Here is a 54,610-nt window from a genome sequence, read left to right on the forward strand (position 1 = left end):
TGCGGGGAGACCGGCGCCGTAGTCGTTGCCGGGTTCGCGATAGATCGAGTGGATGTGGGTGATCCCGCCGGCGTTGGCGCCCTGTCCCTGCTGGTGCGCGAACTCGATGGTGAAGGCCGGCCCCTGCACCCGGTAGTAGATGGGCTGGCCGATGGTGGTGGCTCCGTACCACGCGAAGGTGACCGAACCCAGGTCCTTCTCGACGGCGGCGAGCTTGGCGGCGGCCTGCCCCGGGTTCAGCGGGGTGATCCACTCGTCGACCAGGGCCAGCAGCAGCTGCTTTTGCGCGTCGGTGAACGTCGAGGCCTTGACACCCTCGGCGGCGAGGGTCTTGCCGTCCTGTCCGGCGCCGAGCACGATCTCCTTGACCGGTGCGGTGAGGATCGCCGCCTTCTGCTGGGTCGCGTCGAGCGCGCCGACGAGCGCGAACGCCTTCCGTGTCTCGCCGCACAGGGGTTCGGCGCTGGTGCCGCCGGCCGGGTACGAGGCCGGCTGGGCACCCCACAGCGTCGGCGCGAGGGTCATCGCCTTGCCCGCGACGGTGATGTTGACGGCCAGGTGGTGCCCGCCGTACTGGATGGTCCACCTCCCGGTGGCGGCGGGCGCGCCGACGAGCCGGATCCAGTAGTGATCGGCGCCGAAGTCGAGGTTCATGCCGCCGGACGCGGCGAGGACCCCGTCGGCGGTCGAGATCTGGGTGACCTGCCGGTAGCCCTCGTCGCTCAGGGCCGCCTTCAGCACGTCCTGGGCCGCGGTCCGCTGCGCCGCGGTCAGCTTGTCCATGCGCAGGCCGGCCCGCTTGAACAGCTGGTCGGGCAGGTTCGACCACAGCGACAGGTTCTCCTGGGTGCGCTCGGCCTGCACGGCGGTCTGCTGGGTCGCGTCGAGGGTGCCGAGGAACGCCTGGGTCGCGGTGAGGGTCGCGGCGGCCGCGCCCGGGTCTGTGGAGGCGGCCGGGTTTGTGGAAGCGGCCGGGTTTGTGGCTGCGGCCGGCGCCGCGGTGGCGCAGCCGGTTGCCGCCGCGGACGACGACCCGCCGGCCTGGGTGGCGGCGGTGCTCGGGGCGGCGGTGCCGGTCGTGCCGCCGTCGCCGGATGAGCAGCCGGCGACGGCGAGCAGCAGCCCGGCGGCGATGCCCGATGCGGCGCGGCGGGCACTGAGGTGACGCGGCAAGGCATTGCTCCCGATAAGTCCGTATTTATCCGGACACTGTAGCAAGGAGCGGGTCAGGCGGGCGGGAACCGGACGGTGACGACCGTCCCGTGGGGGTGGTTCGGGCCGGCGGTCACCGTGCCGCCGTGCTGAGCGGCGGTCTGCGCGACGATCGCCAGCCCGAGTCCGGAGCCCGGCATGCCACGGGCGGCGGCCGCCCGGTAGAAGCGGTCGAAGACGTGCGGGAGGTCGGCGGCGTCGATCCCCGGCCCACCGTCGGTCACCACCAGGCGGGCCCAGCCGTCGCCGTCGATGGACAGCTCGGTGTGCACGACACCGCCCGGCGGGCTCCACTTCGCCGCGTTGTCGAGGACGTTGACGAGCATCCGCTCCAGCTCGTTCGGCCGGCCGTGCACGGTCACCGGCCGCAGGTCGGTGCTGAACGTGACCGCCGGGACCCGGATGCGGACCCGGTCGATCGCGGCGTCGGCGACGTCGGTCAGCTCGACGTCCTCGGCCGGCTCCCGGGTGGTCTCCTCCCGGGCCAGCTCGACCAGCTCGGTGGTGAGCGCGGCCAGCTCACCGACCTGCGCGTCGAGGTCCCGCAGCAGCTTCGCCCGCTCCTCCGGCGGCAGCCGGTGCGCCAGCTCCGGCTGCCGCTCGACCGCGAGCAGCAGCTCGATGTTGGTCCGGATACTGGTCAGCGGGGTCCGCAGCTCGTGGCTGGCGTCCTCGACCAGGGTCCGCTGCGACTGGCGGGCGGCGTCGATCGCGGCGAGCATCGTGTTCACGGACTGGCCGAGGCGGGCGATCTCGTCGACGCCGTGGATCGGGACGGGCCGGTTCAGGTCCATGGTGACCGCGACGTCCTCGACGGCCTTCGTCAGCTGCTGCACCGGCACCAGGCCGGCCCGGGCGACGGTGCGGCCGAGCGCGGCGGCGCCGCCGATGCCGAGGATGCAGCCGGCGGCCATGAGCAGGCCGAAGACGGTCAGCGTCCGGTTCGCCGGGCCCTGGTCGGCGGCCACCTGCACGGCGCCGCCGCCACGGTCCGCCGGGACGGTCAGCATCAGGTAGCTGCGCCCGTCCACATCGACCCGTTCCTGCTGCCGCGGCGCCTGGCCGGCCGCGACCCGCCGGGCGCCGTCGGTGACCGGCAGCCCGTTCGTGGAGCCGGCCACGACGGTGGCGTCCCGGCCGAGGAACTGCCAGCGCGGGCCGATGTCGCGCCGGTGCCGCAGGTCCCGCCGGCCGGCCGGCCCCAGCGGCGGCCCGCCGTCGCGCCACTGCTCCGGCTGCGCGGCGATCTCCCGTGCGTCGGTGTCCAGCTGCGACTGCAGCTGCTCGCGCTGGATCTGGCTGACCGCCGCGAACGCGATCCCGGCGACGGTCAGCACGGCCGCCGCGACGGCCGCGGTGACCAGCAGCGACAGCCGGTCGTGCAGGGTGCGCCGGCGCCACCACTGCCGGAACGGCCCTTTCACAGCGGCTCCTCGCGCAGCACGAAACCGACCCCGCGCACCGTGTGCAGCAGCCGGGGACTGCCGTCGGCCTCCAGCTTGCGGCGCAGGTAGCCGAGGTACACGTGGATGCTGTTGGACGTCTCGCCGAAGTCGTAGCCCCAGACGAGCTCGAACAGGACGCTGCGGGTCAGGACCTGCCGCGGGTGGCGCAGGAACACCTCGAGGATGGTGAACTCGGTGCGGGTCAGCCGCAGCGGCTGCTCACCCCGCCACACCTCCCGGGTCGCCGGGTCGAGGCGCAGATCCGCGAAGGCCAGCGGGCCGGGCGGGCCGGGTGCGTCCGCCGGCGGCGTGGTGAGCAGGGAGCGGCGCAGCAGCGCCCGGATCCTGGCCAGCAGCTCCTGCAGCGCGAACGGTTTGACGAGGTAGTCGTCGGCGCCCGCGTCGAGCCCGGCGACCCGGTCGCCGACGCTGTCGCGGGCGGTCAGCATCAGCACCGGCACCAGCAGGCCCTCGCCCCGCAGCCGCCGGCACGCCTGCAGCCCGTCCATCCGCGGCATGCTCACGTCCAGGATCACGGCGTCGGGCTCGTCGGTGCGGGCGGCCTCCAGTGCCTCCTGCCCGTCGCGAGCGGTGTCGACCTGGTACCCCTCGAACCGCAGCGTCCGCGCGAGGGAGTCCCGCACGGCGGCGTCGTCGTCCACGACCAGGATCCGCATCTGCCAGCTATACCCCATGTCGGGCCCGATCGGGTGCGGTCACGTCAAGTGTGCGGCGTCGAGGGCGGCCTGTAGCGACTCCTTGTAGCCCTCGCTGGTGACGGTGGCGCCGGACACGGCGTCGATGTCGGCGCTCTGCGCGGCGAGGGTTTCCCGGGTGAGGATCGGCAGGGCCCGGGCGTTGATCTGGCGGTCCCTGCCGTTGGCCTGTGGGTAGACGGGCACGGTCACGGCGGTGATCTTCCCGCCGGAGACGGTGATGGTGACCTGGACGTCACCCCAGCGGGTCGACGCCACCGAACCGTCGTAGGCGGTCCCGCCGGCGGTGGTCCCGCTGCCGCCGCTCGTGCCGCCGCTTGTGCCGCCGCTCGTGGTGCCGCCGCCGGACGAGGTGGGGCCGGTGGCGGTCGCGGTCGTCGCGGTGTCGCCGCCCATCGTGCTGGTGCGGTAGCTGAACAGCAGCACCACCGCGGTCAGCGTCGACAGCAGCCACAAGGTGATCCGTCGCAACGGGAGGGTCCTTTCCGGTTACCAGGCGAACTGTTCGGTGTGCACGCGCCCGGCCGGGACGCCGGCACCGCGGGCGGCGGCCCGCACGGCGGCGGTCCACTCGTCCGGCCCGCAGACGTAGACCTGGGAGTCGGCGATCCGCGGCGCGATCCGGCGCAGCGCCGCGACGTCGCCGGGCCCGGACAGGTCCCGCGGCAGCCACGAGCCGCCCCCGGCGCGCGGGCCGTGCAGGTGGACGACCCGGACGCCGCGCTCCCGGGCCAGCCAGTCCAGCTCGTCGCGGAACGCCACGTCGGCCACGCTGCGCGACCGGTAGACCAGCGTCGCCTCGCGGAAGCCGTAAGGCAGCTCGCCGAGCAGGGCCAGCAGCGGCGTCACGCCGATGCCGCAGGCCAGCATCAGGACGGGGCCGCCGGTGTACGACTCGCCGGTGAGCCGCCCGTAGGGACCCTCGACGAACGCGCGGGTGCCGGGAGCGAGCGTGGCGACCCGGGCGCTGCCGTCGCCGAGATCCTTGACGGTGATGCGCAGGACGCCGGTGTGCGGGGTCGCCGACAGCGAGAACGGGTGCGAGCGGGTCCAGCCGGGACCGTCCAGGAACCGCCACTGCAGGAACTGCCCGGCCCGCACCGGCAGCTCGTCGAGGTGCCGGCCGGTCAGGTACACCGACGTCAGCCCCGGCCCCTCCGGCACGACGCGGCTCACGGTCAGCCGGTGCCGGGCGTTGCGCCACACCGGCAGGCCGAGCCGGTACACCAGCACCGCGCCGGCGGACATCGCGTAGAGCGTCCACCAGTACACCCTGGACAGCGGCGAAACCAGGAAGTCCGCGCCGGTCCACAGCTGGTGCGGCAGCGCGAGCCCGACGCCGAGGTAGGCGTAGAGGTGCAGCAGGTGCCACGACTCGTAACGCAGGCGGCGGCGCGCGGCGCGTACCGAGGTCACCGCGACCATGACCACGAGGACCGTGCCGGCGGTCGCGAGGAGCATCCCGGGGTAGTCCACGACCATGTCCCACAGCTCGGCGAAGGCGTTCGCGTCGGCCGCGGCAGCGTACCCGAGCACGATGAGCACGATGTGCGCCAGCATCAGGTGCAGCGAGCCGAACCCGGTCCACCGGTGCCAGCGGGCCAGCCGGTCCTGGCCGAACGCCCGCTCGACGAGCGGGATGCGGGCCATCAGCAGCACCTGGAGCAGCAGCAGGTCCGAGGCGAGCAGACCGGTGAGCCGGCCCGTCGCGGACAGCGCCCCGGCGCCGCCGCCGAGGGTGTCCTGGACGCCGCGGTTCGCGACCCACAGCGCGGTGACGACGAGCAGGCTCACCACCGCCGCGGCGCCGGCCGCGTCCGCCCACCAGCGGGGCGTGCCGCTGGTGGCCGCTCGTGTCGTCATGGTCCCAACGATCGGTCCGGCACGTGAGAGGACCGTCGGGCGCCGATAAAGGTTTCATAAGAAATGCGCCGGGCTCAGGTGGTCAGGTTCTGCCAGGCGTCGGCGGGCAGCAGGTAGCCGGCGCGGACGTTGGCCACGTCGGCGAGGATCACCTTGGCGAGGTAGCCGGCGCGGTGCGGGTACAGCCGGTCGAGGGTCGCCGCGTCGAACGGCTCGTGCGTGCCGAACAGCCGGCAGAACGTCTCGCCGGTGTTGTCGCCGGTGTTCAGCGCGGTCGGCACCGACACCTGCGACAACCGGATCCCGCCGGCGGCGAGGCCGAGCGCGTCGCGGGTCCTCGTCCCGTCGGCGTTGAACAGCAGCGGCGGCGCGACCGGCGGTGGCGTGCCCCGCCGGACCCACCGCACCAGGTGCTCGTAGGCGGCGGCGACCACGTGGTCGAGGGGGACCCGGCTGAAGGGTGGCGAGCCGCACGTGTACTGCGGGGCGGCGCCGAGGTCGCGCACGGAGATCGGCGCCCGGTACTGCTGGCCCCGCCACCCGGAGTGGGCCGCGCCGGCGACCTCCCACCGGCGGAACCGGTCGGTGTCGGCGGGGCGTTGCGGGGTCCGCACGTCGGTCTCGGACAGCACCTGGAAGACCGGCTCGGCCCCGGCGCGGGTCGGTGCGGAGCCGACGATGAACGCGTAGCCATCGAAGACCGGGGCGACCTTCGGCAGGATGCTCTGGTAGTACACGGTCATCCGGGCCGCCGACTGGGACGCGCCGACGGCCAGGGTGGTGCGGACCCGCAGGCCGCCCATCGCCGTGCCGGTGACCGCCGCGGCGGCCCGGGCGTAGATGTCGTAGGACAGTTCGTCGGCGGTGAACCGCCCGCCGCCGGTGACGTCGAGGTCGCCGTAGCGGGCCGGGCTCCAGCCGCGGAGCTGGTCGACACCGACCCGTTGCGCGGACACGCCGATCCACGCGTGCCCGGCCCGGGTGATCGCGTCGGCGTCCCAGAGCGCGTCGAGGTCGTAGCCGGCGGTCACGTTCTGCCACTCGACCAGCGCGGTGCCGCTGAACCGGAGCTGGTGCACCGGCCGGCGGACCACGACCCGGGTCCGGAACGGCACACCGGTGGCGACCTGGTTGCCGACGGTGTCCCAGCCGGCGGCCGCGCCCGAGACGATGAACTCCTGCTCGACGTAGCCGGCGGCGGCGAGGTCGTCGGTGGTGGAGAAGAACGGATACGTGTCCCGGACGTCGGGCGAGCGGGGGTCGCCCGGGACGCTGCCGGGCAGCGGGCCGCTCACCGTCGCGCCGGCGACCGGCGTCCTGGCCGGCTCGGCGGCACCGCTCACCGTCACGCCGGCGACCGGCGTCGTGGCCGGCTCGGCGGCGCCGGTCACCGTCGCGCGAGCGGCCGGTGTCCTGGCAGGCTCGGCGGCGCCGGCCGGCCCGGCCGCGGCGAGCAGGCCCAGGACCGTTGTGACGGCGACCGCGAGGCGCGCCGATGCATAGGTTGCCATGGATGCCACCCTGGCCCCGGCGCCGGCTGTGGGGCATCGGTGGAATCGCCGGTCCCGCCGAAGGTGTTGCGACCGGCCGCGCCGTTGCTCATCATGATCATATGAGCGCTTCCGTGAAGGGCGACGCCCGCCCGATGCGATGACCGGCGACGCCCGGCAGACCTACTTCGGCCATGCGACGGCCCTCGCCGCGACGCACGGACCGGGACCATGGCCGCACGGCGGTCACCCACAGCCGGACCGCCCGCGGCCCCTGCTCTCCGACACCGTCCTCGACGGGGTCCTCACCCACCACGCCCGCAACACCCCCGACCCGGCCACCGCGACGCAGCTCGCCCACCTGATCCAGGCGCTGCTGACCGGTCCACCCACGCCGGCCGCGCTGCAGCACCTGCACGACGCCGCCGCCACGCACCGGGCCCTCAGCGTCGCCGACCCTCTCACCACCGAGCTGGCCGGCCTCGACCTGCCCACTGCGGGGCTGCGGCGGCTCGGGCGGTGGCTCGCCGAGCACGGCACGCACCCCAGCCCGGTCGCCCTCGGCCTGGTCCTGCTCGGGCTCGCCGGCGACCACCGCGACCGCGACCTGCTGCTGCTCCTGGGCACCCTGGAGAGCCTGAGCCTCTATGCGATCGTCGCCCTGGCCCGGTCGCAGCCCGACCCGGAAGCGGCGATCTTCACCCTCGCCCAGCGGGTCGACGGGTGGGGCCGCATCCACGCCGTGGAACGGCTGCGCGGCACCCCCGACCCGCGGATCAAGGCGTGGCTGCTGCGCGACGGCTTCCGCAACCGCATCATGGACGAGTACCTCGCCCACCTCGCGGCCACCACCGGCGACCTGCTCCAGGCGCTGCGCACCGCACCGGTCGACGACGCGCTCCTCGACGGCGCCGCCGGCATCCTGTCCGCGCTCTGCATCGGCGGGCCGGCCGAGGAGATCACCGACTACGCCGACGCCGCCGAGACGATCGAGCAGTACCTCACCCTGGCCGGGCAACGACCGCCGAACCTCGAACGGATCGCCACCGTCCTGCGGCTGGCGCGGTTCCTCGCCTCGGACCGGGCCACGTATCCGGACCGCACCCGGCTGCGGCAGCGCTGCGACGGTCTCACCGGCCGGCCCGACTGGATCCTTGCCGCCGACCGCGCCCTGGACGACCCGGACCTGGCCCGGTTCCGGCTGGCGATCGCGCCGGCCCAGCACCTCGGGATCCCGACCCGCCCGCGCGTCCGGGCCCGCCTGCACGAGCATCCCGACGACCCGTACCTGTGGCAGGTGCTCACCGACGACATCGACGACGTCATCGCACTCGCGCGGCACCTGCTGCCACTGGACGCCCTCGGCACCGGACCCACCCGCGGCGGCCGGCGCGGCGCACTCCCGGCGCACCACGTCCTCGACCTCATCGTCGGCAGGCTCGACGCCCACCCCGGCAAGGGCTGGCCGCTGATCAGGGTCGCCCTCGCAAGCCCCACCACCCACAACCGCACCATGGCTGTCCGCGCCCTCGGTGCCTGGCCGGCCGGCACCGTCCCGGCCGAGGCGTTCGCCGCGGTCGAGCACGCGAGCCGGATCGAACCCGACGCCACCGTCCGCAACAAGCTGCGACACCTGCTGGGCACCTGGACCGGCGCGGATCCGGGTCCGTCACGATGATCCCTGCTCCTCGACGGTGTCGAGGAGCAGCGCGATGGCCCGGTTCGTGGCCTCGGGCGCGTGGACGTGCGGCCAGTGCCCCACTCCGGCGATCTCGGTCCCGCGGACCGTGGCCGGCAGCCGGTCCAGGCGCACCGGGATGTTGGCCCGCACGCACACCGCCGGGACGGTGAGGGCCCGCAGCCGCGTGGTGCTGTCGTAGGTGAACGTCCCGGCGACGACGGCCCGCACGACGTGCGCCGGCACCCGGTCCAGCCGGGCGAGCACCTCGGCCCGCCAGGCCGGCCCGTCGGCCGGGCGGAACGTCGCCGTGAAGAACCGCCGTATGGCCGGCCGGCCCAGCGGGGTCCGCAGCAGTGCCAGGGGTAGCCGGGCCAGGACGCGCAGGGGCGGTGGTAGCAGCAGCGGCACGTCGAGCAGCATGAGGCCCGCGACGAGGTCCGGGCGCTGCACCGCGAGCGACAGCGCGACCAGCCCGCCGTGACTGTGCCCGACGAGGACGCAGGGCCCCTCACCGGAGATGCGCCCGGCGAGCCGGCGGGCCTGCCCGTCGACGCCGAGATCCCCGGTCTCCGGCGGCTCGACGGCCACCACCCGCCGCTGGCGCGGTCCGGCTCCGGCGAACCGGGCGACCTGCGCGTCGAATTCCGTCCGGCTGCCGGCCAGTCCGGGCACGAGCACCAGCGGCTTCTTCGGGTATAGCTTCATGCAACTGAGTATAGTGAGGCTCTACCGAGTAGAGTGTGTCGTCATGACGTCACCGTTGCGGCAGGAGCAGGCGCAGTTGACCCGGCGGCGGGTCATGGACGCCGCGTATGCGCTGCTGCTCGAGAGCGGATACGCCGGCACGACCATCACCGCCGTCGCGGGGCGGGCCGGTGTCGCGGTGCCCACGGTGTACAAGGCGTTCGGCTCCAAGCCCGCGCTCGTGAAGCAGGTCTACGACCGGCTCCTCGTCGGCGACGACGAGGCCGTGTCCCTCGGCGACCGCGAGGCGGCCCGGCGCCTGCTCGCCGAGCGTGACCCGGGTCGCGCCGTCGCGCTGTACTCACAGCTCGTCACCGACGTGGCGATCCGGATCGGCCCGCTGCTCGCCGTGGTGTTCGGAGCCCGGTCCACCGACCCGCAGCTGGACGAGTTCGTCGCCACGATCGAGGGTGAGCGCCGCCAGGGCACCGAGCGGTTCGCCGCCCACCTGGCGCTGATCGGCGGCCTCGCCGTCCCCGCCGACCACGCCGCCGACCTGCTGTGGCTCTACACCGCACCCGACGTCCACCACCGGCTCGTCACCCAGCGCGGCTGGCCGCCCGAAGCGTTCGCGGCCTGGCTCACCGCGACGCTGCACCACCAGCTGCTCGGCGCCTCAGCCTGACCCGTCCAGCGGGTCCCAGTGCCCGGCGTAGCACAGCAGCGACCGCGCCAGGGCCGGATGCGCCGCGGCCCAGGCGGCGTCGAACAGGAACCACTGCACGTGCCCGAAACCGTCGCCGCGGTGCATCGCGAACTGGGCCAGGTGGTCCGTGACCCGCAGCAGCGACGCCCCGGGCCGGCGGTGCCCGACCGTCCCGCCCTCCTCGAGGACCCGTAGTGCGTGGCGGTGCGCCTCGCCGTGCTCGTCCGGCAGCTCCGGCGGATCCCAGTGGTCGAACCCCGGCCACCGGTTGCAGCGGGCCAGTGCCGCGTCGATGCCGGGTTCGTCCGGCCCGACCAGCGCCCGCAGCACGAGCAACGCGGCCGGCCAGCCGGCGTGCCGGCGCGGGTCGGCGAACCGCAGGTGCGCCGCGAGGTCCGGCAGCCGGACGCCGGGCAGCTCCACCGGCGGCGTGCCGGCGATCGGCCCGTCGTGGGAGAGGAACACCGCGTAGGTGACCGGCGGGCCGGCGACGACGGCGTCCGTCGGCAGCGGCCACGCCTCGTGGACGAGGTACGCGAGCCGGTCCGGCGCGGCGCCGAGGGCGGTGTCGTCGAGGAAGTAGTACGCCAGGTCGACCTCGTCGTCGTCGGTCCGGACCCGCAGGCTGTGCTCGTCGAGCCGGATGTGGTCCTCGTCGCCCTCGACGTACAGGTGTGCGTGCAGCAGGTCGCGCAGCTCCCCGGTGCTCCGCGGCCGGGGCAGCCCGTGCTCGCGGGCGGCCACGAAGATCGAGTCGAGGCCGTAGACGTCCCCGCCCAGCTCGGCCCTGACCCAGGCCCGCGGGTCGGGCCGCGGCCAGCCGCGCCGGAACCAGTCGAGCACCGAGGCGTCGGTCAGCCGCCGGACGCGTTTGCTGAGCGGGCCGTCGTACGGCGAGCGGTGCACGAACCACGTCGTCACGCGCTGAGAGCGTCCTCGACGGTGTCGTAGCGGGGCAGGATGCGGTCGAGGTTGGTGATGTGCAGGACGTTGTCGACCAGCGGGCGGGTGCCGGCCAGGCGCAGCCAGCCACCCGACGAGGTGAGCTCGGACCTGGTCCGGACGAACAGGTTCAGGCCGCTGGAGTCGCACATCGACACGCCGGACAGGTCCAGCACGACGCGCGTGGCCGGGCGGTCGGCCAGCCGTGACACGGCCTCCGACAGCGGGGTGAGGGTGTCGTAGAGGACCTTGCCCCGCACCGTGACGATCACGGCGCCGTCACGTTCCGTGACCTCGACGGTGGCCCGTTCGTCGGTGAGGTGGTGCGACTCGTCGCGGTCCAGAGAGAACTCCACGCCCCGAGCCTAACGGGCGTGACGCGGGGCTCGTTTCCGGCGCGGCGCGGATGGGAATCCGTTAGACCGGTCGCGGGTCACGCGCGCGGCCGGAGTGACAGGTGGGTCGCGGGACGCGACCGTGTTTGGTTTGCCGAGGGGTGAGCGGGACATGGCGGCGACGGTGGAAGCGCGCTGGCTGGAGGCGTTGAGTGCGATCCTGCACGGATCGCACCTGTTCCAGCCCGACGGGTTGGCCACGGCGGTGGACGAGGCACTGGCCCCGTTGGGGATCGGGGCCACCATCTATCTCGTCGACGAGGAGCAGCGCACGTTGCGGCCGGTGCCGCGGCCGGGGCATCCCGTGCCGGCGCCGCAGCCGCTGGAGTCGACCCCGGCGGGGCGGGCGTTCGCGCTGGTCACGTCCGCGCCGACGGACGGCGGCGGGTGGTGCGTGCCGATGGTCAACGGCACCGACCGGCTCGGCGTGGTCGAGTTCGCGGTCGCGGCGGACGAGTCGCAGCTGCGGGACGGGTCGCTGCGGGCCCGCTGCGAGACCGTCGCCGGCCTGATCGGTCACCTGGTCACCGTCACCTCGCACAAGGGTGACTTCCTCGCCCAGGTGCGCCGCTCCCGGCCGATGACGCCGGGCGCGGAGCTGCTGCGGCAGCTGATGCCGCCGCTGACGTCGGCCTGCGAGCGGATGGTGATCAGCGCGATCCTGGAGCCCTGCTACGACATCGGCGGCGACGGGTTCGACTACGCGATCGACGGCGCCCGGGCCAGGATCGTCATCCTCGACGCGGTCGGGCACGGGCTGGCGGCGAGCCTCGCGTGCGGGGTGGCGATGTCGGCGATGCGGGCGGTCCGCCGCGCCGGCGGGGACCTGCGGGACCAGGCCCGGGCCGCGGACACCGCGCTGACGGAACAGTTCCCCGACAGCCGGTTCGTGACCGCCGTCCTGGCGGAGCTCGACCTGGACGCGGGGCGGCTGCGGTACATCAACGCCGGGCACCCGCGGCCGCTGCTGCTGCGGACCGGCCGGGTCGTGCGGGACCTCGCCGCCGGCCGGCGCATGCCGCTCGGGGTCCCCGACGACGTGGAGGTCGCCGAGGAGGACCTGGAGGGCGGTGACCGGCTGCTGCTCTACACCGACGGCGTGACCGAGGCCCGTGACGCCGGCGGCGACGAGTTCGGGGTGGACCGGCTCATCGACCTCGTCGACCAGCACGCCGGGTCCGGGCTGCCCGCCCCGGAGACGCTGCGCCGGCTGGCCCGCGCCGTCACGGAGCATCAGGGCGGTGCCCCGGCCGACGACGCGACGCTGGTGCTGGCGGAGTGGTCCCCGGTGGCGGCCCGGCGCAGCGCGCCCTACGCCGACCGCTCCACCGTGGCCGCCACGCCATAGGCGGACCGCGATTCAGCTCTGCGTCGTGATCGGGTTCTTTGGCCTGCCGCCCGCTGTACGAGACAGCTATCCGGTCCGCGTTCGGCCTGCTCACGTTCAGCGTGAGCCGCTCTATCGACAGGTCCCATGACATCCGTTTCCGCGGCTTGTCGCGGGACCGCAGGCTCACCGTTCGTTGCGGCCGGGTCGGCCGAACGTGCGGGCACCGTCGGCAAACGGCCCGCAGTCGGCGGTCCGTCAGCCTCCACCGCCACCACCGTCTCCGCCGCCGCCTCCCCCGCCGTCCCAGCCGCCGCCATGACCGGAGCCGCTGTCCCCCCAGGTGCCGCCCCACCAGGTGTCGCGGGCGCCGCCGGTCTCGCTCCAGAAGATGGGGCCGGTCGGGCCGCCGCTGTACATCGACTCGTCGGCGTCGCTGCCGGAACGGGTTGGGTGGGTGGTGCCGTACTCGACCGGTTTGCCGTGCCAGCGGGTGCACAGGGCGTGCAGCTCCGGGTCGATGCGGCGCAGGTGGTCGAGGCCGAACATGGCCACGGCCAGCCCGGCGGCCTCCGGGCCGTGCGCGGTCCAGTCGGGTGCAGCGGCCGGTGACAGGAAGGCGGCCTCCTCGCGGGCCCGGGTCAGGAACGCGCGGGTGCGGGCCGGCAGCCGGTCGACGCGCAGGAACAGCGCGCCCGCGACGGCCGTGACCGCGGCGCACCCCAGCACGGTGCCGCCGTCGTGGGGTGCGAAGGCGCCGACGAGGAGGCCGAGGAACGCGAGGGCGAACACCGGGATCGTGGCCTCGCGGACCGAGCGGCGTTCCCGCGCGCCGAGGAGCAGCCCGCTGTCGACGAGGGCCCGGCCCGCGTCGCCGACCACCCGCCGGACCTGCGGGTCGGCGGACAGGCTCTGCGGTGAGTGGCCGCGGCCGACGGCGTCGTGCACGGCGAGGTCCAGGGGCGAGGCGAGCTCGTGCGGGATCGCGTCCGGGCGCAGCGAACCGTCGACGACCCGCACGGCGCCGGCGACCCGCAGGGCGGCGAGGGAGGCCGCGACGGCCTGGTCGGAGCCGCCGTTGAGCAGGGCCACCTGCAGCGGGTTCAGGTCGTGGAAGACCGGCCCCCGGGTGGAGTTGTGCCGGCGCCACCACAGCAGGCCGCCGATCGTGCAGCAGGCCAGGCCCGCGGAGATCCACACGTATGCGTCGCCGGCCACCGCGAGGGGGTTCGACGCCCCCGTCAGCGTTCCCATGACCGATGATGCGAACATCAACGGCCGGCGGCACACCGCCGGTCAAGGTCTTGAAGATATCTTGCGAGGGGCGATGCGGACGAGTGCGGGCTGGCCGTTGCGCACCCAGCGGCTCCAGGAGGCACCGGCGCGGGTCCTGACGTATGCGGAAGCCACCAAAAGCGTGTCCGCTGAAAGCACGCACGGGAAGCGCACGGCCCGGTCGGTCCTGCTGCTGCACGGCTACACCCATAGCCCCGCCCAGGTCGCCGGCCTCGCCGAGGTGTTCTTCCAGCACGGTTTCAACGTGTACGCACCGACGGCCCCTCAGCACGGCCCGGGCGGCGGGCACAAGGGGTTCACGGCGGCGCAGCTGGTGCGCCACGCCGGTGCCGCGCTCGACGTGGCGGCCGCCCTGGGCGACGAGGTCGGCGTCGTCGGGGTGTCCGCCGGCGCGGCCCTGGCGACCTGGCTCGGCGCCCACCGTGGCGACGTGGTGTCCCGGCTGCTGCTGATCACGCCGCTGTTCGCGCCGAGGCCGCGACCGGCGCTGCGCCCCCTGACCGTCCTCTACGGGCTGCGCCTGCCGCCGGACCGGGTCAACGACCGCGGCTACTCGTTCACCGCCGTCGCCCAGTACCTGCGGGTCGCGGCGAACCTCCCGGCGGCGCCGGTGACCGGTGCGCTGCGGCACGTGGCGGTCGTGACGTCGCCGGGTGACACGGTCGTCGACGCGGGCCCGGCCGTGGCGGTGCCAGAACGGCTCGCGGCGCAGGCCGGCGCGACCTTCACCCACCACGCGCTGCCGGCGGGTGCGGGCCACGCCCACAACGTGATCGGCGCGCACGCGGCCGCGCTGGATCCGCTCTACTTCGACCTGTACGACGGCTGACCGCTCACCCGGCGTGCCGCCCCGGCACCGCCGACGCCCCCGAGGCGACGTGCCGCCCGCCCTCCTCGGCGACGTGCCGGGCCTCCGGCACGGAAGCCGATGCGGCGGCCGGCCTGGCGGGCCACCAGAACCGCTCGCCGAGCAGCAGCGCGATCGCCGGCACGACCACGGTCCGCACGACGAGGGTGTCCAGGATCACGCCGATCCCGACGATGACGCCGATCTGCGTCAGCACGATGACCGGCAGCACCCCGAGCACCGTGAACACCGCGGCGAGCAGGATCCCCGCGGACGTGATGACCCCGCCGGTGGCGCCGAGCGCGCGGATCACCCCGGCCCGGGTGTCGCCGCGCGCCGCCGCCTCCTCGCGGGCCCGGGTGACGAGGAAGATGTTGTAGTCCACGCCGAGCGCCACCAGGAACAGGAAGCTCAGCAGCGGCACGCCCGCGTCGAGCGCCGGGATGCCGAGCACGTGCTGCAGCACCAGGCTGGCGGCGCCGACGCTGGCGGCGAAGCTGACGATGACGGTGAGCAGGAGCAGCAGCGGCGCGACCACGGAGCGCAGCAGCAGGACCAGCACCAGCAGCACGACGAACAGCACCAGCGGCACGACGACGGTGTTGTCCCGGGCGTACGCGTCGCGCTTGTCGAGGTCCGCGGCCGGCGCTCCACCGACAAGAGCACCGGTCAGCGCCGCACGGATGCGCCGCACCGTCTCGTCGGCGGCCGCGGTGCCGGACGCGTCCTTCAGGTCGACGCGGAGCTTGGCGAGGGTGCCGTCGTCGGAGCGTTCGGGGCGGGGCGCGACGGCGGCGACGCCCTCCAGGCCCTTGACCGCCGCAACGGCCGAGTCGGCGGCATCGGCGGCGACGATGACGGTCACCGGCTGCGACGACCCGGCCGGGAAGTGCCGGGCGAGGGCCTCCTGCGCGGTGACGGACTCGACCTCGGTGCGGAACTGTTCGGTCTGTGCCAGCCCGATCGACGTGCCGAGCAGGCCGGTGGCCAGGACCGCGAGGGCGACCGCGGCGCCGGCGAGGACCCGGGCGGGGTGCCGCCCGACGGCGTGCGCGACGCGGGACCACACGCCCTTCGCCGTCGGGTCGTCGCCGCCGAGCCGCGGCACGAACGGCCAGAAGATCCCGCGCGGCAGGCTGACCAGCGCGGCGGGCAGCACGACGAGGCCGAAGAGCAGCGCCACGCCGACGCCGATCGCGGCGGCCACGCCGAGGGTCCGGTTGGCCGTGAGCACCGCGGCGAGCAGGGTGAGCAGGGCGAGGATCACGGTCCCGGCGCTGGCGACGATGGCCGGGGCGGCGTTGCGGACCGCGGCCGCCATCGCCTCGCGCCGGTGCGGCGTGTGGCGGAGCTCTTCGCGGTACCGCGAGATCAGCAGCAACGCATAGTCGGTGCCGGCGCCGAAGACCAGCACGGACACGATGCCGCTGACGGAGGCGTCGGTGCGCTCACCGACCAGCTTGGCGACCCACGGCAGCAGCTTCGCCACGACCTGGTCGCCGGCACCGATGACGACGAGCGGGACGATCCAGAGCAGTGGGCTGCGATACGTGATGAGCAACAGCACCGCCACCACGCTCGCGGTCGCGACCAGCAACGTGACGTCGGCACCGTCGAAGGCGGCGGAGATGTCGCGGCCGAACGCGGGCCCGCCGGTGACCTGCGCGCTCAGCCCCTCGGGCAGCGCGCCCCCGGCGTGCACGACCTCGCGCAGCCGTTCCACCGCGGTCGACAGGGCATCGCCGTCGCCGGCGAGGGTCACGGCGAGCAGCGCGGCCCGGCCGTCCTCGGAAAGCGCGGCCGGCGGCACCGGCGCCGCGTCGGTGGTGAGCAGAGAGCGGGCCTGCTCGACGGCGGCCCGGTCGGCGCCGGTGAGGGGTGCGTCGCGGCGTTCGTACACCACCACGGCGACGTCGGTGCGGCCGCTGGCGAACCGGTCGGCCAGCTCCGTCACCCGGGTCGACTGCTTCCCGGCCGGCAGGCCGTCGCCGGGCTCCGCGTCGGGCTGGGCGGGCGAGGTCAGGAACACCAGCGCCGTCAGCCCCACCGTGACGAGGAGGATCAGGACCGCGCCGACCCGGCTGGTGACGGCGGCTGCCACTCGTGTGCCCACGCTCTCGGTACCTCTCGATGACAGATAGTTCGACGATCGAACTTCTGCCCACTTGATACCCGCCCCACGCGGACCGACGCAAAATTCGACGCAGCGGCCCTACTTCAGCAGGTGGGCGGGGCGACGGACGCGGCCGCGCCCACCGGGCTCGCCGTGGCCGACGGCGACGCCGGGTCGGACGGCGACGGTGAGAGCGACGCAGACGGCGACGGCGACGCGGGTGCCGGGCTGTACATCAGCGTGCCCGTCTGCTGGAACGCCGACGAGCCCAGCGCCACCCCGGCGAGGGTGACCTGGTGCCCCGCCGTGTCCGTGACGCGCAGCGTGATCGGCCCGGTGAGCCCGGACGGCCCGGTCCAGGTGTTGTCGGTGCCGCGCTTCAGCGGGGTCCAGTCCGCACCGGCCTGCAGCTCCACAGTGGACAGCCGGTTGCCGTGGTTGTCCAGGACGACCGACAGCGACGAATAGCCGCTGCCGCCCTTCGCCCGGACCTTCAGCGGGCCGGGCAGCACGGGGTCGCGCACGGTGCCGTACGTGATCTGGATGATCCCGGCACTCACCGCGCCGATGCGGCCGAACGCGGCCCGCGAAAGGTCGATCTTCCCGGCCGGGCAGGACGGGCACTGGTCGACGACCTGGACCATGGTCGTCTGCCCGTTGGGCCCGGTCACCGCCAGATACGACCCGCACGCCGCGCCGCCCGCCCACTCCGCCGGGCCGATGGCGGCGTAGCCGTCGCTGGACGGGGCGCCGAGGTTGCACATGCCGTTGCGGTTGGTGCTGTAGTACGAGGCACTGCCGCCGCGCACGTTCTCCACCACCGGCTCGCGCGCGGGCGCGACGGTAAAAGCGCAGGCGGCGTTGCCGCTGTCCTGCATGACGAGCACGATCGACACGACGACGGCGAGCGCGCCGCCCACGGCGGGGATCATCCAGCGCAGGTGACGGCGGTCCATGGGTCCGGGAGTCTAGAAGCCCTTTCGGGTTTCAGGGAAATCGAAAAACAAGCACGCCGGGTGCACACTTTTCGTTGACACCGGGGCATCGACGGGCGTTCCATGTGTGGATGCGCAGCGTCGCGTCGTTGGCACTCGTCGTGGGGATCCTCGCCGCCCCCTCGCCCGCTTCGGCGGACCCGCCGGTGTGCGGGCCGCCCGTCGTCAGCACCACCCAGCCCGGCTACACCGTCGCCGACCCCGACTGTGACGTCAACGGCACCCCGTTCGTGCCGGTCGGCGGGTCCAGCGTGTGGACCGGGATCACCGACGGCGCCGCGTACCGCATCGAGCGGCCCGCCGCGTGGAACGGCGAGCTGGTGCTCTACGCACACGGCTTCCGGGGCTCCGGAACCACGGTCTTCGTCGACAACCCGTCGCTGCGCGCGCACTACCTGTCGCGCGGTTTCGCCTGGGCGGCGTCGAGCTACCAGACCAACGGCTATGACGTCGGGCAGGGCGTGCGGGACTCGTACACCCTGATCCAACGCTTCGAGGAGCGCACCGGGCAGCCCGCCGGGGCCGTCTACATGACCGGCGCGTCCATGGGCGGGCACGTCGCCGCGGTCGCGATCGAGGAGCACCCGTCGGCGTTCGTCGGCGCGATGCCCGTCTGCGGCGTCCTCGGCGACGCCGAGCTGTTCGACTACTTCCTGGACGCCAACGTCACCGCCGCGGCCCTGACCGGCACCAGCATCACGTTTCCGAAGGCGCCCGTCGATCCGGCGTTCCAGGAGGTGTACCGCCAGCAGGTCGCGCGGGAGGTGCCGCTGCTGGGCACCGGGGCCGGGCTGACCGCGCTGGGCCGGCAGTGGGGTGACTACGTCGAGCAGCGCAGCGGCGGCACGCGCCCCGGCTTCGACGCCGCGTTCGCCTACTGGAGCGCCGTGCCCGCGATCCCGCCGCTGACGTCCGTGCCGTTCCTGTTCGGCGTCTACCCCGGCCTGTCCGGCGGCACCGCCGGCATCGCCGAGGGCAACGTCACGTCCAACCGCTTCACCCTGTATCAGTCCGACGACAACCCGTGGCTGACCCGCGACGAGCTGCGGCTCAACCGCGACGTCCTGCGCGTCGACCGCACCGACCGCCCGTCCCGGGACCTGTCCGGCGTGCCCCGCGTCGACGGCCGCCCCCGGATCCCGGTCCTGTCGATGCACACGATCGGCGACCTGTTCGTGCCCCTGTCGATGGAGCAGGAGTACGCCCGCCGCGCCGCGCTGCAGGGCCGCGGCAAGCTGTTCGTCTCGCGCGCGATCCGGGCCCTCGGGCACTGCGAGTTCACCGGACCGGAGCTCGCGCAGGGCTTCGACGACCTGGTCACGTGGGTCCGGACCGGTCACCGCCCGGCCGGCGACGCGATCCTGGACCGCCGCACCGTCGCCGCCGCGGACTTCGGCTGCCGGTTCACCCTGACCAGCCGGGCCTCGTTCGGCGCCCCCTGCCCGTCGTGAAACCCCGGCGACGGGCCGGCGCCGCACTGATACCGTCACCGGAGCAGCTCCCGGTGCGCCGGTGACGGTTCCTTCTTTCTGCAAAAGAGACGGCCTCCGGGCCGACTACCGTCCCCACCTCGATCTCGGGAGCCGCGCCTTTCATGATCCGGTAGACCTTGCGCACCCCTTGGTACGCAAGGTCTACCGGACCATGGGGCGGCGGCGGACCAGCGCCACCAGGAGCCAGCCCGCGACGCATACCACCCACCCCGCGACGAACAGGACCGTGGCGAACCACCGGGCAAGAGGAAACACCCCGGGCGCCGGCGACGGCCCGCCGAACGCGCCCGCCGCGACCAGGTCCGCCGCCACGTCCAGGTCCCAGACGATGTTCGACGGCTTCCTGAGCAGCACCTTCGTGCCGCCGCGCGGATCGAGGGCGAGCAGGTCGGCGTCGGCGACCGCACGGTAGGCGTCCGCCGCCTCATACGACGGGTCGTCGTCATACGGTGACGACACCTCGTCGACGTACCGGACCACGACCGCCGTGCCGTCCCGCTGCCACCCGGCCAGCTTGGCGGTCGCGCCACCGAACGTCGCGAAGGTGGCACCGGCCGCACCCGTGGCGCTGGACAGCATCGTCAGCCGCCAGGACCGGGCATTGCGCGCCCGGTCGCCGCAGTCGACCGTGCACCCGGTGACGACGGTGAACACGCCGATCCCGGTGCCGTCGGCCGTGTACGCCGCGGCGCCGCCGAGCAGCCCGCCGGCCGGCAGCGTGGCGAGGACCCGCCGGCCGCCGGTGGCCACGTCGACGAGCGTGATGTCCCGGCCGAGCTGCACGGCGACGGTCCGCCCGTCCGGGGCGAACGCCGCCGCCCCCGGGATCGTGTGCCCGTAGTCGAGGAGCCGGGTGGTGGCCCCGCTGCCGAGGTCGAGCAGCCACAGCGCACCGTGGTCGCTCTCCTCGGTGTCGTGCCCGTCCCACGGCCTGCCGTCGGTCGCCCACTGGTTCGGGTCGTACCGCCGGATCAGCAGCCGCCGCCCGTCGGGGCTCCACGCGACCGGGTCGACGGCACCGGCGCCCGGGTAGCGGCGTTCCCTGCCGGTGCTCAGGTCGACGACGGACATGGTGCTGTCGGCGGAGGTGATCAGGTGCTCGTAGGTGCCGTGCCCGGCGACGAACCGCCCGTCCGGCGACAGCAGCACGTCCTGCCCCGCCTGCAGGTAGGTGTAGCCGTAGCGCAGCATGCGGTAGGAGCCGTCCCGCCCGACCACACCGATGAGGCTGCCGAACGTGCCCGGCGCGTCCAGGGTCTGGTAGGTGCCGCCGCCGCTGACCAGCACCGCGGCCGGCCCGCGCGGGTCGCCGGCGACGCTCGCCTGCCACGGCCACGGCAGGTGCAGCCGCGCCGGCACCGCCGGGTCCGGCCCGGCGGGGATCGCCTCCCGGTCGAGCGGGCCGGCGCCGAGCAACGCGGTCAGCGCGACGAGCACCACGACCGCCGCCGCGGCCACGGCCCGCCGGGTCCGGTGCCGCCGCCGGCCGCGCCGCCACAGGTCGTCGGGGACGCGGGCGGCCGGCATCTCCTCCGCCGCCGCCGTGAGCCTCCGGGCCAGTCCGTGCGTCATCCGCGCGCCCCCAGTTCAGCGGTCTCGCTCAGCAGTCCCGGCGCCACGGCCCGCAACCGGGTGAGCGCGTCCCGGGTCTGGCTCTTCACCGTGCCGACCCGGCAGCCGAGCACGTCGGCGGTCTGTGCCTCGGTGAGGTCCTCGAAGTACCGCAGCACGATGACCGCCCGCTGCTTCGGGGCGAGGGTGGCCAGGGCCGCCCGCACCGCGACGCTGTCGGTGACGGCCCCGGCCTCGTCGGGTCCGGCGCGTTCCGGTGGCTGATCCAGCGGTACGGTCCGGCCCCGGTGCCGTCGCCACACGCTCACGTGCTGGTGGTAGAGGGCCCGCCGGACGTACGCGTCGGGGTCCCCGCCCGCGGCGATGCGCGCCCACCGCCCGACCACCCGCAGCAGCGTCTCCTGGACCAGGTCCTCGGCCAGGTGCCGGTCCCCGGTCAGCAGGAACGCGATCCGCGACAGCGCGGCGACCCGCTCCCGCACGTACGCCAGGAACGACTCCTCTGCGTCCACGTCCACCTCCACACCCTCTGACACGTCGCCGCCCCCGGGTTTGGAGGGGTGCGGGGTCAGCGGGGCGTCTGCGGGGTCGGCGTGAACGCGGGGCCGTGGCCCGGCACCACGACGTCGGCGACCGCGAGGACCCTGGCCCGGCCCACGTGCAGCGCCGCCAGGTCGGTGGCGTAGTCGTCGCCGACCGAGGTGGCGGTGTTCCACAGGTGGGTGAACGCGACCACGCCGTCCGCGGTGCCGACGAGGGTGGTGATGTCCTCGGGGGTGTGCCCCGGGGTCCGGATCAGCCGGATCGAATCGGTCAGCTCGTAGCCCTCGGCGTCCCGGTCGTCCCACTGGTCGCCCTGGTACACCGCCCAGTGGTCGTGGAAGCGCGCGTTGGGGAACAACGCGGCGTTGAGGGTGTGGTCCGGATGGTGGTGGCTGAAGACGACGTCGGTGATCGACGCCGGGTCGACGCCGAGCGCCGCCAGGGGGTCCAGGATCAGCGAGCGGTCCCGGACCATGCCGGGGTCGGTGACGAGCAGGACGTCGCCGTCCCGGACGAACCCGACGGTCGAGGCGACGCCGTCGCCCGCGTAACCGGTGTGCAGCAGCTCGAAGGTGGCGGTGGCGGCCCTGGGGTGATCACTCATGCCATCAGCATCGCCGGTCGCGGGCCGCCGGGCGAGACGCAAAGCGGTGTCTCATCGCAAGATTCACGCCACCCCGCGGCGGCCCGAGGGCTTGCGCTCAAGTGCGCTTGAGCTCCTAGTCTCCGCGGCATGACATTCGTGATCGCGTTGCCGTGCGTGGACCTGATGGACAAGGCCTGCGTCGACGAGTGCCCGGTGGACTGCATCTACGAGGGCGACCGGATGCTCTACATCCAGCCCGACGAGTGCACCGACTGCGGCGCCTGCGAGCCGGTCTGCCCGGTCGAGGCCATCTACTACGAGGACGACCTGCCCACCGAGTTCAGCGGGTTCACCGCCGTCAACGCCGAGTTCTTCACCACGGTCGGCTCCCCCGGCAGCGCCTCGAGGATCGGCCCCATCCCTGGCGATCACCCGTACGTGGCGGCCCTGCCGCACAAAGCCACGGCGTGACCTCAGTCCGGCTCGTCGAGCCGGACCGGCCCCTGGCCGCGGGTGCCGAGCTCGTCGGCCGGGTTGAGCAGGTCACACGACCGCATCGACAGGCAGCCGCAGCCGATGCAGGCGATGAGCTGCCGTTCGAGGTTCATGATGTACCGGCGGCGGTCCTCGAGCTCGCTCTTCCACACCCGGGACACCCGCACCCAGTCCCGGTGGCTCGGCGCCCGGTCGGCGGGCAGGGTCCCGAAGACCACCGCGACCTCGGCGAGCGGGATGCCGAGCCGCCGGGCCGCGAGGATCAGCGAGATGCGTCGCAGCATGTGCCGCCGGTACATCCGCTGGTTGCCACCGTTGCGCTCGGCCGTGATGAGTCCTTCCGCCTCGTAGAACCGCAGGGCGGACGGCGCCACCCCGGTACGGGCGGCGACCTCACCGACGGTGAGCAGGTCTTTCGGCTCCGGCGACACCCGTCGACGGTAAAACTTCAACCTGGGTTGAGATCAAGTGCTTCAGGACTGACCGTCGGGTCCGTCGGCCACCCCGAGCTGCCGGCGGAACTCGGTGAACTCCGGGAACGGGAAGCGGCCGTGGCTGTCGTTGCGGATGGAGTACCCCGCGTAGTCGCCGCCGAGCAGCCAGCCGCGCCCACCGTCCCACCGCCACGCGTAGTCGTCCTCCGGCACGGCCTGCATGAGCTGGGCGGCCATCCGGGCCGCCTCGGCGCCGTGGAACAGGCCGAGCCGCTCGAACGTCCCGGCGAGGACCGCGCGGCGCTCGTCGAGCAGCGCCGTCTCGTCCGAGCCGTGCCCGACCCAGCGGGCCAGCAGTAGCATGCCCACCTCGGGCGGGAGCGGGTGCCGGTCCGGCGCGGCCCGCAGCTGCGCCACGACCGCTTCGAGCTCGCTCCACCGCAGGCAGAACGGATGCCAGCGGGCCTGGTCCCAGTGGCCCAGCTCCACCGACACGTCCGGGACGGCGTAGTCCTCGTCGTCGTCCCAGTCCTCGTCCTCGTCGTCCGGCTCGTCGCGCTCCTCGTCGTCGCGCTGCAGGTACAGCACGTGCAGGGCCAGCTCGAAGTTCAGTTCGAGCTTGAGCCACCAGCCACGGCGGGCGGGCAGGATCACCCGGGCCGAGGAGAGGTCGTCCTCGTCCTCCTCGTCCCAGTCCTCATCGGCGACGTCGACCTCGTTGAGCTGCCGCGCCAGCCGCTCGCCGGCCGCCTCGAAGTCGAACCCGTCGTCCCCGTCGAACGCGTAGCACCGCCAGAACTGCGGGTCCCGGGTCGCGGCGACCAACGTCCGCCAAGCCAGCTCCATGCGGTGACGCTCCCTTCGACGACGGCCGCACCGGACTCTATCGATCCGACGCACGCCCGGTCCCCGGCCGCCCGGCGGCGCCGAGCGCGATCACGACCGGCAGCCCGGCCAGCGCGATCAACCAGCAGGACAGCAGCCGGTACGTCAGGACGGCGGCCGCGGCGGCCGCGGGGTCGGCACCCGAGGTGATCAGTGCGGCCAGGAGGCCGGCCTCGACGAGCCCGGCACCGCCGGCGACGAGCGGGATCTGCCGGATGAGCTGACCGGTGAGGTACGCGCCGACGAGGGCGGACGTCGCGGTGTCGAGCCGGAACGCGTGCGCGGCCGCGACGAAGCAGACCAGGTCGAACAGCCGGCGCGCGACCGCGGCGCCACCGGCCGTGAGCCAGTAGCTGCCCGGCAGCGCCCAGCAGGCCCGGGACGTGTCCGCGCCGAGCCGGAGCATGGCACGGGCGCCGCGGTGCAGCGGCCCAGGGGGCTGCGGCCCGGCGGGTTGCACCGGGCCGCCCGGTGGGCACGGCGCGGCGCGCCACCACCCCGGCCGGCGCCCCAGCCACCCGCGCCGGGCCAGGACGGCGACCGGGCACAGCAGGGCCGCGACGGCGGCGACGCGCACCAGCTCGCCGGTGCTCAGGCCGGTGAGACACCAGGCGAGGTACACCAGCACGATGGCCGCGCTGGCCTGCACGCTGGCCAGCGCCGTGGTGGCCAGGGCGTGCGCACTGGTGAGGCCGTGCGCGCGGAACTGCCGGACGGCGAACGCGGTCGACACGGGGCCACCGGCCGGCATCGCGGTGGACAGCGCGGTGCGGGCGAGTGACACGCCGACGGCCTTGAGCCTGGACATCGCGCCGCCGTAGGCGGCCAGGAGGCGGCGCTGCTGCACGGCGTACATGAGGACGGACCCGGCCTGGACGGCCACCGCCACGGCGAGCCACCACCACTGGGCGTCGACCAGCGACCGCAGGACGGTGCCGGCGTCGGGCAGGGACCGGCGCAGCAGGACGAACGCCACCGTCACCGCGGCCAGGGTGAGCGCGAAACCCACCCACCGCGGCCGGACCCGCGTCCGCCTCGCGGCGGTCACCCACATCGGGGCAGTGCTCATGCGCGTACAGTGCGCCAGCGAGATGGAGACCGCCTGAACGTGACGAGTCACGTCGATATCCAGGCCGCTGCCGCGGGACTGCGGCCTCAGCGCCTCCGCCGCCGGCGGTCGTGCAGCCGGAAGACGCCGATACCGCCCTGCCAGCCGGTGACGACGGTGCCGTCGGCGGCGAGGGCGACGGCGTGCACGGGGTGTTCGACCGGGATGCGATGCAGCTCGGCGCCGGCCCGCAGGTCCCAGACGCGGACGGTGCCGTCCCAGCCGCCGGTGACCGCGACCGCCCGGCCGTCGGGGTGCTGTCCACATGCGACGGTCCGGGCCTCGCCGTGGTGACCGGGCACCGGCGGCCTTGTGCCACCGGCGAGCGGGAGGCGGTGCAGCGTGCCCTGGGTGTCGGACGCGACGGCCAGCCCGTCGAGGACGTCGACGGCCGTCAGGTCCGTCGCGCGGTCACTGACCGCACCGCCTGGACCAGGTCGATCCCCCGGCCGCCGCTCGAGGTCAGCACCACGGTGAGGTCGGCGCTGCTCCATGCGACCAGGGTCAGGCCGCCGGGGCGTCGACGGGCTCAGCGTGGGCCAGCTCAGGGCGCGCGAGCTCGCGCCGGTACCAGCCGATCTTCTCCTTGATCCTCAGCTGTTCGTCGCGCAGCTCGGCGATCTTGCGTTCGATGTCGCGGTCGTGCTCCTCGAGCAGCTCGGCGCGCTCCTCGAACGTGCTGTCACCGTCGCGGGCGAGCTCCGCATAGCGGCGCATCCTGGCGATCGGCATGCCGGTGTCGCGCAGGCACCGCAGGACGCCGAGCCAGTCGAGGTCATCGTCGGTGAACAGGCGCTGCCCACCGGCGGTGCGGTCGATGCCGTCAAGGAGGCCGATGCGCTCGTAGTAGCGCAGCGTGTCGAGGCTGAACCCGGTCTTCTGGACGGTCTCCCGTGGCGAGTACGGCATACCGCTATTTTCCCACGGTCACCCGGATCGCATCACCCAGCGCACGCATCGTCGCCAAGACATCACCAACCGTGGCCGAAGCTGGCGGCCAGTTCGCCAGGACCGCGTAGCTGACCGTCATCGAGGGGCCCGTCACCACACCGACGTCGACCCGGACCCCGTCGTCGGTGCCGGTCTTGTTGCGCACAACACCGCCGTTGTGTGACAGCGGGTCCAGGTCGAACGCCGACGCGACCATCGACAGGTCCGCCGACGTCCGCATCCAGTCCAGCACCCGTGGCCCGCCCTCGACGGACGGCAGCCGGTGCAGCAGCAGCGACAGCTCGGCGGCACTGCCGGAGGACAGCCGCGGCGCATGGTCGGCGGTGCGCACGTCGCGGACCACGTCGTGCAGCGCCGTCGCGGTCAGGCCCAGCGACGCGGCGAGCGCCGCGACCCGGTCGAGGCCGACCCGGTGCAGCAGCACGTTCGTGGCGAGGTTGTCGCTGACCGACGCCACCAGGACCGCCAGGTCCTCGACGGGCAGCACATCGGTGCCGAGGAACCGCCACAGACCGGAATCGGCGACGGGTGCCACGTCCCGCCGGTCACACGGCAGGTCCAGCGGCAGGCTTCGGGCCACCTCCAGCAGGAGCAGCAGCTTGCCGACGCTCGCGGTCGACAGCACCAGGTCCGGCCGGTGCGCGTGCACCACCTCGCCGCCGGCGTCGCGGACGCACACGGACCAGGTGACGGCGGCGTCTGTCCCCCGACCGGGCGGCGCATTCCGCCGGACCGTCAGATCAGGCCATTCCACCGCCGGCCGATGGCGAGGCATGCGACGCACCCCCCGCACCGTGTTCGTGGCCCTGGCGGCACTCGCCGCCGTCGTGATCTCCACCGTACCGGCCGCCGCCGCCACCGCCCCGGCCACCTGGTGGAAACCGGCCGCCGGCGCCACCTGGCAGATGCAGTTCACCGGGGTGCTGGACCAGTCCGTCGCCGCCGACGTGTACGACATCGACGGCGCCGACGCGACCAGGGCCCAGGTCACCAAGCTGCACGCGGCCGGACGCAAGGTGCTGTGCTACGTCGACGCCGGCTCGTGGGAGAACTGGCGCGCCGACGCCGCCCGCTTCCCCGCCGCCGTGCGCGGCAAGGCCCTCGACGGCTGGGCCGGCGAGCAGTGGCTCGACATCCGGCAGTGGGACACGCTGCGGCCGATCCTCGCCGACCGCTTCGCCACCTGCAGGGCCAAGGGCTTCGACGCCGTCGACCCGGACAACATGGACGGCTACGCCAACGCCTCCGGCTTCCCGCTGACCGCCACCGACCAGCTGCTGTTCAACCGCCGCGTCGCGGACCTGGCGCACTCGCTGGGCCTGGCCGTCGGCCTGAAGAACGACCTCGAACAGATCACCAGGCTGCAACCGTCCTTCGACTTCGCCGTCAACGAGTCGTGCGTGCAGTGGAAGGAATGCGCCCTGCTGAGCCCGTTCGTCACCGCCGGCAAGCCGGTCTTCCACGTCGAATACAAGGCGTCCCTGTGCCCGACCGCGGCGAACCTGCGGTTCAGCTCGATCCGCAAGAACCTGCGCCTCGACGCCTTCCGCGCCACCTGCTAGCTATGGCTATGGCGTCAGGGGACGGCGATGGTCACCGCGGCCCGCACCGCCTTCGCCTTCAGCTTGCGGACCGGAGTGCGGGCGCCGCCGTCGAGTTCCAGCAGCACCGGGGAGGCGAAGCGCACCTTGACCTTCCGGGCGCTGGCCACCCGGACGAACGGCGAGGACTCGGTGCGGCCGAACGCCATCCGGCCCAGGGTGCGGGCCCACTGCAGGGCGCCCTGGGCGGTGGACACGCCGACCTCGAGGCGGCCGTCGAACGGGCTGGCGTCGTCGAAGGCCTCGATGCCGCCGGCGATGGTGCCGATGTTGCCGAGCAGGACGCAGGTGGCGGGGCCGGAGAACCATTCCTCGCCGTCGAGGGTCACGGTGGCCTCGACCGGGTCGTCGCCGACGTGGCGGACGGCGGTGCCGAAGTAGGCGAGCTTGCCGGCGCGGCTCTTCATGCCGCGGTCGGCGTCGTCGATCATCGCGGCGTCGAAGCCGGCGCCGGCCATGACGGCGAAGTGTTCGCCGGCGACCTTGCCGAGGTCGAAGCGCCGGCGGGTGCCGGTCAGGCCGATCCGGACGGCGGCGGCGATGTCGGCGGGGATGTCCAGGGACGACGCGAACAGGTTCGCGGTGCCGGCGGGAATGACCGCCAGGGTCACGGCGGAGCCGGCGAGCGTGTCGACGCACCGCTGCACCATGCCGTCGCCGCCCCAGACGAAGACCAGGTCGGCGCCGGCCTCGACGGCCCCGCGCAGCTGCTTGGGGGCTTTGCGGCTCTTCGGGACCTCGCGCCAGTCGGGGGCCTCGACGCCGGCGCGGGCCAAAACCCGTCGCAGCTCGTCGAGGCCCCCGCCGAGGGTCTTGCCGGCATGGGCGATGACAGCGACATTCACACCCGCACCGGTACCCATGGGCAACGGTCACTAAGCGTCGCGCAGCTCCAGCAGCACCGCGCCCACGAGCAGCGCGCCGAACGCCCAGGCCGCCGTGACGCCCAGGCCCGCCCACGGCCCGATGGGCAGCTTGTCCAGGCCGGTGGTGGCCTGCACGGCGAGCCCGGCGGTCATCGGGCCGATCTGCAGCAGGTGCCGCTCCCAGTGCGGGTCGGGTGCGGCGGCGGCGAGGATCGGGAACAGGAACAGCAGCGCCAGGACCACCCCGACCGCCGCCGCCGCGTTGCGCACGATCGCGGTCACGCCGATCGCGAGCAGGCCGATCAGCAGCAGGTACAGCACCGTGCCGCCGGTGGCCCGCAGCACCGCCGGCAGCCCCGCCGCACCGGGCAGGAAATGCCGTCCGAGCAGCGCCGACGCGGTGACGGCGACCGCCGCGGCCGGGGCGACCACGCACGTGACGACAAGAGCCTTCGCGGCGAGGACGCCGGCCCGGCGCGGCATCGCCGCCAGGGTGCCGTGGATCATGCCGGTGCCGTACTCCCCGCCGACGGCAAAGACGGCGAGGATCGCGACGAGGGCCTGGCCGAGCTGGACGCCGGTGAGCCCGGTCTTCGTCGGGTCGCCGCCGCAAACGGCGGTGTCGCAGGGCATGTTGGCCGCGACGAGGACGCTGACGGCGACCGTCGCCACGACGATCCCGACGACCAGCCACACCGTCTCCGGTGCGGTGCGCAGCTTCGTCCATTCCGCGTGCAGGTATCGCAGGCCGGTGCGCCGGGTCCGCAGCGAGGGCGCCACGACGGCGAGGGCGGTGCTCATACGTCCCTCCGGCGGAAGCGGTACGCGGCGAAGGCCAGCCCGGCGACGGCCCAGGCGAGCAGGACCCCGAACCCCTCCGACGGCGTCAGGGGGAAGAAGCCGTTGGAGGGCGTGTAGAGACCGTCGACCTGCGCGTACCGGGGCGTGCTCTGCTGGACCGCGAACGCGGCCGCCGGGGTGAGGCGCAGCAGCCACTCGCCGGCGGCGATCGGCAGCACGGTCATCGACAGCAGGTAGGGCAGGACGGTCGCCACGATCGCGACGGTCACCGCCACCGTGCCGCGCCGCAGCAGGACCCCGAACGCGAGCGCGAGGACCGCGGCGACGGCGAGCAGCGCGCCGGTGCCCGCGACGACCCGCACCTCGGTCGCGAGCGAGACGTGATGCACGTAGATGCCGTTGCCGCGCAGGATGTCCGGGCCGAACATGATGACGACGGCCGCGGCGGCGAGCCCGATGCCGAACGCGACGCCGCCGAGCACGGTCGCCTTCGCCGCGAGGGCCGTCATGCGGCGCGGCGCGGCGGTGAGGGACGTGCGGATCAGGCCGCGCCGGTATTCGCCGGTCATCATCATCGCGCCGATCACGACGACGAGGACCAGGCCGGCGAAGGTGCCGACGAGCGTCTGGCTGATCGAGGTGCCGAGGCCCGCCGCCCCCGCCACGGCCGGGGCGATGTCCCCGGAGCCGGTGACGGTGAACCCGCCGCCGGTCTCCTCGGCGCCGTTGGGTCGGCTGCCGCCCGCCGGACCGCGGTTGCCGACGTCCGGGTCGCCGGGCCCGCCAGGCGCGCCCGGCCCGCCGACGGCGTCCGGGTCGCCGCCCGTGGCGACGGTCCAGGTGCCGGCCGGCCAGCCGCCGGTCGTGGTGATCTGGTCGAATCCGGCCGTGGCCTTTGACGGGGCACCACTCGCCGAGGACGCGTTGATCACCTTCGTGAACTGCGGCGAGGTGACGAACAGCCCCACCTCCGCGGTCGCCGGCAGGCCGGTGAGCCGCACGGTGCCGATCCCGGTCCAGCTGACGCCGTCGGCGGACTCCAGCGCCGTGACGCGGTCGCCGGCCCGGGTCAGCCGCAGCCATCGTGGTGTCGCCGCGGATGTGGTACTTCCAGCGAGGTCGTGCACGTAGTTGTGCTGCAGGCGCACCCCATGCGCGCCGGTGAGCATGACCGCCGCGTATGCGGAGCCGGGCCGGGTGCCGTCCTTGACGATCAGGCCGGCCTTCGCCCACGGCACCACCCCCGCGACGTCGCCGGTGCCGCTGTCGGTCAGGTCCGGCCGGGCGCCGGTCATCGACGCGACCCGCGCGGTGATGGTGCCGTCGCCGGTGAGCGGCCGGTGCACGAACGTGAACACGTCGGTGACCTCCTGCCCCTCGGGGCCGACCGGGAGGCCGCACACGTTGGCGCCCCGGCAGGTGCCCTCCATGCCGGGGAACAGGCCGAAGCCCACGATGACGGCGGCGGCGACCAGCATCCCGATCACCCAGCCGCGCACGGTCCGGAACTTCGTCCACTCGGCGTGGACCAGCCGCGCGTAGGCGCTCATCGGGTCACCTCCGACGACGACGGCGATGACGCCGCGCGGAACTCGACGGCGTCGCGGGTGAGCTCCAGGTACGCCTCCTCGAGGGTGGCCCGGTGCGAGGAGACCTCGGCGAACGGCACCGCGTGCGACGTCAGCAGCGACACGACCGCCTCCGCGGCCAGCCCGGTGATGGCCAGGGTCCGCGCGTCCGCGCGGGTGACCACGGCGCCGGCTGCCGTCAGTACACCTGCCGCAGCGTCGATCGAAGCAGCATCGGCGCGCAACGTGACCCGGCCGGCACCGGCCGACTCCAGCAGCGCGGCGATGTTCGTGTCGGCGATGACCCGGCCCCGGCCCGCGACCACCACATGGTCGGCGGTGTCCTGCAACTCGCTCATCAGGTGGCTGGACACGAGCACCGCCCGCCCCTCGGCGGCCAGCCCGCGCAGGTGCCGGCGCATCCAGATGATGCCCTCGGGATCCATGCCGTTGAACGGCTCGTCGAGCATCAGCGCCGGCGGGTCCCCGAGCAACGCGGCGGCGATGCCGAGGCGCTGGCGCATGCCGAGGGAGAACCCGCCGGCGGCCCGGCGCGCCACCCCTTGCAGGCCGGCCCGCTCCAGGACCTCGTCGACGCGGCGGCCGGGCAGGCCCTGGGAGTGCGCGAGCCACAGCAGGTGGTTGCGCGCGGTCCGGCCCGGCTGCAACGCCCCCGCGTCCAGCAGCGAACCGAGGTGGCACAGGGGGCGGCTGAGGCTGCGGTACGGCCGGCCCCCGACCAGCGCGGTGCCCGCGTCGGGTGCGTCGAGACCGAGAATCACCCGCATCGTGGTGGACTTGCCGGCGCCGTTGGGGCCGACGAATCCGGTGACCTGGCCGGGTTCGACGGAGAACGTCATCCCGTCGAGAGCGGTCTGCGACCCGAACCGTTTGCGAAGTCCGTTGACGACAATCATGGATCCTGTTGTACGGATGGCGCGGTGACACCACGGTGACAGCCGCTGACACCTCGCTGACACCTTCGACCTGGCATCGTGGTGACATGCGGGTGCTGGTGGTCGAAGACTTCGAGGTCCTGGCCAGGACGGTCGGCAAGGGGCTGCGGCGGGAGGGCATGGCGGTCGACGTCGTCCTGGACGGCGCCGATGCCCTGGACCGGCTCGCGGTGAACCGGTACGACGTGGTCGTCCTGGACCGCGACCTGCCCGGCGTCCACGGCGACGAGGTCTGCCGCCGGATCGTCGCGGCCCGCTCCAGCAGCCGGGTCCTGATGCTCACCGCGGCCAGCACCGTCAAACAGCGCGTCGACGGCCTCGGCCTCGGCGCCGACGACTACCTGCCGAAGCCCTTCGACTTCGAGGAGCTGGTCGCCCGCATCCGGGCCCTGGCCAGGCGCCCCTCGTCGGCGCTGCCCAGTGTGTACGAGCACGCCGACCTCACCCTCGACCCGGCCCGACGGGTCGCGACCCGCGGCGGCCGCCGCCTCGAACTCACCCCGAAGGAGTTCGGCGTCCTGGAGTGCCTGCTCGCCGCCGACGGCCGTCCGGTCTCCGCGGAGGAGCTCCTCGAGCGGGTCTGGGACGAGGCCGCCGACCCGTTCACCACCGTGGTGAAGACGACGATCCGCCGCCTGCGCGGCAAGCTCGGCACCCCCGACCTCATCCACACCGTCCGTGAGGCCGGCTACCGTATCGGCGCGCTGTGAGCGGGCAGCGGAGCGGCTCGGGCCGCTCACCATCGGCACAGGTGGGCTCGCGTCGGCGCCGGAGCGCAGCGGAGGCGACGGCGTGAGCGGGCACCGCAGCCGCCGGCTGCAATGGCGGCTCACGGCCCTGTACGCCGTGCCGTTCCTGCTCGCTGTCGTTGCGGGATTAGGGCTGTTCTCCTACGGTTCGGCGTCCAGCGCCCCCGTGGGCCCGGGGTCCCCGGCCCCGACGCCCGAACCACCCGTCGGCGAAGACCAGATGCTGCGCATCATCGTGGTCACGCTGCTGATCTCCTGCCTGCTCGCGATCATCGGCGGCTGGATCATCGCCGGCCGGGTCCTGCGCCCGCTGCGCACCATCATCGCCAACGCCCGCGACATCTCCGCCACGAGCCTGCACCGCCGTCTCGGCCGGACCGGCTCCTCCGACGAGTTCACCGAGCTCGCCGAGACCCTCGACAGCGTCTTCGAACGCCTCGAGGCCGCGTTCGCCTCGCAGCGCCGCTTCGTCGCCAACGCCTCCCACGAGCTGCGGACCCCCCTCGCCGCCGAACGGGCCCTGCTGCAGGTCGCCCTCGCCGACCCCGGTGCCACCACCGAGACGTTGCGCGAGGCGTGCCACGAGGTGCTCGCCCTCGGCGCCGCCCAGGAACGCCTCGTCGACGCGCTGCTCACCCTCGCCAGCGGCGAGCAGGGCGTCGAACAGGACGAGCCCGTCGACCTGGCGTTGCTGGCAACGGCCGCGCTGCACCGCCGCTCCGCCGAGACGAAGGTCCGCGGCGTCCGCGTCGGCACGTCCCTCGCCCCGGCGACCGGCGCCGGCGACCCGCGGCTGGTCGAGAGCCTGGTCGCCAACCTCGTCGACAACGCCGTGCGGCACAACGTCGACGGCGGCTGGGTCGAGGTCAGCACGGTCTCGGTGCCGGGCGCGGCCCGGCTCACGGTGCGCAACACCGGTCCGGTCGTGCCGGCGGAGCAGGTGGGGCGGCTGCTGCAGCCGTTTCAGCGGCTGGACGGGCAGCGGCTCGGCCGCACCGACGGCCACGGCCTCGGCCTGGCCATCGTCCAGGCGATCGCCACCGCCCACGGCGCCGCGTTGCAGGTCCTGCCCCGCCCGGAGGGCGGCCTGGACATCACCGTCGACTTCCGCCCCGCCCCACCGGCGCCCTGACCGGCGTCACCAGCCGTCGGGCGGGGTGAACTGGCTGAGGGTGAACCGGGCGCCCTGCGGGTCGCGGACCACCGCCTTGCGGGTCCACAGGTCCTCGGTGGCCGCGACGACCGTCCCGCCGAGCCGCTCCGCGTCGGCGGCGCTGCCGTCCCGGTCGGCGACGCTGAACGTCACGTGCCAGTGCGCCGGCTCCCCCGCCGCGACGGGCACGACACCACCGATGACGTCGGCGAACCCGGGTGGCGCGGACGCCTGCCGCTCGTGGATGTGCGGGTCGACCGTGGCGGCGAGATGGTCGCCGTAGCCGGGCACCTGCAGCATCGCGCCGGCGCCCGGGATGTCGACGGCCTTCCAGCCGAACAGCGGCGCGTAGAACGCCAGCGCGGCGTCGACGTCGGGCGTGCGCAGGTCGCTGAAGTTCCACGCGCCGGGCACGTTGACCAGCTGGGCGCCGGGCCGGCGGCGGGCCTGCCAGAGCCGGAACCCGGCACCGGCCGGGTCGGTGCAGGCGGCGGTCCGGCCACCCGGCCCGGCGTCGGCGGGCGGCTCCTGCACCGTCCCACCGCCCGCGACCACGGCGGCGGCGCTCGCGTCGGCGTCGTCGACCGCGACGTAGGTGTGCCAGCCCGCGACGCCCTCCGCCGCACCGATCGCGGCGACGTCACGGCCTTCGAGGGTGGCGATGCGATACCGCGGCGCCACCTCCGTGAACGCCCAGCCGAACAGCTCGCCGTAGAACCGGGCCGCGGCCGGCAGATCCGGCTGCGTGACGTCGACCCAGCTGGTCACGCCGTGCGGATACGTCCTCGTTGCGGTCATCGCAGCATCCTTTCCTCACCTGCGACCGTAGGCCGGGATCCGGTCAGCTACTGTCCGCACCCCGGCGAAACCGCCCGCACGGGATCGGGTGGGTCAGCCGCGGCGCCACCAGCGGCGCTTCGCCGGTGGCGGTGGGGCCTTGTCGGGGTCCTGGTCGGGGTCCTGGTCGGGGTCCTCGTCGACGCGGGCCAGGACGGCTGTCGCCACGGCGCGGTCCTCGGCGGTGCGGCCGGGGGTGATCAGCATCAGGCGGGCGAGGGACTCCTCGATCGTGACGGCCCGGCGGGCCGAGACCGCTGCGTCGAGGCGGGTGCGGACCAGTTCGCGAATCTCGGGGCGGACGGCCGGCTCGCGGTACGCGGTGGTCACCAGCGCGAACAGGGCCGCGTCCGCGACCCAGTCCTCGACGCCGAGCGCAAGGTCCACGAGGACCTCGCGGCGGGTCGAGGTCGGCCACGGTTCGTCCTTGGCGTGGTGCAGGATGCCGAGGCACACCCAGGGTTGCAGGAGGCGGAACCAGTACATCGGCGTCGACTGCGCCAGGTGCTGCCAGCGTGGGGTTTCGGGCGCCGGCGGCAGATGGGCCAGCAGGCCGAGCAGGTCGGCCAGGGGCAGGTCGCCGAGCGGTGCGGCCTGGACGTAGCCGGACAGGGGCGACGCCCACGGTTCGCCGGCGACCTCGTGCAGGGCGCTGACCGCGGCTGGGGACGGCGCGGGCACGGCGGGGACGGGTTCGGTGCCGTCGTAGCGCCAGACCGCGTGCCGGCCGGGGCGCAGCGGCAGGCGGATGTCCGGGTCGGGGAACTCGGCGATGCCGATGTCGACCGGGCCGACGATCCGGCGGCAGGCGGTGATGGCGCTGGCCGGTTCGGGGCCGGAGAGGCCGAGGCCGGTGACGTCGAGCTGCTCGCCCTTGGCGCGGCGGGCGCCGACCTCGTTGGCGATGTTGGCGATGGCCTCGCTCGGCATCGGCACCCAGTTGAGCCACGGCCGTTTCGACCCGGCCAGGGCGAACACGACCTCCGTCATGGCGCAGGCGCACGGGTCGTCGAGGATGTCGACCAGGGCGGCCACGTCGCCGTCGGCGCGGTAGCGGACCGCGTGACCGGCGGCGTCGCGGTGCTTGAACGTCGGGTCGGCGGACAGCCGGCGCAGGTCGGCGTCCGCGTCGTCGGAAAACATGGCGGGGAGCGTAGCAAGCGGAAACGGCGGGAGCGCAGCAAGCGGGAACGGCGGGGAGCGCAGCAAGCGGGAACGCCCCGGACCGCCCGCAGCGGCGGGCGGTCCGGGCGGCCAACCGGGCGTCAGGCGGTGGTGGTGACCTTCGACATGTGGCGGAACTGCCCGGCGACGGTGCCGGCCTGCTCGGCCACCGCGAGGGTGAGCAGCTGGATCGGGAGGATGTCCAGCACCGGGTCGGGGAAGGGCAGGCGCAGTGCGCCCGCACCGGACACCCCGGCCAGGTGGGCCCGGCCGCCGATGGCGGTGATGTCGTCGACCAGGCGCCGGTTGCGCTCGGCGGTGCCGGGCTCGCCCTCGTAGACGATGACGACGGTGCCGGGCGTCGGTGCCATCTCCAGCGGGCCGTGCCGGAAGCCGGGCACCGTCATGCCCTCCGCGGGCAGCTGCACGGACTCCTTGACGATCAGCGCGCCGGTCGCGGCGGCCGCCCGGGCGGCTCCCCGGCCGGCGAGGAAGAGCGCGCGCAGGTCCCGGACGACGTCGTGCAGCGCCGTGACGTGCCCGCGCCAGTCCGCGAGGTAGGCCGTGGCCGCGGCGGCCACCCGGTGGTGGTCGTCGGCGCGCCGGCCGGTCAGCTCGCCGGCCAGCCACGAGGCCGCGACCAGGGTGCTCACGTAGGTCCTGGTCGCGACCGTCGCCTCGAGGCCCGCCCGGATGAGCGCGACGGCGTCCGCGGCCAGGGCGAGGGGGCTGTCGGCGGTGTTGGTGACGGCGATCAGCGGGCGGCCGGCCTGCCATCCGACGAGGTCGACGATCTCGGCGCTGGCGCCCGACTGGGATGCCGCCACCACGACCGGGTTGCCGAACCACTGCGGTGAGCCGTCGACGAGCTCGCCGGTCTCGACCAGGCTCACCCGGTGTCCGGCCTGCCGCAGCGCGCGGTACAGCGGCCACAGCCCCCAGTAGGACGAGCCCATCCCGGTGAGCACGATCGGGCGGCTCTGCGCGGTCCGCCGCAGGGCCGGGTCGAGCCGCTCCCCGGCCAGGGCCTGCGCGGTGTCCGTCAGCGCCGCCGGCTGGGCCAGGATGTCGTCGCGGTATGGATAGCTCATTTGATTCCCGTCGTGGAGATGCCGCGGACGAACTTCTTCTGGGCCAGCACGAAGACGATGAGGACCGGCACCGCGGTGACCGACGCGGCGGCGAGCATCTGCTCCCACTGGGTCACGTAGCGGCCCTGGAACTGCGCGAGGCCCAGGGAGACGGTGAAGTACTTCTCGTCGCGCAGGTAGACCAGGGGCTGCAGGACGTCGCTCCAGGTGGCGATGATCGAGAACAACGCCACCGACAGCAGGGCCGGCCGGCACAGCGGCAGGACGATCCGCAGCAGGATGCCGAGCTCGCTGCAGCCGTCCATCCGGGCCGCGTCGGACAGCTCGGTGGGGATGCCCAGCATGAACTGGCGCATCAGGAAGATGAAGTACGCCTTGCCGAACCAGGCCGGCAGCACCAGTGGCAGGAAGCCGGGCACGCCGCCGACCAGGCCGAGCTTCTGATACATCGAGAACAGCGGGATGATCGTGACGAAGTCGGGCAGCAGCATGGTGGAGATGACGAGCAGGAACGCGGCGTTGCGCCACTTCCAGTCGACCCGGGCCAGGCTGTAGGCGGTGAGGGTGGCCGAGAAGAGCGTGCCCACGGTGACCACCGTGCTCAGCGCGATGGTGTTGAGCAGGTAGCGGCCGAACCCGTCCTTCACCAGGACGTCGAGGAAGTTGTGCCACTGCGCGGGGTTCGGGATGAGCACCGGCGGCCAGGTGAAGACCTGGTCGTGGCGTTTCAGCGAGGTGCTGATCATCCACAGCAGCGGGATCAGGAAGAGCAGCGCCACGGGCATGAGGGCGAGCTGCCGGCGCCAGCGGGGGCCGGATCGCAGCGCCACCGGCTCGTCGAGGTCACTTCGCATAGTGCACCCACCGGTTGGACGTGCGGATCGCGATGATCGTGAGGGCCATGACGACGATGAACATGATCCAGGCCATGGCCGAGGCGTAGCCCATCTTCAGGTAGCTGAAGGCGTTCTTGTACAGGTACACCGCGTAGAAGTTCAGCGAGCCGGCGGGTTTGCCCTGGCCCTGCTGCCCGACGATGTAGGGGATCGAGAAGTACTGGAACGACCAGATCAGCGCGTTGATCAGCTGGAACAGCATGACCGGCGTCAGGTGCGGCAGGGTGATCGAGCGCAGTCGCTGCCAGGCCGAGGCGCCGTCGATCGCGGCGGCCTCGTAGTAGTCGACCGGGATGTCCTGCAGCGCCGCCAGGTAGAGCAGCATGTCGCTGCCGATCATCCACAGGCTCATCAGCAGGACCGACACCTTGGCCCAGTCCGGGTCGCTCAGCCACGGCGGCGTGGGCGCGCCGAACAGCCGCAGCGCCCCGTTGACGAGGCCGAACTGCGGGTTGAGCAGCCACATCCAGATGGCCGCGGTGGCGGCGGCCGGGACGATCGACGGCGCGAAGATGATGGTGCGGTAGGCCGCCAGGCCGCGGGCCGGCCGGTGCAGCAGCAGGGCCAGGCTGATGGCGAGCACGATGCTCAGGGGCACGACGAGCGCCGTGAACACCAAGGTGTTGGTGAACGCCTGCACGAACGTCGAGTCATGGGTCAGCTCGCGGTAGTTGTCCAGCCCGACCCACTGCGGGGTGCCGAACAGCGAGTAGTCGGTGAAGCTGTAGTACAGGGTGGCCAGCACCGGATACAGCGTGAAGGCCAGGAAGCCGAGCAGCCACGGCGACAGGAAGGCCAGGCCGATCATCGTCGGGCGCCGGGACCGGCGCCGGGCTCGCGGCTTGGGTGGTGCGGGTGTCACCGCGGGTGCGGCGGTGGCGGTCATGGTGCCTCGTTTCTGCGACCGGGCCGGACGGATCCCGCGGCGGGGCGGGACCCGTCCGGCCGGGACCGCTACTGGAACTGCTTGGCCTGATCGGTCAACGTCTGCTGGGCCTTGTCCAGGGCCTGGCCGACGTCGGCGCCGCCGTTGTAGACCTGGTCGACGACGGCCGCGAGCTGGTCGGCGTACATCCGGGCGTACGGCACCGGCGCCCAGGCCCGGGCGTTCTTGGACGTGCTCAGCGTGGCGAGGAACTTGGTCGGCCCGTCGGTGGTGAACGTGGTGAGCGGACCGGTCAGGTGCGGCAGGTTGGAGATCTTGTTGGAGAAGTCGCCGGCGAGGTCGGCGTTGAGCGTCATGAACTTGGCGAACTCCTTGGCCGCCTTCTGGTTGTGCGCGGCCCGCGGGATGACGATCGGGTTGGTGCCGACGTCGGTCGCGCCGGCGTGGGCCGGGTCGGACGCGGGGATGCTCATGACCCCGAAGTCGATCTTGGAGTCCTTCAGCATGGTGGCCTGCCAGCAGCCGTCGATGTACATCGCCACCTTGCCCAGCGCGAACGGGTTGTCGCCCTTGGTGAAGCCGGAGGTGAACGCGGCGACCTTCTTCAGGTCGTAGGAGCGGGCCAAGTTGGCGTCCCAGGTGATGGCGTCGCGGACGGCGGGCTGGCTGATGGCGGGCTTGTTGCCGTCGACGAAGGTCGCCCCGAACGCCATGCCGAGGTTGATGGCGCTCCACTCGTCATGCAGCGGCAGCCAGCCGAGCTGGGTGATGTTCCCACCGGCGTCCACCTTGGTCAGCTTGCGCGCCGCGGCCTCGAGCTCGGTGATCGTGGCCGGCGGCTTGTCGGGGTCCAGTCCGGCCTGCTTGAACAGCTCCTTGTTGTAGAAGACCCCCCAGTCGTAGTCGACGAAGGGCAGGGCGAAGACCTTGCCGTTCTGCTCGCCCCAGGCCCGCGCGGCCGGCACGGCCTTGGCGTCGAGGTCGCCCTTGATCTCGGCGGCCAGGTCGGAGAGGTCGAGGATCGCGTTGTTGTGGAACCACAGGGCGGGCGACTCGCTGTCGGTGCTCATCACCACGTCGGGCGCGTCGCCGCCGGACATCGCGGTGAGCATGGCCTGGGCGTTCTTGTCGCCGACCACCTCGACCTTGATGTTCGGGTGGGTCGGGGTCCAGTACTTCGCGATCATGTCCCGCAGCGCGGTGGTCTCGCCGTCGGCGAAGCCCTCCCACAGGGTGATGGTGACGGGCTTGTCCGCGGTGCCGAGACCGGCGTCGCCGCCGGCACTGCAGCCGGCGAGCACCGTCGTGGTCGCCACCAGCGCGGCAAGCAGGCCGCGGGCGCGTTTTCTGGGCATGGTGAAGCTCCTTCTGGCCCGGGTGGGCCAAGGGTGTTTGCAGCGGGATGGGGTGTCAGCCGGCGTTCGGTGGGATGACCGACTGCCGGCCGGAGGCGAAGCTGAAGCGGTCGGACCGGTAGACCGACCGGACGTATTCGAGGCTGCGCAACGAGTCGTCGAGGGAGAGGTGCCAGGCGACCAGCACCGGGTCGCGGGTGGCCATGTCCAGGTGCCGGGCCTCCTGGGCGGTCGGCTTGTGGGCCTGCACGATCGCCTCCGCCCATTGCGGGACGATCGAGTAGACCCGGCGCATCACGTCGTAGAGGTGACTGTCGGCGAAGTGTTCGGCGGTGAGATCGGGGTAGAGCCGGCGGGGCAGGTAGGCCGTCTGCAGGGCCACGGGGTCGCCGTTGGCCAGCCGCAGCCGGACCACCCGGTAGCACTCCTCCTGGAGCGGGGCGCCCAGCATGGCGGCGGTCTCCGGGTCAGGGGTCGCGACGCCGAACTCGAGCACCTCGGAGCTGGGCTCGAGGCCGCGCTGGCGCATGTCCTCGGTGAAGCTGGTGGACAGCGAGAACCGGCCGAGGAACGGCTTGGCGACGAACGTGCCGCGGCCGCGCACCCGGTATGCCTCGTGCGAGGCGACGAGCTCGTCCAGCGCGGCGATCGCGGTGGCGCGGCTGACCTCGAACTCACGCACCAGGGTCGGTTCGGACGGCAGCTGGTCACCGGACTGGTAACGGCCCTGCTGGATCTGCTCGCGCAACAGCGCCGCGAGCTGCATGTACAGCGGAACATAACTGGACGGATCCAGTCTCGTGGGCTTCACCGTGCGCTCCTGTCCGGTTGACCGGTCAACCGCTTGCCCGTCTGATGGGCGTACGGTAAGTTTCCCGCCGCGGCAGTGTCAAGTGCCGCGGGAAAGGGCTTCACGATGCATTCGAGACTCACCGTCGGGGTCGACGTCGGCGGCACCCGCACCAAACTGGCCCTGATCGACCCGGAACCCGGCCTGGTCCTCAGCGAGGCCGTCCACCCGACGATCACCGAGGGCCGCGAGGCGTTCCTGACCGGGCTCGCCGGCCACGTCCGGCAGCTGGCGGGCAGCGCCGGGGTGGACACCGGCGCCGTGCGCGGGGTCGGCATCGGGCTGCCCGGTTTCGTCCTCGACGACCTGGTCGACCTGGTGTGGCCCGAGCTGGCCTTCCTGGAGGGCACGACCCTGCGCGCCGAGGCCGAGGACGCGCTCGGGCTGCCGGTGGTGTTCGACAACGACGCCCGGGTGGTCGCGCTCGGCGAGGCCCGGCACGGCGGCCACCCCGGCACCCGGCTGCTGTCGCTGACCATCGGCACCGGACTCGGCGTGGCGCTGGTGGTCGACGGCCGGTTGCAGGAGCGCGGATCCCTGACCCACCTCGCCGGCCACCTGCCGGTGCGGCCCGGCGCCCGGCCCTGCTTCTGCGGCTTCGCCGGCTGCCTGGAGTCGCTGGTGTGCGCGGGCCGGCTCACCGACGAGACCGGGCTGCCCGACGCCGCCACGGTGCTGGCCACGGCCGGCAGTCCGGCGGTGGCCGGCTGGCTGGCCGACCTGGCGACCGGCCTCAACGCCTACGCCCACCTCTACGCCCCGGACGTGGTGGTGATCGGCGGCGGCCTGAGCCGCGGGCTCGCCCCCCACCTGCCGGCGCTCGCCGACGCCCTGTTCGCCCAGCCGTACCACGGCTACACCGTCGAGCTGCGCCGCACCGACCTCGCCGAGCGGGCCGGCTCGCTCGGCGCCGCCGCGCTGCTCGACTGACCATCCCGCACGATCTGGAGAAGTCCATGACCAAGCCCACCTTCGGGTTCTTCCCCGTCGGCGCCGTGCACCACGCCGACTACCTCAAGCAGTCACCTCCGCTCGACCCGGACGACTACCGCGAGTTCATGCGCGGCGAGATCACGGCGATGCAGCGCCTCGGCCTGACCTCGTACGACATGAACTTCGCCTGGTTCGACCTCGAGGTGGCCCCGGGTGAGTTCGACTGGCGCCGCACCGACGCGGTGTACGAGATCTGCGCCGAGCTGGGGCTGCCGATCTTCGCGTGGATCTTCGCCGAGCTGACCCCCCGCTGGCTGGTCCAGCAGCATCCCGAGACCGCCGCCGTCGCCGCGACCGGCTACAGCGGACCGTCGCACAGCTACGGCTCCGCGCTCGTGCGGCGCCGGATGCGCGAATACATCACCGCCGTGGTCGAGCGCTACGACGACCCCCAGCGGATCCTGGCGTACAACGTCGGCGTCGAGTCCGGGCTGTTCTGGATCGAGGAACAGGACAGCAGCGAGCCGGCCGCCCGGCTGTGGGACTACAACCCGGAGGTGGTGGCCGGGTTCGGGCCGTGGCTGCGGCAGCGCTACGGCACCCTCGCCGAGCTCAACCGGGTGTACCGCGACCACTACCGCGACTTCGCCGAGGTGCAGCCGCCGAACAGCCGGTTCATCCAGGAGCAGTTCATGCTCATCAACCAGGTGCCGTGGCTGGACTGGCGGACGTACATGTGCGACGTCCTCACCGGCTACATCCACTTCAAGGCCGGCTGCGTGCGGGACCTGCGCCCGGACGCGGTCGTCGCCGAGCAGAGCTACGTGATCGACCCGGCCGTCAACGGCCAGGACATCTGGCGCACCAACGCGGCGATGGACGCGGTCGGGACCAGCATGTTCGTCTCCAACACGCCCGGGGAGCACCTACAGGGCTCCTACTGGCACGACTACTTCCGCAGCTCGGGCAAGGGCAAGCCGTACTGGATCTGGGAGCTGCGCTGCGGGCCGAACGCCTGGGGCCTGACCAGCTGGGGCCTGCCGATCTCCGCCGCCGACACCGCCCGGCTCACCTGGCAGGCGATCGGGCACGAGGTGAAGAGCGTGCAGTACTGGAACTGGCGCCCGCACATCGGCGGCATCGAGGTCGGCGGCCACGCCATGACCACCCGCAACGGCGAGCTCACCCCGCGGGCCGAGCGGATCGGCCGGATCGCACGGACCGTCAACGCCGACGCCGACTGGTATGCCTCGCTGCGGTTCGACCCGGCCGGCATCGCGATGCTCGATCCCAAGCTGGCCCGGATCGTCGCCACCGGCGAGGGCTCCGACCGCTACGTGACGGAGGCGCAGTTCGGCATGTACGCCGCCGTGCGCGGGCTGGGCCACCGGGTCGACTTCCTGCACGACGACGAGGTGGCCGCCGGCGGTCTCGACGCGTACAAGGTGCTGCTGATCCCCTTCGGCTACGCGATGGACTCCCGCACCGCCGCCACCGTGACCGCCTGGGTCCGAAACGGCGGCACGCTCGCCGCGGGCATGTGGTGCGGCGCCAAGGACGAGCACGGCTACGGCCAGCCGTTCAACCCCGGCCTGGGCCTGCACGAGGTCTTCGGCGCGCACGAGGTGGAGCTGCAGCCGGTCCTCTCCCCGCAGGAGAGCAGCGGCACGGACATGTCGTTCTCCTTCGGGCGGATGCCGAGCGGCGAGCCGGTGATCACGCTCGTGGCGGGCGTCTCCGACGGCGGCTCGGCGGCCGCCGGGCAGACCTTCGAGGGCCTGGCGTACCTGTCCCGGCTCGCCGTCCAGGACGGCGCGCAGGTCGTGGCCGTCGACGAGACCGGCGCGCCGGTCGTGGTGCACCACCGGTTCGGCGCCGGCCGGGCGCTGCTGGTCGGCACCGTCCCGGCCCGGCCGGTCGACCAGCAGTTCCGGGTCGACGGCCTGAGCCGGCTGCTCGACGACCTGGCCCGCGACGCGGGCGTGGTCCCACCGGCGCGGCTGGTCGAGCCGACCGGCCGCATGGTGGAGGTCGAGCTGCTGCGCGGGACCAGCGACCGGGACCTGGTGGTCCTGCTCAACGCCACCCGCGAGAGCGTGGCGGCCCGGGTCACGCTGACCGGACCGGCCCGGGCCGCGTACGACGCGGAGACCAAGGAGCCCGTCCCGTTCACCACGGCCGGCGACGAGGTCGGGTTCGACCTCACGCTCGAGCCCGGCGACGGCCGCGCGATCGTGCTGGAGCGCCGGTGACCACCGCCGCACCGGTCGGCGCGGAGCGCCGCCCGAACCGTTTCCTGGACGACATCCTGGCCCAGCCCGCGGCCCTGCACGCGGTGCTGGACCACGTGGCGGCACAGACCGGCCCGCTCGAACGGGCCGGGCGGCTGCTGCGGGCCGCCGACCGGGTGGTGCTGACGAGCATGGGCAGCGCCTACCATTCGCTGGTCCCGGTGGCCGACGCCCTGGACGCGGTCCTGCCCAATGTGCGGCTGGTCGAGACCGCCGACCTGCTGCGCCGCCCGCGCCGGCCCGGCGACGCCTACCTCGTGCTGTCCCGGTCCGGGGAGAGCCGCGAGATCCGGCAGCTGGCCGCACTGCTGTGCGAGGAGCGCGCCCCGCTCGTCGCGGTCACGATGACGCCGGGCAGCTCCCTGGACCAGGCGGCGGACGTGACGCTGCACGACCCGGCGCCGTACGACAGCTTCATCTGCACCAAGGCATACAGCACGATGGCGCTGACCGGTCTGCTGCTGTCCGCGCACATGGCCGGCGACCTGGACGACCGGCTGGTCCGCGCGCTGCACGGGACGTTCGACGAGCTGGACGAGCAGGCGCCGGCCATCCTGGCGGCGGTCGAGGCGGTGCCCTGGATCGGCGAGAGCGTCACCTTCCTGTCCCGGGGGATCGGCGCGGCCACCGCGACCGCGGGGACGCTGTGGCTGGAGGAGGCCGCCCGGGTGCGGGCCTCGGCCAGCACCGTCGACGCGTTCCTGCACGGTCCGGTGGAGCAGGTCGAGGACGGCTTCCGCGGCGTGTGGATCGACCTCGAACCGGACCCGGCCGGCGCGGTGCAACGCCAGTACCTGAAGGACCGCGGCGCCAGCCTGTTCGGCGTGGTGACCGCGCCCGGTGAGCCCGGCGACGTCGTGGTGCCCGGCGGCGACCTGCCGCCGGCCTATCGCGTGCTGACCGCCGCCATGCCGGTGCAGATGCTGGCCTACGCCTCGGGCCGGGCCCGGGGACTGGACCCGGGCACCATGCGCTACCTCGGTTGGGTGGTCCAGTAGACAGCGGCCACCCGGGTCCCCGGCCGGGACCCGGGTGGCCGGGGCCGGTGAATGTTGAATAATCAACAACATGGCGCTGCAGAAGCTGGGGTTCCTGACGATCGGATTGTTCGACGAGGCGGACCCGCGCCGCGGGCACGAGTCGACGCTGGAGGTGATCCAGCTCGGTGAACGCCTCGGGTTCGACAGCGCCTGGGTGCGGCACCGGCACCTGCAGTTCGGCATCTCGTCCCCGGTGGCGGTCCTGGCCGCGGCGAGCCAGCGGACCAGCCGGATCGAGCTCGGCACCGCCGTCATCCCGCTCGGCTGGGAGAACCCGCTGCGCCTGGCCGAGGACCTGGCCACCGTCGACGTGCTGTCCGGCGGGCGGCTCAACCCCGGGGTCAGCGTCGGCCCGCCGATGCACTTCGACCGGGTGAAGCAGGCGCTGTATCCGGACACCGCCGACGCCGAGGACTTCGGCTACGAGCGGGTCCGGCGGCTGCTGGACCTCGTCCGGGGCGTGCCGGTGACCGACGCCGGGGTCGAGGGGTTCGAGGTCTTCTCCGACCGGGTGCAGCCGCACTCCCCCGGGCTCGGCCGCCGGATGTGGTACGGCGGCGGCAGCCTCGCCTCGGCCCGCTGGGCCGGTGAGCACGGCATGAACTTCCTGACCAGCAGCGTGGTGAAGGCGGAGGAGTCCTCCAGCGATTCCTGGGACTTCGCCGCGATCCAGCGCTCCCACATCCGCGCGTTCCGCGCCCACCACCCGGACGGCGACAAGGCCCGGGTCTCGCAGGGCCTGGTCGTCATCCCGACCGACTCCGCCAGCCCTTCGCAGCGGCAGCGCTACGAGGTGTACGCCCAGCAACGCACCCCACGCACGACCAGCCCACAGGGTCCGGCGCGATTGATGTTCGCCCCGGATCTGGTCGGCCCGTCGGCACAGATCGCGGAGCGGCTGCACGCACACGCCGGGTATCAGGAGGTCTCGGAGGTGGCGTTCGCGCTGCCGTTCAGCTTCGAGCACGACGACTACGTGCAGATCCTCACCGACATCGCCACCCGGCTCGGCCCGGAACTCGGCTGGCGGCCGGTGTCGATGTAGCCGGGTGCTCTTCGTGTAGAGGGTTGAAGGCCTTTCTACAACGGAGGTAGTTCATGAGGAAACTGAGTGTCATCGAGTTCCTGACCCTGGACGGGGTCATGCAGGGCCTGGCGTCACCGGAGGACGGGTTCGAGCACGGCGGGTGGGGCGCGCCATACTTCTCCGAGGAGCAGGCGGCCGCCTCGGTGGGGGGCATCGCGTCGACGACCGCCTATCTGTTCGGGCGCCGCACGTACGAGCACATGTTCGCCTTCTGGCCCACCCAGCCGGACTCAAACCCCATGGCCGCGCACCTCAACGCGACCGCGAAGCACGTGGTCACCGCCACCCACACCGAGCTGGCCTGGAACAACGCGCACGTCCTCGACGGTCCCATCGGCCCGGCGGTGCGCAAGCTCAAGGGCGACGGTGAGGGCACGATCGCGGTGCTCGGCAGCGGCCTGCTCGTGCAGGAGCTGATCGCCCAGGACCTCGTCGACGGATACCGGCTGTTCCTGCACCCGCTCCTGCTCGGCACCGGCGAGCGGCTGTTCCGCGGCCTGGACGGGCCGCGCCCGCTGCGGCTGGTCGACTGCACCCCGACGAGCACCGGGGTCATCATGCTGTCCTACGACGTCATCAGGTAGCTGTCCTACGACGTCGTCAGGTAACGGGGGGTCGCGGGCGGTGTCGCGGACGCGCGGCACCGCCCGCGGTGCTGGTCACTCATCCACCGGCGGGCGACAACAGCACGGTCAGGACGCTGTCCAGGTAGGCGCCCTGACCGCCGGTGTCCGCGGGCAGCAGGTCCGGCAACCGGGCGGCGAGCTGCGCCTGCCCGACATACGCCGTGTACGCGAGCAGGGCCCGCCGCCGCGCCTCCCCCGCCTCGAACCCGGCCTCGGTGAAGAGCTGTTCGACGTAGTCGAGCCGGCGGCGGGTGACCCGCTGCACGACCGGGCCGACGAGCGGGTGCTCCGCCACGGCGAGGACGTTGGTCTCCAGCCGGCTCGAGCGGGCGTGCCCGAGCACGGTGGTGAACAGCAGCGACAGCTTCCGGGGCGGGTCGCCGGCCGCCTCGACCAGGTCGATGATCGCGTCGGTGCAGGCCCGCTCCCACAGTTGCATGGTGGCCTCGACCAGCGCGTCCCGGTTGGTGAAGTGCCAGTAGAAGCTGCCCTTGGTGGCCCCGAGCCGGGCCGCGAGGGGCTCGACCGCGACCGTGGCCAGCCCGCCGTCCGCGATCGCGGCGAGGGCCGCCCCGGTCCAGTCCTCCGCGCTCAGCCGCCGTTGTGCCATCCCCATACGGTAGCGTACGGTTCTTCCATACGGCACCGTATGGAGCGTGCCGTCCGGGTGGAACGGCAGGCAGCCATGCAGAACGTTCAACGCCGCACGATCGACGCGCCCCTGGGGCTGATGGGCCCGCTGCTGGACCGGGTCGCGGCCGACGACGACCCGCTGTGGCCGGTGACGACCTGGCCCCCGATCCGGTTCGACGGCCCACTCGCCCCCGGCGCCGCCGGCGGCCACGGCATGATCCGCTACAGCGTCGTCGAGCACGTCCCGGGCCGCCTGCTGCGGTGCCGGTTCGACCCCACCCTCGGCCTGGTGGGCGAGCACGAACTGCGGCTGGAGCCCGACGGCGACGGCACCGCGGTCGTGCACGTGATCCGCGGCCGGCTCACCGGCGGGATGCGGGTCCTGTGGCCGGTCGCGATCCGGTGGCTGCACGAGGCGTTGCTGCAGGACCTGCTGGACAACGCCGAACGCGCCGGCACCGGCACTGTGCGGACCCCGGCCCGCTGGTCACCGTGGGTCCGCCTGCTGCGCCGCGCGCTCGCCACCCGCACAACGAAACCCGGCACGGCTTCGACCGGCGCGGGCGCCGCGGTCAGGGTGGATGCGGTCGTGGGTGGAACGGATGCGCGCCACACGGACCCAGGCGGCACGGGCGGCGGCCGCGCGGGGCGGCCTCGGCGGGTGCCGCTGCCCGGTGGCGCCCGGCTCGCCGCCGGCACCCTGAGCCACGTCGACCTGATGGACGCGTGGCAGGGCACCCGCCCGCCCGGCGCGAGCACCGACCCGGCCGCGTGGCGGGCCGCGATGTTCAACCGCCCACCCCGCTGGGTCGGCGCGCTGATGCGCCTGCGCAACCGCATCCCCGGCCTCGAACCGCTGGACACCCGCGAGGTGTTCGCCCCGCTCGACGCCCGCGACGACGAGGTCCTGTTCGGCGCCGACACCCGCCACTTCGACCTGCGGATCTCGCTGTTCGTCGACGCCGGGTCGGTGGTCTGCTCGACCCTCGCCCGCCCCCGCACCCGCCGGGGCCGCGCCTACCTCGCCGTGGTCAGCCGGGTCCACCCCCTCGTCGTCCGGACGATGCTGGCCCGCGCCCTGCGAGCCGCCCCGTTCGCCCCGGCGACCTGACCTGTTTCAGGCCGCGGCCGGCAGCTTTCGGGCCGCAGTCGGCAGCTTTCGGGCCGCGGCCGGCAGCTTTCAGGCCGCGGCCGGCAGCTTTCAGGCCGCGGCCGGCAGCTTTCAGGCCGCGGCCGGCAGCTCCACGGACGCCGGCGTCTGCGACATGATCGCGAGCAGCCCGCCGTCCGGGTCGGTGAAGAACGCCATCCACTCCTCCACGCCGTTCTCGTGCCGGTGGATCATGTGCGGGGCACCCTCGAAGGCGACGCCCCGCCCGGTCAGTGCCGCGTGGGCGGCGTGGATGTCCGGCACCCGGAAGTAGAGGATCGACTGGCCGGTGACCGGGCCGCCGCCCTCCGGCCGGCTCAGGAAGAGCCGCGTGCCGGCGCAGTCGAAGAAGGCCAGGTCGCCGAACGTGTAGAGGTGCGTGAGGCCGAGGACGTTGCCGTACCAGTCGACGGCACGGCCGATGTCGCTCACGTGCCGGGCGATCTGCCCGATCCCACCGAGCCGGAACCCGTCAGACTCCATCGCGACCTCCTCGAGAGCACCCACCACGACCATAAACTCACTCGCGGACCGAGGACAGCCGCCCCGGCGGGGTGCGCAGGACCAGCGCGGCCGGCACCACGCTGGCGACGAACGTGATCGTCACGCACGCGCCGGCGATCAGCAGGATCGGGGTCCACGGCACCACGGTGCGCGGGTCGGCGACCAGGTGGACCAGCCCGGCGCGCAGGCCGGCGAGCATCCCCGCGGCGACCAGGCCGGCCAGCAGGACCCCGGTCACGCCGACCAGCAGCGCCTCCGCGCCGATCATCGTGAGGACCTGCCGCGGGGTGCCGCCGCCGAGGCGCAGCACGGCGAGGTCCCGGCTGCGGCCGCCGGTCGACATGACGAGCGTGTTGGCGATCGCGATCGACGTGTACACCAGAGCCATGCCGAGCACCGCGACCAGCGCCAGGTGGTTGAGCCGGCGCTGCTCGGCGTCGCGGGAGCGGAAGTACTCGGCTGCGGTCACGGTCCGCGCGCCGTCCAACGAAGAGGTCCTCGTCAGGTACACCGCGTCCGCGCCGGTGCGCGGGAGGTGCGCGGCCCGCAGCGCCCACGGCAGCAGGACCGTCTGGTCGAGGTCGAGGGACGGCTCGAGGACCGCGACGACCCGGAGCCGCACCGGTGTCGCGTCGTCCAGCCACAGGTCGGCGGTGCCGCCGGTCCGCCAGCCCGAGGCGCGGGCCAGGGCCGACCCGACGACGACGGTGTCGGTGCCCGCGAGGTCGGCGACCGCACCCGAGCGCACCGGCAGCCGCAGCACCGTTTCCACGCCGGGTCCGGTGTACAGCGCGTCGACCTCCTCCGCGTAGTCGTCGGTGCGCACGTACACCACCGACCCGGCCGTCGGCACACCCGTGCCCGGGTCGGCGATCCCGGCGGCACCGGCCGGCAACGCGATGGTGGCGGCGGTGACCCGCGCGGCGGCAGCGCGCTCCGAGGCGTCCCACAGCGTCGCGGTCGCCGCGAACGTCGCCGCCGCGATCCCGACGGTGACGAGGATCGGCGCGACCGTGGACGAGGTCCGCCGGACCGCGGTGCGGGCGTTGTCGCGGGCCAGCGCGCCGGCGACACCGGGCACCAGGAGCCGCCCGACGAGCCAGGACAGCGGCGGCGCCACCACGGGTGCGAGCAGCGCGATCCCGGTGATGGCCAGCTGCGCGTCGAGCAGGACGAGGGCGATCGCCTCACCGCCGAGGCGCGGCACCAGGGCCAGCAGCACCGCGGCGCCGCCGAGGAACAGGATCCCGAAGACCCACCGGCCGGCGGTCATGACCCGCCGGTCGACCGACGCCTCGCGCAGCGCCTCGATCGGGCGGACCCGGCCCGCCCGCCGCGCGGCGACGGCGGCGCCGGTGAGGGCGACGAGCAGGCTCACGCCGAACGCGGCGAGCAGCGGCCACAGGATGAACCGGGCGGTGAACCCGGCGGGCGCGAAGCCGGAGCCGGCCAGCCACGCCGCGAACGGCGGCGCGACCAGGGTGCCCGCGGCGCAGCCGGCGACCCCGGCGACGACGCCCACGATGAGGGCCTCGCCGAGGACGAGCCGGCGCACCTGGCGCGGAGTGGCGCCGGCGGCTCGCAGCAGCGCGAGCTCCCGGCGGCGTTGGGCGACGGCGAACGCGAACGTGCCGGCGACGACGAACACGGACACGAACACGGCGACGCCCGCGGTGGTCCCGAGCAGCGACGCGGCGACGGCGAGCAGGTCCGCGTCCGGGTCGGGTTCGGCGCCGGCCCGGCGGTCGCCGGTGAGGACCGCCGCGTCCGGGCCGACCACGTCGCGGACCTGCCCGGCGGCGACGCCGTTGACGGCGATCGCGTCGACCCGCCCGCCGGCGAGCAGGGCCGCGGCGGGGTCGGCGAGGTACACGGCCGGCGGGCCGGTGACGATCCCCACGACGGTCCACGTCCGGTGCCCCAGCGGGGTCCACGCCTCGACCCGGTCACCCGGGCGGCGGTCGGTCGGGGCGGTGAGCACGACCTCGTCGTCGCCCCGCGGGCCGGCGCCGTCCAACGTGAGCGGGTGCAGCCCCGCACTTGACCACGGGTGCGCGTCGAACGGCGCGCCGGCGACGTCGACGGGGACGGCACGGTCCACGACGACGGTCGCGCCCGGCAGCGCGCCGAGGCGGGCGGCGGTGTCGGCGGGCAGTTGCTGCGGGCGGCGGGTCCGCTGGGTGGACGTGGAGCGCTCCCCGTCGCCCTCGTCGACGGTGATGCTGACCGTCTGGCTGCCGGTGACCACGACGTCGGCCTGGGAGTACCACACCGGCTGACGTCCGTCGGAAACGGTCGACGCGATCGTCAGGCCCGTCGTGGCGAGCAGGCACGCACCCAGCGCGAGCGCGACGAACACGCCCACGAAGGACGCCCACCGGGCCCGCAGCGTCTGCCTGGCGACGCTCAGCACGGCGCCGTCTCCAGATCGGTCATGCGGGCGGCGACGGCCTGCGGGGTCGGGGCCAGCAGCTCGCCGGCGACGCGTCCGTCGGCGAGGAACACGACCCGGTCGGCGTACGACGCGGCGAGCGGATCGTGGGTGACCATGACGACGGTCTGCCCGCCCGCGTCGTCCACTGTGGACGTCATGGACCGCAGCAACCGCAGCACCTCGCGGCCGGTCGCGGAGTCCAGCGCGCCGGTCGGCTCGTCCGCGAACAGCACCGCCGGCCGGGTGACGAGCGCCCGCGCGATCGCGACCCGCTGCTGCTGACCGCCGGACAGCTCCGCCGGCCGGTGCCGGCCCCGGTCGCCGAGGCCGACCGCGTCGAGGACCGCGCGGACCTCCTTGCGCGCCGGGCGGCGGCCGGCGAGGCGCAGCGGCAGCGCCACGTTCTGCTCCGCGGTCAGCGACGACAGCAGGTTGAACGCCTGGAACACGAACCCGATCCGGTCCCGCCGCAGCAGCGTCAGCCCGGTCTCGGACAGCGTCGACAGGTCGGTCCCGGCGACGGTGACGGTGCCGCCGGTGGGCCGGTCGAGCCCGGCGGCGCACTGCAGCAGCGTGCTCTTGCCCGACCCGGACGGTCCCATCACCGCGGTGAACGTCCCGGCCGCGAACCCGAGCGTGACCTCGTGCAACGCGGTGACGGCCCCGTCGCCGGCGCCGAAGCGCCGGTGCACCCGGTCGAGCGAGACGACATCGGTTTCCATGCCGTCAATTCCACCGGCCGGGACCCCTCCGGCACACGCCCGTGCACCAGTCCAACGACGGTAGGGCAGCCCCCACCACGCATGGTCCAGCAGGCCCGACCGCATGATCCGCTACGATCAGCGCCGCGGCGAGGAGGTCACGGTGATGGATCGGGTTGTGGTCGAGTTCGCCGGCGAGGGTGCCGGCGCCGGTGACCTGTCGTGGGGGCAGCAGGACATCTGGCAGGCGATGGTGCGGCAGCAATCGTGGCTGCCCAACGGCGCCTGGGGACCTCTCGCCGAGGGCACGACCGTCGAGGACGTCGCCGAGCAGCTGCGGTACATGATGAGTCGGTTCCCCTCGGCCCGGACGCGGCTGCGGTTCGACGCCGACGGGAAGCCGAGCCAGGTCGTGGCGGCGTCGGGCCAGATCACCCTGGAGATCGTCGAGGCGGGCGGGGACGACCCGGCGGCGGTCGCCGAGGCGGTACGCCTCCGGCTGCAGGACACCGAGTTCGACTTCGCCGAGGACTGGCCGATCAGGATGGCCGCCGTCCGCTCCGACGGGGTGCTCACCCATCTGGTCGTCGTCATGTGTCACCTCGTCGCGGACGGGTTCGGCACCGGGGTGCTGCTGGAAGACCTCGCGACCCGGGTCACGACGCCGATCCCCTCGATGCAACCCCTCGAACAGGCGGCCTGGCAGGCCTCGGCGTCCGGGCAGCGGCAGAACACCCTGGCGCTGCGGCACTGGGACGGCATCCTGCGCGGCATGCCGGCGCGGCGCTTCCCCGACACCGACGCCGTCGCCAGGCCCACGCCGCGGCACTGGCGGGGCGAGTTCACGTCGTTCGCGCTCGGCCCGGCGCTGCGGTCGGTGACCGAGCAGACCGGGGTCGCGTCGGCGCCGGCGCTGCTCGCGGTGTTCGCCGTCGCCCTCGCCCGGGTCACCGGCATCAACCCGGTGGTGCTCCGGCCGATGGTCAACAACCGGTTCCGCCCGGGGCTGGACCGGGTCGTGTGCATGCTCGCCCAGTACGGCCTGTGCCAGCTCGACGTGGCCGGTGTGTCGTTCGCGGAGGTCCTGGACCGGGCCCGGCGCGGGGCGATGACGACGTACAAGCACGCGTACTACCACCCGGTGGAACTCGACGACCTCGTGCGACGGGTGGTCGCGGAGCGGGGCGACGACCTCGAGCTGCCGTGCTACTTCAACGATCGTCGGACCGCCGACGTTGACTCGTCCAAGATCGACGCATCGTTCTTGCGGGAGGCGGTGGCGCGCGGCACGTTCGAGTGGACGACCCGCCAGGACGTGCCGTTCGAGCCGCTGATCGTGCACATCGACGACATCCCGGACGCGGTGCGGGCGATCATCTTCATGGACACGCACGTGGTGTCGCCGGCCGACGGCGAGGCGCTGCTGCGCGGCATGGAGGCGGCGGCGGTCGAGGCGGCCCAGGACCCGAACGCCCCGACGGGCATCTGAGGATCACCACTGCGGCGTTCCCACCCATACCGGACCCTTTAGGGGTCTACCATCTGGTTTGTCCGGTATGAGATCAGCTCCCGGATTGCGGATTTTTGACGTGTACGGGGGAATGCATGGTCTCTTTGACGCCCGGTCGGCGGATCCTGGTGGTGGCGGCGACGGCGGCCGCCCTCACAGGCGGATCAACCGTCCTCGCGACCTCGGCCGGCGCCAGCACCGGCTACTACCCCGTCGCGACCTGGTCGATGAACGAGGGCTCCGGCGCCCACACGATGATCGACACCAGCGGCAACGGCCAGCACGGCGCGATCGGCAACGAGGTCGTCACCGACGTCGGCGTCCGCGGCGCCACCGGCTACCGGTTCACCCGGCTACAACCCGACCGGCCGCCGGCGCACCCCCGGCACCTGGTGACCGTCGCGGACAGCTCCGCCCTGGACCCCGGCAGCCGCGACTACGCCGTCACCATCCGGCTGCGCACCACCTACCAGTTCGGCAACATCATCCAGAAGGGCCAGGCGACCGCCTCGGGCGGGAACTTCAAGTTCCAGATCCCCAACGGCATCGTGCAGTGCCTGTTCCGCGGCTCGAACGGCACCATCATCGTGCAGGCCTCCCGCCGGATCAACGACGGCTGGTGGCACGTCGTGCGCTGCGAGCGGACCGGCTCCGGCGTCGCCCTCACCGTCGACGGCCGCACCGTGGCCCGCCGCGGCGGCTGGACCGGCCCGATCTCCAACGGCTGGCCGCTGTCCATCGGCGGCAAGACCGACTGCGACCAGCGCGACGTCGGCTGCGACTACTACGCCGGCGACATCGACTGGGTCGAGATCGAGGCCCGCTGACCATCGCTCGACGACGCCGTTCGGCCCACTCGACGACACGCCGCTCGGCCCACTCGACGTCGACGCCGTTCGGCCCACTCGACGACACGCCGCTCGGCCCACCGGCCGGGCGGCGTGAGTGGTTTCAGGGCCCGCCCTCACCCGGCAACCGTTGCGATCGGCGGGTCAACGGCACCACATCATGACCGTACACCCATCGACATAATTGATCTCCAATCCCGTCACCCTCCGTAACGCCGACCAGGTCAGGTCGCCAGGCCGGTGACAGCGCCACCCTAGTGCAGGATGCTCGACGGCGGCACGTCCAGCAGCACCCGGGCAC

The 54,610-nt window shown here is 73.6% G+C and carries 54 protein-coding genes (1 of these 54 cut by a window edge); 17 read left to right on the plus strand and 37 right to left on the minus strand.

Translation table 11 applies throughout. The features are described from left to right. The 6 genes from Dsi01nite_RS40695 to Dsi01nite_RS40720 form a co-directional block, all read right to left on the minus strand. On the minus strand, window positions 1-1,173 hold a 1,173-nt coding region (locus tag Dsi01nite_RS40695), incomplete at its 3' end, for a DUF3500 domain-containing protein (protein WP_239136538.1). Window positions 1,174-1,226: 53 nt separating this feature from the next. Continuing rightward, window positions 1,227-2,636 (minus strand): HAMP domain-containing sensor histidine kinase, encoded by a 1,410-nt coding sequence (locus Dsi01nite_RS40700; protein WP_203851748.1) that lies wholly within the window; start codon window positions 2,634-2,636, stop codon window positions 1,227-1,229. After that, a complete protein-coding gene (locus Dsi01nite_RS40705; RefSeq protein WP_203851749.1) occupies window positions 2,633-3,334 on the minus strand; it encodes a response regulator transcription factor in 702 nt (233 codons plus the stop codon). The genes Dsi01nite_RS40700 and Dsi01nite_RS40705 overlap by 4 nt, the downstream gene beginning before the upstream one ends. A gap of 39 nt (window positions 3,335-3,373) precedes the next feature. Then, on the minus strand, window positions 3,374-3,844 hold the full coding sequence (locus Dsi01nite_RS40710) for an FMN-binding protein (RefSeq protein WP_203851750.1): 471 nt from the start codon (window positions 3,842-3,844) through the stop codon (window positions 3,374-3,376). An 18-nt stretch (window positions 3,845-3,862) separates the two neighbouring features. Next, window positions 3,863-5,236, minus strand: a complete 1,374-nt coding sequence (locus Dsi01nite_RS40715) for a ferredoxin reductase family protein (RefSeq protein ID WP_203851751.1) — start codon at window positions 5,234-5,236, stop codon at window positions 3,863-3,865. Window positions 5,237-5,310: 74 nt separating this feature from the next. Beyond that, window positions 5,311-6,747, minus strand: a complete 1,437-nt coding sequence (locus Dsi01nite_RS40720; protein ID WP_203851752.1) for an alpha/beta hydrolase domain-containing protein — start codon at window positions 6,745-6,747, stop codon at window positions 5,311-5,313. 139 nt (window positions 6,748-6,886) lie between these two features. Between Dsi01nite_RS40720 and Dsi01nite_RS40725 the strand changes: the two genes are divergently transcribed. Further along, window positions 6,887-8,404 carry a hypothetical protein gene (locus Dsi01nite_RS40725; RefSeq protein WP_203851753.1) on the plus strand — a complete coding sequence of 506 codons (1,518 nt, stop codon included), beginning with the start codon at window positions 6,887-6,889 and terminating at the stop codon, window positions 8,402-8,404. On the opposite strand, the gene Dsi01nite_RS40730 is transcribed toward Dsi01nite_RS40725, so the two are convergent. Then, entirely contained in the window at window positions 8,396-9,112 is a 717-nt protein-coding gene (locus Dsi01nite_RS40730) for an alpha/beta fold hydrolase (RefSeq protein ID WP_203851754.1), read from the minus strand. The two genes, Dsi01nite_RS40725 and Dsi01nite_RS40730, sit on opposite strands and share 9 nt — an antisense overlap. Window positions 9,113-9,155: 43 nt before the next feature. On the opposite strand from Dsi01nite_RS40730, the gene Dsi01nite_RS40735 reads away from it, so the two are divergent. Continuing rightward, window positions 9,156-9,776, plus strand: coding sequence for a TetR/AcrR family transcriptional regulator (locus Dsi01nite_RS40735; protein ID WP_203851755.1), 621 nt, complete (start codon window positions 9,156-9,158; stop codon window positions 9,774-9,776). Here the strand turns inward: Dsi01nite_RS40735 and Dsi01nite_RS40740 are convergent. Together Dsi01nite_RS40740 and Dsi01nite_RS40745 are read right to left on the minus strand one after the other, a co-directional pair. Further along, the gene (locus tag Dsi01nite_RS40740; protein ID WP_239136539.1) at window positions 9,768-10,718 is read right to left on the minus strand and encodes a hypothetical protein; all 951 of its coding nucleotides are present in this window, start codon (window positions 10,716-10,718) and stop codon (window positions 9,768-9,770) included. The two genes, Dsi01nite_RS40735 and Dsi01nite_RS40740, sit on opposite strands and share 9 nt — an antisense overlap. Continuing rightward, window positions 10,715-11,095 (minus strand): STAS domain-containing protein, encoded by a 381-nt coding sequence (locus tag Dsi01nite_RS40745; RefSeq protein ID WP_203851756.1) that lies wholly within the window; start codon window positions 11,093-11,095, stop codon window positions 10,715-10,717. Before Dsi01nite_RS40745 ends, Dsi01nite_RS40740 begins: the two co-directional genes overlap by 4 nt. A 151-nt stretch (window positions 11,096-11,246) precedes the next feature. On the opposite strand from Dsi01nite_RS40745, the gene Dsi01nite_RS40750 reads away from it, so the two are divergent. Beyond that, window positions 11,247-12,482 (plus strand): PP2C family protein-serine/threonine phosphatase, encoded by a 1,236-nt coding sequence (locus Dsi01nite_RS40750; protein ID WP_203851757.1) that lies wholly within the window; start codon window positions 11,247-11,249, stop codon window positions 12,480-12,482. A gap of 237 nt (window positions 12,483-12,719) precedes the next feature. On the opposite strand, the gene Dsi01nite_RS40755 is transcribed toward Dsi01nite_RS40750, so the two are convergent. Then, window positions 12,720-13,715 carry a TIGR04222 domain-containing membrane protein gene (locus Dsi01nite_RS40755; RefSeq protein WP_203851758.1) on the minus strand — a complete coding sequence of 332 codons (996 nt, stop codon included), beginning with the start codon at window positions 13,713-13,715 and terminating at the stop codon, window positions 12,720-12,722. 73 nt (window positions 13,716-13,788) lie between these two features. Between Dsi01nite_RS40755 and Dsi01nite_RS40760 the strand changes: the two genes are divergently transcribed. Continuing rightward, window positions 13,789-14,586: an alpha/beta hydrolase gene (locus tag Dsi01nite_RS40760; protein WP_203851759.1), complete on the plus strand. Its 798-nt coding sequence runs from the start codon at window positions 13,789-13,791 to the stop codon at window positions 14,584-14,586. Window positions 14,587-14,590: 4 nt separating this feature from the next. On the opposite strand, the gene Dsi01nite_RS40765 is transcribed toward Dsi01nite_RS40760, so the two are convergent. Further along, window positions 14,591-16,717 carry an MMPL family transporter gene (locus Dsi01nite_RS40765; RefSeq protein ID WP_203851760.1) on the minus strand — a complete coding sequence of 709 codons (2,127 nt, stop codon included), beginning with the start codon at window positions 16,715-16,717 and terminating at the stop codon, window positions 14,591-14,593. A gap of 104 nt (window positions 16,718-16,821) precedes the next feature. Further along, a complete protein-coding gene (locus tag Dsi01nite_RS40770; protein WP_203851761.1) occupies window positions 16,822-17,673 on the minus strand; it encodes an expansin EXLX1 family cellulose-binding protein in 852 nt (283 codons plus the stop codon). Window positions 17,674-17,783: 110 nt separating this feature from the next. Between Dsi01nite_RS40770 and Dsi01nite_RS40775 the strand changes: the two genes are divergently transcribed. Next, window positions 17,784-19,163, plus strand: a complete 1,380-nt coding sequence (locus Dsi01nite_RS40775) for an alpha/beta hydrolase family protein (RefSeq protein ID WP_203851762.1) — start codon at window positions 17,784-17,786, stop codon at window positions 19,161-19,163. 183 nt (window positions 19,164-19,346) lie between these two features. Here the strand turns inward: Dsi01nite_RS40775 and Dsi01nite_RS40780 are convergent, their stop codons facing one another. The 3 genes from Dsi01nite_RS40780 to Dsi01nite_RS40790 are packed head-to-tail and all read right to left on the minus strand — an operon-like array spanning window position 19,347 to window position 21,924. Then, window positions 19,347-20,777: a WD40 repeat domain-containing protein gene (locus Dsi01nite_RS40780; RefSeq protein WP_203851763.1), complete on the minus strand. Its 1,431-nt coding sequence runs from the start codon at window positions 20,775-20,777 to the stop codon at window positions 19,347-19,349. Further along, window positions 20,774-21,295 (minus strand): SigE family RNA polymerase sigma factor, encoded by a 522-nt coding sequence (locus Dsi01nite_RS40785; protein WP_308442126.1) that lies wholly within the window; start codon window positions 21,293-21,295, stop codon window positions 20,774-20,776. The genes Dsi01nite_RS40780 and Dsi01nite_RS40785 overlap by 4 nt, the downstream gene beginning before the upstream one ends. A 50-nt stretch (window positions 21,296-21,345) precedes the next feature. After that, the gene (locus Dsi01nite_RS40790; protein WP_203851764.1) at window positions 21,346-21,924 is read right to left on the minus strand and encodes an MBL fold metallo-hydrolase; all 579 of its coding nucleotides are present in this window, start codon (window positions 21,922-21,924) and stop codon (window positions 21,346-21,348) included. 129 nt (window positions 21,925-22,053) lie between these two features. Between Dsi01nite_RS40790 and fdxA the strand changes: the two genes are divergently transcribed. Further along, a complete protein-coding gene (gene fdxA, locus Dsi01nite_RS40795; RefSeq protein ID WP_203851765.1) occupies window positions 22,054-22,377 on the plus strand; it encodes a ferredoxin in 324 nt (107 codons plus the stop codon). 2 nt (window positions 22,378-22,379) lie between these two features. Here the strand turns inward: fdxA and soxR are convergent, their stop codons facing one another. From soxR to Dsi01nite_RS40825, 6 genes are all read right to left on the minus strand, one after another. Further along, window positions 22,380-22,832 carry a redox-sensitive transcriptional activator SoxR gene (gene soxR / locus Dsi01nite_RS40800; RefSeq protein ID WP_239136540.1) on the minus strand — a complete coding sequence of 151 codons (453 nt, stop codon included), beginning with the start codon at window positions 22,830-22,832 and terminating at the stop codon, window positions 22,380-22,382. Between the two features lie 42 nt (window positions 22,833-22,874). Beyond that, entirely contained in the window at window positions 22,875-23,681 is an 807-nt protein-coding gene (locus Dsi01nite_RS40805) for a hypothetical protein (protein ID WP_203851766.1), read from the minus strand. Between the two features lie 37 nt (window positions 23,682-23,718). Beyond that, the gene (locus tag Dsi01nite_RS40810) at window positions 23,719-24,789 is read right to left on the minus strand and encodes a lysylphosphatidylglycerol synthase transmembrane domain-containing protein (protein ID WP_203851767.1); all 1,071 of its coding nucleotides are present in this window, start codon (window positions 24,787-24,789) and stop codon (window positions 23,719-23,721) included. A gap of 86 nt (window positions 24,790-24,875) precedes the next feature. Beyond that, entirely contained in the window at window positions 24,876-25,322 is a 447-nt protein-coding gene (locus tag Dsi01nite_RS40815) for a WD40 repeat domain-containing protein (RefSeq protein WP_203851768.1), read from the minus strand. A gap of 10 nt (window positions 25,323-25,332) precedes the next feature. After that, the gene (locus Dsi01nite_RS40820) at window positions 25,333-25,737 is read right to left on the minus strand and encodes a MerR family transcriptional regulator (protein ID WP_203851769.1); all 405 of its coding nucleotides are present in this window, start codon (window positions 25,735-25,737) and stop codon (window positions 25,333-25,335) included. A 4-nt stretch (window positions 25,738-25,741) separates the two neighbouring features. Beyond that, window positions 25,742-26,554 carry a serine hydrolase gene (locus Dsi01nite_RS40825; RefSeq protein ID WP_203851770.1) on the minus strand — a complete coding sequence of 271 codons (813 nt, stop codon included), beginning with the start codon at window positions 26,552-26,554 and terminating at the stop codon, window positions 25,742-25,744. On the opposite strand from Dsi01nite_RS40825, the gene Dsi01nite_RS40830 reads away from it, so the two are divergent. Beyond that, window positions 26,553-27,341: an endo alpha-1,4 polygalactosaminidase gene (locus tag Dsi01nite_RS40830; protein ID WP_203851771.1), complete on the plus strand. Its 789-nt coding sequence runs from the start codon at window positions 26,553-26,555 to the stop codon at window positions 27,339-27,341. The genes Dsi01nite_RS40825 and Dsi01nite_RS40830 overlap by 2 nt on opposite strands. Before the next feature lie 14 nt (window positions 27,342-27,355). Here the strand turns inward: Dsi01nite_RS40830 and Dsi01nite_RS40835 are convergent, their stop codons facing one another. From Dsi01nite_RS40835 to Dsi01nite_RS40850, 4 genes are read right to left on the minus strand one after another with little or no spacing between them, the layout of a single operon-like run. Then, window positions 27,356-28,225, minus strand: a complete 870-nt coding sequence (locus Dsi01nite_RS40835; RefSeq protein ID WP_239136541.1) for a diacylglycerol/lipid kinase family protein — start codon at window positions 28,223-28,225, stop codon at window positions 27,356-27,358. Between the two features lie 30 nt (window positions 28,226-28,255). Beyond that, window positions 28,256-29,047, minus strand: coding sequence for an ABC transporter permease (locus tag Dsi01nite_RS40840; protein WP_239136542.1), 792 nt, complete (start codon window positions 29,045-29,047; stop codon window positions 28,256-28,258). Further along, a complete protein-coding gene (locus tag Dsi01nite_RS40845) occupies window positions 29,044-30,597 on the minus strand; it encodes an ABC transporter permease subunit (protein WP_203851773.1) in 1,554 nt (517 codons plus the stop codon). The genes Dsi01nite_RS40840 and Dsi01nite_RS40845 overlap by 4 nt, the downstream gene beginning before the upstream one ends. Continuing rightward, window positions 30,594-31,532: an ABC transporter ATP-binding protein gene (locus tag Dsi01nite_RS40850; RefSeq protein ID WP_203851774.1), complete on the minus strand. Its 939-nt coding sequence runs from the start codon at window positions 31,530-31,532 to the stop codon at window positions 30,594-30,596. The genes Dsi01nite_RS40845 and Dsi01nite_RS40850 overlap by 4 nt, the downstream gene beginning before the upstream one ends. A gap of 86 nt (window positions 31,533-31,618) precedes the next feature. Here Dsi01nite_RS40850 and Dsi01nite_RS40855 point away from each other — a divergent pair, with 86 nt between their 5' ends. Next, a complete protein-coding gene (locus Dsi01nite_RS40855; RefSeq protein WP_203851775.1) occupies window positions 31,619-32,281 on the plus strand; it encodes a response regulator transcription factor in 663 nt (220 codons plus the stop codon). An 82-nt stretch (window positions 32,282-32,363) separates the two neighbouring features. Continuing rightward, window positions 32,364-33,452, plus strand: a complete 1,089-nt coding sequence (locus Dsi01nite_RS40860) for a sensor histidine kinase (protein WP_203851776.1) — start codon at window positions 32,364-32,366, stop codon at window positions 33,450-33,452. Between the two features lie 6 nt (window positions 33,453-33,458). On the opposite strand, the gene Dsi01nite_RS40865 is transcribed toward Dsi01nite_RS40860, so the two are convergent. From Dsi01nite_RS40865 to Dsi01nite_RS40895, 7 genes are all read right to left on the minus strand, one after another. Next, window positions 33,459-34,271, minus strand: a complete 813-nt coding sequence (locus Dsi01nite_RS40865; protein WP_203851777.1) for a VOC family protein — start codon at window positions 34,269-34,271, stop codon at window positions 33,459-33,461. Between the two features lie 93 nt (window positions 34,272-34,364). After that, window positions 34,365-35,453: a hypothetical protein gene (locus tag Dsi01nite_RS40870; RefSeq protein WP_203851778.1), complete on the minus strand. Its 1,089-nt coding sequence runs from the start codon at window positions 35,451-35,453 to the stop codon at window positions 34,365-34,367. Between the two features lie 122 nt (window positions 35,454-35,575). Then, the gene (locus Dsi01nite_RS40875; protein WP_203851779.1) at window positions 35,576-36,565 is read right to left on the minus strand and encodes an SIS domain-containing protein; all 990 of its coding nucleotides are present in this window, start codon (window positions 36,563-36,565) and stop codon (window positions 35,576-35,578) included. Beyond that, a complete protein-coding gene (locus tag Dsi01nite_RS40880; protein WP_203851780.1) occupies window positions 36,562-37,419 on the minus strand; it encodes a carbohydrate ABC transporter permease in 858 nt (285 codons plus the stop codon). The genes Dsi01nite_RS40875 and Dsi01nite_RS40880 overlap by 4 nt, the downstream gene beginning before the upstream one ends. After that, window positions 37,409-38,347 carry a carbohydrate ABC transporter permease gene (locus tag Dsi01nite_RS40885; protein ID WP_203851781.1) on the minus strand — a complete coding sequence of 313 codons (939 nt, stop codon included), beginning with the start codon at window positions 38,345-38,347 and terminating at the stop codon, window positions 37,409-37,411. Before Dsi01nite_RS40885 ends, Dsi01nite_RS40880 begins: the two co-directional genes overlap by 11 nt. A 68-nt stretch (window positions 38,348-38,415) precedes the next feature. Then, a complete protein-coding gene (locus Dsi01nite_RS40890; RefSeq protein WP_203851782.1) occupies window positions 38,416-39,702 on the minus strand; it encodes an extracellular solute-binding protein in 1,287 nt (428 codons plus the stop codon). Between the two features lie 55 nt (window positions 39,703-39,757). After that, window positions 39,758-40,513: a GntR family transcriptional regulator gene (locus Dsi01nite_RS40895; protein ID WP_203851783.1), complete on the minus strand. Its 756-nt coding sequence runs from the start codon at window positions 40,511-40,513 to the stop codon at window positions 39,758-39,760. Between the two features lie 105 nt (window positions 40,514-40,618). On the opposite strand from Dsi01nite_RS40895, the gene Dsi01nite_RS40900 reads away from it, so the two are divergent. The 5 genes from Dsi01nite_RS40900 (at window position 40,619) to Dsi01nite_RS40920 (ending at window position 46,487) form a co-directional block, all read left to right on the plus strand. Then, the gene (locus Dsi01nite_RS40900) at window positions 40,619-41,482 is read left to right on the plus strand and encodes an ROK family protein (protein WP_203851784.1); all 864 of its coding nucleotides are present in this window, start codon (window positions 40,619-40,621) and stop codon (window positions 41,480-41,482) included. A 26-nt stretch (window positions 41,483-41,508) separates the two neighbouring features. Beyond that, window positions 41,509-43,737 carry a beta-galactosidase gene (locus tag Dsi01nite_RS40905; RefSeq protein ID WP_203851785.1) on the plus strand — a complete coding sequence of 743 codons (2,229 nt, stop codon included), beginning with the start codon at window positions 41,509-41,511 and terminating at the stop codon, window positions 43,735-43,737. Beyond that, window positions 43,734-44,774, plus strand: a complete 1,041-nt coding sequence (locus Dsi01nite_RS40910) for an SIS domain-containing protein (protein ID WP_203851786.1) — start codon at window positions 43,734-43,736, stop codon at window positions 44,772-44,774. The genes Dsi01nite_RS40905 and Dsi01nite_RS40910 overlap by 4 nt, the downstream gene beginning before the upstream one ends. A gap of 70 nt (window positions 44,775-44,844) precedes the next feature. Continuing rightward, the gene (locus tag Dsi01nite_RS40915) at window positions 44,845-45,861 is read left to right on the plus strand and encodes an LLM class flavin-dependent oxidoreductase (protein WP_203851787.1); all 1,017 of its coding nucleotides are present in this window, start codon (window positions 44,845-44,847) and stop codon (window positions 45,859-45,861) included. 53 nt (window positions 45,862-45,914) lie between these two features. Further along, entirely contained in the window at window positions 45,915-46,487 is a 573-nt protein-coding gene (locus Dsi01nite_RS40920; RefSeq protein WP_203851788.1) for a dihydrofolate reductase family protein, read from the plus strand. Window positions 46,488-46,566: 79 nt separating this feature from the next. Here the strand turns inward: Dsi01nite_RS40920 and Dsi01nite_RS40925 are convergent, their stop codons facing one another. Next, window positions 46,567-47,139: a TetR/AcrR family transcriptional regulator gene (locus Dsi01nite_RS40925; protein WP_239136543.1), complete on the minus strand. Its 573-nt coding sequence runs from the start codon at window positions 47,137-47,139 to the stop codon at window positions 46,567-46,569. 75 nt (window positions 47,140-47,214) lie between these two features. On the opposite strand from Dsi01nite_RS40925, the gene Dsi01nite_RS40930 reads away from it, so the two are divergent. Beyond that, complete coding sequence (locus Dsi01nite_RS40930) at window positions 47,215-48,273, plus strand: DUF2867 domain-containing protein (RefSeq protein WP_203851790.1); 1,059 nt, start codon at window positions 47,215-47,217, stop codon at window positions 48,271-48,273. Window positions 48,274-48,384: 111 nt separating this feature from the next. Here the strand turns inward: Dsi01nite_RS40930 and Dsi01nite_RS40935 are convergent, their stop codons facing one another. Genes Dsi01nite_RS40935 through Dsi01nite_RS40945 form a run of 3 tightly spaced genes read right to left on the minus strand, consistent with a single transcriptional unit; the run spans window position 48,385 to window position 51,972 of the window. Beyond that, window positions 48,385-48,795, minus strand: a complete 411-nt coding sequence (locus tag Dsi01nite_RS40935) for a VOC family protein (protein WP_203851791.1) — start codon at window positions 48,793-48,795, stop codon at window positions 48,385-48,387. 37 nt (window positions 48,796-48,832) lie between these two features. Further along, window positions 48,833-51,229 (minus strand): ABC transporter permease, encoded by a 2,397-nt coding sequence (locus Dsi01nite_RS40940; RefSeq protein ID WP_203851792.1) that lies wholly within the window; start codon window positions 51,227-51,229, stop codon window positions 48,833-48,835. After that, window positions 51,223-51,972 (minus strand): ABC transporter ATP-binding protein, encoded by a 750-nt coding sequence (locus tag Dsi01nite_RS40945; protein WP_203851793.1) that lies wholly within the window; start codon window positions 51,970-51,972, stop codon window positions 51,223-51,225. Before Dsi01nite_RS40945 ends, Dsi01nite_RS40940 begins: the two co-directional genes overlap by 7 nt. A gap of 103 nt (window positions 51,973-52,075) precedes the next feature. Here Dsi01nite_RS40945 and Dsi01nite_RS40950 point away from each other — a divergent pair, with 103 nt between their 5' ends. Both Dsi01nite_RS40950 and Dsi01nite_RS40955 read left to right on the plus strand, forming a co-directional pair. Next, a complete protein-coding gene (locus Dsi01nite_RS40950) occupies window positions 52,076-53,440 on the plus strand; it encodes a condensation domain-containing protein (protein ID WP_203851794.1) in 1,365 nt (454 codons plus the stop codon). A gap of 116 nt (window positions 53,441-53,556) precedes the next feature. Then, on the plus strand, window positions 53,557-54,288 hold the full coding sequence (locus Dsi01nite_RS40955) for a LamG domain-containing protein (protein ID WP_203851795.1): 732 nt from the start codon (window positions 53,557-53,559) through the stop codon (window positions 54,286-54,288). A gap of 275 nt (window positions 54,289-54,563) precedes the next feature. On the opposite strand, the gene Dsi01nite_RS40960 is transcribed toward Dsi01nite_RS40955, so the two are convergent. After that, window positions 54,564-54,610 carry the final stretch of an ROK family protein gene (locus Dsi01nite_RS40960; RefSeq protein ID WP_203851796.1) on the minus strand. Its footprint extends 787 nt past the window's final position, so only the last 47 of its 834 coding nucleotides appear in the window; the start codon falls outside the window, past its right edge; it ends in the stop codon at window positions 54,564-54,566.

The sequence above is a fragment of the Dactylosporangium siamense genome (genome assembly GCF_016862795.1).
Classification (GTDB): domain Bacteria; phylum Actinomycetota; class Actinomycetes; order Mycobacteriales; family Micromonosporaceae; genus Dactylosporangium; species Dactylosporangium siamense.

Bases quoted from the DNA above. Each gene is read 5' to 3' on its own strand.
- Dsi01nite_RS40730 (WP_203851754.1), bottom strand. From the start codon at position 9,112: ATGAAGCTATACCCGAAGAAGCCGCTGGTGCTCGTGCCCGGACTGGCC.
- Dsi01nite_RS40850 (WP_203851774.1), bottom strand. From the start codon at position 31,532: ATGATTGTCGTCAACGGACTTCGCAAACGGTTCGGGTCGCAGACCGCT.
- Dsi01nite_RS40790 (WP_203851764.1), bottom strand. From the start codon at position 21,924: ATGAGTGATCACCCCAGGGCCGCCACCGCCACCTTCGAGCTGCTGCAC.
- Dsi01nite_RS40820 (WP_203851769.1), bottom strand. From the start codon at position 25,737: ATGCCGTACTCGCCACGGGAGACCGTCCAGAAGACCGGGTTCAGCCTC.
- Dsi01nite_RS40735 (WP_203851755.1), top strand. From the start codon at position 9,156: ATGACGTCACCGTTGCGGCAGGAGCAGGCGCAGTTGACCCGGCGGCGG.
- Dsi01nite_RS40705 (WP_203851749.1), bottom strand. From the start codon at position 3,334: ATGCGGATCCTGGTCGTGGACGACGACGCCGCCGTGCGGGACTCCCTC.
- Dsi01nite_RS40825 (WP_203851770.1), bottom strand. From the start codon at position 26,554: ATGCCTCGCCATCGGCCGGCGGTGGAATGGCCTGATCTGACGGTCCGG.
- Dsi01nite_RS40855 (WP_203851775.1), top strand. From the start codon at position 31,619: ATGCGGGTGCTGGTGGTCGAAGACTTCGAGGTCCTGGCCAGGACGGTC.
- Dsi01nite_RS40805 (WP_203851766.1), bottom strand. From the start codon at position 23,681: ATGGAGCTGGCTTGGCGGACGTTGGTCGCCGCGACCCGGGACCCGCAG.
- fdxA (WP_203851765.1), top strand. From the start codon at position 22,054: ATGACATTCGTGATCGCGTTGCCGTGCGTGGACCTGATGGACAAGGCC.
- Dsi01nite_RS40770 (WP_203851761.1), bottom strand. From the start codon at position 17,673: ATGGACCGCCGTCACCTGCGCTGGATGATCCCCGCCGTGGGCGGCGCG.
- Dsi01nite_RS40930 (WP_203851790.1), top strand. From the start codon at position 47,215: ATGCAGAACGTTCAACGCCGCACGATCGACGCGCCCCTGGGGCTGATG.
- Dsi01nite_RS40890 (WP_203851782.1), bottom strand. From the start codon at position 39,702: ATGCCCAGAAAACGCGCCCGCGGCCTGCTTGCCGCGCTGGTGGCGACC.
- Dsi01nite_RS40905 (WP_203851785.1), top strand. From the start codon at position 41,509: ATGACCAAGCCCACCTTCGGGTTCTTCCCCGTCGGCGCCGTGCACCAC.
- Dsi01nite_RS40885 (WP_203851781.1), bottom strand. From the start codon at position 38,347: ATGACCGCCACCGCCGCACCCGCGGTGACACCCGCACCACCCAAGCCG.
- Dsi01nite_RS40875 (WP_203851779.1), bottom strand. From the start codon at position 36,565: ATGAGCTATCCATACCGCGACGACATCCTGGCCCAGCCGGCGGCGCTG.
- Dsi01nite_RS40945 (WP_203851793.1), bottom strand. From the start codon at position 51,972: ATGGAAACCGATGTCGTCTCGCTCGACCGGGTGCACCGGCGCTTCGGC.
- Dsi01nite_RS40715 (WP_203851751.1), bottom strand. From the start codon at position 5,236: ATGACGACACGAGCGGCCACCAGCGGCACGCCCCGCTGGTGGGCGGAC.
- Dsi01nite_RS40950 (WP_203851794.1), top strand. From the start codon at position 52,076: ATGATCCGCTACGATCAGCGCCGCGGCGAGGAGGTCACGGTGATGGAT.
- Dsi01nite_RS40880 (WP_203851780.1), bottom strand. From the start codon at position 37,419: ATGCGAAGTGACCTCGACGAGCCGGTGGCGCTGCGATCCGGCCCCCGC.
- Dsi01nite_RS40750 (WP_203851757.1), top strand. From the start codon at position 11,247: ATGGCGGCGACGGTGGAAGCGCGCTGGCTGGAGGCGTTGAGTGCGATC.
- Dsi01nite_RS40870 (WP_203851778.1), bottom strand. From the start codon at position 35,453: ATGTTTTCCGACGACGCGGACGCCGACCTGCGCCGGCTGTCCGCCGAC.
- Dsi01nite_RS40720 (WP_203851752.1), bottom strand. From the start codon at position 6,747: ATGGCAACCTATGCATCGGCGCGCCTCGCGGTCGCCGTCACAACGGTC.
- Dsi01nite_RS40935 (WP_203851791.1), bottom strand. From the start codon at position 48,795: ATGGAGTCTGACGGGTTCCGGCTCGGTGGGATCGGGCAGATCGCCCGG.
- Dsi01nite_RS40955 (WP_203851795.1), top strand. From the start codon at position 53,557: ATGGTCTCTTTGACGCCCGGTCGGCGGATCCTGGTGGTGGCGGCGACG.
- Dsi01nite_RS40920 (WP_203851788.1), top strand. From the start codon at position 45,915: ATGAGGAAACTGAGTGTCATCGAGTTCCTGACCCTGGACGGGGTCATG.
- Dsi01nite_RS40810 (WP_203851767.1), bottom strand. From the start codon at position 24,789: ATGAGCACTGCCCCGATGTGGGTGACCGCCGCGAGGCGGACGCGGGTC.
- Dsi01nite_RS40815 (WP_203851768.1), bottom strand. From the start codon at position 25,322: ATGGAGCAGCGCCGACCTCACCGTGGTGCTGACCTCGAGCGGCGGCCG.
- Dsi01nite_RS40725 (WP_203851753.1), top strand. From the start codon at position 6,887: ATGACCGGCGACGCCCGGCAGACCTACTTCGGCCATGCGACGGCCCTC.
- Dsi01nite_RS40915 (WP_203851787.1), top strand. From the start codon at position 44,845: ATGGCGCTGCAGAAGCTGGGGTTCCTGACGATCGGATTGTTCGACGAG.
- Dsi01nite_RS40780 (WP_203851763.1), bottom strand. From the start codon at position 20,777: ATGACGCACGGACTGGCCCGGAGGCTCACGGCGGCGGCGGAGGAGATG.
- Dsi01nite_RS40865 (WP_203851777.1), bottom strand. From the start codon at position 34,271: ATGACCGCAACGAGGACGTATCCGCACGGCGTGACCAGCTGGGTCGAC.
- Dsi01nite_RS40845 (WP_203851773.1), bottom strand. From the start codon at position 30,597: ATGAGCGCCTACGCGCGGCTGGTCCACGCCGAGTGGACGAAGTTCCGG.
- Dsi01nite_RS40925 (WP_239136543.1), bottom strand. From the start codon at position 47,139: ATGGCACAACGGCGGCTGAGCGCGGAGGACTGGACCGGGGCGGCCCTC.
- Dsi01nite_RS40755 (WP_203851758.1), bottom strand. From the start codon at position 13,715: ATGGGAACGCTGACGGGGGCGTCGAACCCCCTCGCGGTGGCCGGCGAC.
- Dsi01nite_RS40775 (WP_203851762.1), top strand. From the start codon at position 17,784: ATGCGCAGCGTCGCGTCGTTGGCACTCGTCGTGGGGATCCTCGCCGCC.
- Dsi01nite_RS40830 (WP_203851771.1), top strand. From the start codon at position 26,553: ATGCGACGCACCCCCCGCACCGTGTTCGTGGCCCTGGCGGCACTCGCC.
- Dsi01nite_RS40840 (WP_239136542.1), bottom strand. From the start codon at position 29,047: ATGAGCACCGCCCTCGCCGTCGTGGCGCCCTCGCTGCGGACCCGGCGC.
- Dsi01nite_RS40760 (WP_203851759.1), top strand. From the start codon at position 13,789: ATGCGGACGAGTGCGGGCTGGCCGTTGCGCACCCAGCGGCTCCAGGAG.
- Dsi01nite_RS40900 (WP_203851784.1), top strand. From the start codon at position 40,619: ATGCATTCGAGACTCACCGTCGGGGTCGACGTCGGCGGCACCCGCACC.